The organism is Streptomyces sp. NPDC005070 (genome assembly GCF_053600395.1).
On record NZ_JBSFZS010000053.1, the window covers coordinates 1 to 56,938 of the forward strand.

Consider the following 56,938-nt stretch of genomic DNA (forward strand, 5'->3'; position numbering starts at 1 on the left):
GCCTCCGCCGACTTCCCCGCCCACGACAGAACAGCATCCTCACCCGCCATCCCCTTGATCAGACGCAACGCGTCCGACACGTCATCGGCGAAATCGTGCAGATCCTTGGCCAGCTTCTGCACCCGGTCCGGATCCCCGGGAGTGGGGTCCTTGTCCAGATCCAGCACATGCCAATCCGCCGGCCGATGCCCCGCCATACCGCAACCCCCGTCACGTCCGCCTCAACAACACCCGTACGCATGAACGAAGTTACTGGAGATGCCGCGGGGCGAGAAAGGGAAGCCGTCGCGGGAAGCCGCCCTGGCACAGCGCCCCGGCACCACGCCCTGACACCGCGCCCGGGAAGCCACCCTGGGACGCCGTCGTGAGGGGTGGCCGAGAAGTCGCCGTGTGCCTACCGGTCCGCGAAACGGAACGTGGAGGTGACGGCGTCGAAGACGTCGAAGAAGGAATCGGCCAGATCGAGGACCTGGCTGCTGCCGGCCACGAGGGCGACCTTGCCCTCCTGGCCGGGCACCGGGATGAACGTCTGCATGAGCACAGCCCGGATCGTGCGCTGGAGGCTGTCGTCCGGGACGACGATGTCCTCGATGCCGTACGTCCTCGCGGCGGGACCGACGCCGGGTATCTCGACGGTGGTCACCTTGCGCCAGGCGTCGCCCTCCTTCTTCGCCTCCCGCACGGCGAGTTGTCCCGCGATGGCCTGCGGGTCCGTGGGAAGGGGCTCACCGGTCCGCGCACGGCCGCCGACGATCGAGACGGTGACCGAGCCGGTGATCGGGGTGTCCCCGCCGAACGACTCCGCCATGCAGCCGCAGTACAGGGCACCGGACTTCCAGGCGTCGGCGGCGGCCTTCCGGAGGAAGCCGATGTAGGTGTCGCGATACCGCGCCAACTCCGGGTGCCCATCGATCCGTTCGCTCACCATCCGCCGGATCGAGTCGTCCCGCGACTCCGGCCGCACGTCGAACTCCCACCACGATTCCGGCACCTTGATCCGGAATCCGCCGCGTTCGACGGTGAGCGTCTCGATGTAGCGGTCCATGGCGCCCCCGGGTGCGTCATTCATCCTCTGCCTTGTGTGCGAACCGGCCGCGTGTGTTCGACCTGTTCGGTTCGGGCCAGCGTACGAGGTGCGGCGGACGCGGGGACAACACCCCGGACACGAAGGGCTCCACCCACGCGGCGCCTCATGTGAAGGTGTCGAACGCAAACCCTGGGCGAGATGTGGAAGCGGGCCCGTCTCCGCACGGGCCGATGTGTCCCGGAACACCATCAGGCCACCACGGAAAGCCACTTCACCCCGGAACACCCCCGTATGCCCACGTCCGGCGTGGGGTTTCCGCCTGGCGAAACCAAGAGCCCCATGGATACCGTCATTGCCCTTGACCGACTTCGCTCAACCGATGTCCCACGGGGAGTCCCTTGTGATGCGCCGCACTTTGCCCGTTGCTACCGCGTTCGCCGCGACAACAGCCTTGCTCCTGACGGCCTGCGGCGGCGGGGACGGCAACCCGAAGGCGAACGACAAGATCGCGGGCGCGGACCAGGGAAGCACACGTTCGGCTACCCCCAGCGCGAGCCCTTCGGACAACGCCGACCGGCCGGACATCACTCTTCCGAAGGATCTCAGCGACAAGTTCGAGAGCTGGACTACCGGCGTCGTCGGCAAGGACACCGTTCTCGCGGATGTCGAGCGGAGGGTCGACGCGACCAACTACGCGATCGCCGAGGGCGACGCCGAACTGCCCGCTCTCGGCTTCTACTACAGCGGCACCGCTCTGGCCGACGCCGGGGACTGGGTCACGTCCATCGTGAAGGGCGGCTACTCGATCACCGGCGTCAACCGCTACTACAACGCCAAGATCGACCTCTTCGACTCCTCCTCGGCAGGCGTCGTGTACTGCGAGGACCAGTCCAAGGCCTTCGCCAAGGACCGGAAGACGGGCAAGGTCATCAAGACGGCCGTCACCGCCAAGTCCTACGTCCTCTACACAACGCGCCTTGAGAAGAACGAGAAGGGCGTCTGGCAGACGACGAAGCTCACCTCGCAGAGGGGCCACAAGTCGTGCACTCCGTAGCCACCCCGGGCCGAATCCTTGTCACCGGAGCCGTGGCGGGCATGCTCGCGATAGTCCCCGGAACCGCCTTCGCCGACTGGCCCCCCAGTGCGGGCACCCAGGGCGACACCAGGCAGAGCGCGCACTCCGACGCCGGAACTCTCGTCTCGCAGGTGACGTACTCCGGCTCCGTCCGTCCTCGGGGAAGCAACAGCGGCGCCGTTCAGCCGGTGGGTGACTGGACCCCGCCCGCGTGCTGGTACGAGCCGCGCTCCGTCGCCGAGTTCAAGAAGTACGTGGAGACCATGTACGAGGAGACGATCAACACTCCCGGTCAGGCCAACTACGCGAAGTCCGCGGTCGGCCAGTTCCGGGACATCTACAAGGACGGCAAGTACAAGGACTACAACGGGGACAAGGCCGACGAGGGGAACTGGTGGGTCGCCGTCCAGAATCCCGACCGTCTCGACGACCCCGCGAGCATGGAATGCGGTGAACTGCCCTTCTGGGTGGCGAACAACGACGACCCCGGTGTCCCCCAGGCCGTCACGCCCAGAATTCTCGCCGAGGCCGCCTACAACGCCGTCCAACTCCCCGACACCAAGGTCACCCTCGCCCCCCGGGACATCACCAAGGTCAACCTGCCCACCTGGGCCTGGCTCGACAAGGCCACCTTCAAGGACGTGTCCGTCACCGCGTCCCTCGACGTCGCCGGCCTCAACATCTCCGCGACCACCACCGCGAAACCGGTTTCCCTCCACCTCGACCCCGGCACCGGCGACGCCGAGACCTACCCCGCCTCCGGCGAATGCCGCCTGAACGACGACGACTCGATCGGCGAGCCCTACGCCAAGGGCAAGGCCGGCGAGACACCGCCCTGCGGCATCAAGTACCTGCGATCCTCAGGCGACGGCAGCTACAAACTCCGGGCCACCATCACCTGGGCAGTCACCTGGACCGGCACAGGAGGAGCCGGCGGCGACCTCCCCGACGGCACCTTCGGCACCACCCAGGACATCACCGTGCAGGAGATCCAGTCCGTCAACCATTGACCGCCCCGAACCGCCCTTACGAGGTAACTCGCGGAGACGCACTGCGTCGGTCGAACGCCTCGTCGGCCGACCCGCCCCCCTCTCAACCATGCACCACACCGATACCGCCACGTCCTTGATCGAGTTCGCTCAACCGATGTCCCCCGGGAGTCCACTGTGAAGCGCCGCGCTTTGCCCGTTGCCACCGCTTTCGCCGCGACAACAGCCCTGCTGCTGACGGCCTGCGGCAGCGGGGACGACAACCCGAAGGCGAACGACAAGATCGCGGGCGCGGACCAGGGAAGCACACGTTCGGCTACCCCCAGCGCGAGCCCTTCGGACAACGCCGACCGGCCGGACATCACCCTTCCGGGCGACGTGAAGGACGAGTTCGAGGGATGGAAGACGGGGGACGCGACGAAGGACGCCGTCCTGGCGGACGCGGGGCGCGCACAGACGGCGATGAACGACGCCATCATCAAGGGCACCTCGGACACCCCTGGATTGGCCTTCTATTACAAGGGCAAAGCGTTGACGTCCTCCGCCAAGTGGGTCCAGAAGTGGCTGGACGCGGGAATCACGTACACCGGCACCACGCGCTACTACAGCCCCAAGGTCGAGATCTTCGACAGCAAGTCCGCCGGTGTCTCGTACTGTGCCGATGAGACCAAGGCGTACAACAAGGACCGGAAGACCAAGAAGGTCGACCGGACACCCGCTGAAAACGACGCCTACGTGCTGTACAACACGCGCCTGGAGAAGACCGCTCAAGGCGTGTGGCAGACCTCCGACGGCGCGTCCGTACGCGGGAGCAAGACGTGCGTACGGTGACCAGGCGCCGCACGGTCGTCACGGCCGGAGCGCTCGCGATCACCTGCGCGCTGTCCATGCCCACCACGGCCTTCACCAAGGGTCCCGGAGGATCCCGGTTCGACGTCGGTGACAGCGCTGCCAGACCTGAGGAACCCCGGCCAACGACCACTCAGAAAGTCAGTGACCCACATGAGTGACCTCCGCCTCGAAGACACCATTTTCGAGGACCTGAAAAGGACTTTCTCCACGATCAGCGATCGCATGGAGACGACACGCCGCACCCTCCAAGGGACTGACGCCTCGGCCGTCGGCGAAGGCAAGCTCATCGAGGACGTACAGGACTTCGCCGACGACTGGGGCTACGGAATCAAGCAGCTCGGCAAGCACACTCACGGCGCCGTCAAGATGATCAACAAAATCGGCGACTCCTTCGGCAAACTCGACCTGGATCTCGCCGAGTCACTCAGGGCCCCGAGCAAGAAGGGCAAATGAGGTGACAGGAAAGCGTCCGGCCTTTCCCCACATAGGCTGGGATCCCACGCCAGGAGACGTGGAGGACACCCGGGACCTGGCCAAGAAACTCGGGGGTCTGGCGACCGAACTGGGCACCGCGCTCCGTGAGCTGGAGCGGATTGAATGCGGTGCATGGAAGGGCAAGACCGCCCTGGCCTTCACCGAGTACATCGGAAACGACGTCACTCCCCTCATTCGCAAGAGTCACGACTCCTTCGACAAGGCCTCGCACGCTCTCCATCGGTGGGCCGGAGAACTCAAGGCGTTCCAGGAGGAGGCGGACCGGCTCGAGAAGTCCGCAGGCGAGGTCCTCGAAGCCAGGGAGAAGGCCGATCAGAAGGCCGACGGCAAAGGAAGCGAGGAACTCGGCAAAGCCTCCAGTGCCGTGAACGAGGTCACCAACAAGGTCCACGATCTCGAAGATCGCTACAGGAAAGCCGCCGGACTGATCGGGAAGGATCTCGACAAGGCGGCCGACATCGCACCGGATGAGCCCGGCTTCTGGGACAAGCTGGGGCACGGCATCGCGGACACTTGGGATGCCACCGGCCAGTGGATCAAGGACCACGCCGATCTGATCGCCTTCATCGGCGACCTGCTGAGCGATCTGACAGCGATTCTGGGACTGCTCGCGATCATCACCATCCCCTTCGAGCCTCTCGGCGCCATTTTCGGCGCCGCAGCCCTCCTCACCAGCGGACTCGCCCTGTTGACGCACTCCATAGCCAAGGCGGCCGGGGCGGACGTCAGCTGGATGGAGTTGGGTACGGATGCGCTCGGTCTCCTTCCCGGCATCGGCCTTTTCAGCAAGGGCGTCAAGGTGGCCACAAAGGCCACAGCCATCGAGCGGGCGGCGATGTTCGGCAAGGGAATGCAGGGCGCCGAACTCGCGGCAGGAGCGCGCAACCTCTTCGCGACCGGAGATCTCGCGACGAAGGTGGAGGGCGGACTCAGCCTGCTGGGCAAGCGAGTCGTGCTGGGCGGATCGTTCGAGAAGATCGGCTTCATCAGCTCCCAGTCCGGAACAATGAACCGTCTCGCGGGACTCGCCGAGGCGGGCTACCACCAGGGACAGTGGGTCGGGACCAAAGGGCTGAAGCTCATCAGTGGTGGCAAGCTCTCGTTGAACCCCGAGACGCCCCTGGGCATCGCGATCGACGCCGCCGGCAAGATCGGACCGAAGATCACCACCATCACGCAGCACATCGGAGAAGCAGTCAATCCCGGCGACCGCTTCCACGAAGCGGCAACCTCACACTGAAGGCATCATTCGGATGGCTACTTGGCAACCTCTTCCCGGCGAGATCGTCCTGGCCCGAAGTCCCGGAAGCTTCGCGACGGGAACTGCGGACGCGGTCGCAGGCATGCGCTGGTTCCGCGACACGGAACGCAACGACATCCAGGACGCCCTGGCCGGATGGCCCGAAGGCCCGGTCTGCACCATCCGTCCGAAGTCGGAAAGACGAGTCCGCGCTGCCGGAGCGTTCGGCGTTCGGGCCGCTGCCCTCGCGGTCCTGGGGGCGGTGGAGACCCTGGCAGCCGCCGGGAGCATCGGCAGCGGCCCCCGGGGTACCGGCCGTTCACACGACCACGAGAACGAGGTCGACGATTTCCCTGTCATGTGGGCAGCGCCCGGCACCGTCGCACGCACGCTCCCGTGGCAGCTCGATCCGGGCCGGTGCCCTGAGCACTACCGCACCCACATCGTCGTCACGGACCGGCGTGTGCTCGTGCTCGGATTCCCCGACGACGACACCACCCGGGATGAAGTGCTCTGGCAGACGGACCGGGACCGTATCGCGAAGGTCGAACGTCGAACGTTCACCAAGGTGGGTCTGGAGGCAGTGATCACCTTCACGGACCGTTCGTGGTGCAGACTCGCCCCACCGAGCCCCAGCGACCATTGGGAGGTCGTACGCCATCTCGCCTACGCCTCCGCGGTCGTCACCCCCGAAGAGCTGACTCCGGGCCAGAAGAAGACGGTGGCCGCTTTCACGGCGGAGCACCCGTCCTTCCGCACCGTGGTCACCCGAAGGCCCAGCGGAAACTTCACGATCGAAGTGACCTCCGAACCGGATCCCGACCCGCGAGAGGGCAGTGATCCGCAGCTCAGACTCATGGGGCCGGACGGCGAGCACGTGAACTTCGAACCCGGCGATCTCTGAGCGGAACGGCCACATGACCACGCCCACCAACACCGTCCCACCGGCCTCCACCGACGGCACGTCAAACATTCCGCCCATATGGTTCACCGTCCCCGACGGCTTCTTCGCCCTTCCAGTGGCCCCCACCCCGGAGGAACGCGGCGCCCTCGCCCACTCGTTTGTACGCGAGCTCTACTCACAGGGCGACGAGTCGTTGTGGACCCCGGCAGCTCCCTATTACGCCGCGATCGCCGAATACATGGCGGACGAAGGCGTCTCGTACGCCGCTACGGGGCTCTTCTCCACCGAGGAGAGCGGTGTCGCCCAGTGCGCCTTCACCGTGGCCGCCGTGGAGACCGACCAGACGGATCCGGACATCGCGGCTCACGGCACACTCGCCATTCTCGCCGCGGATCCACTGAACGACGCCCGATGGCTGGACCTCCCCTGTGGCCCCGCTGTCTCGTGTGTGACGCTGCGCGAGCTCACACTGCAGCCGGACGTCACAGCGACGGGAGAGGAGACCAAACTCCTCACCGGACAGATCCAGGTCCATGTTCCTTTCTCCTCAGGTCCGTACACGGCGATCTTCACGCTCTACACGGCTTCAACCGAGTACTGGGCCGAATTCTGTGACCTGCTGGTAGCCGTAATGCGCACCGTGTCCTTCGTCGACCCTGCGGAAGACACCGGCGCCGACGCCAGCTCGCTCTGAGAGATCAGCGAGCGGCAGTCACGGCGATCGTCGCCGTAGCCATCGGCGGGATTGCCATGCTTTTCGAACGCACGGTGAATCCGGACCGGGCCCCAGGACTGCCCGGTTGTACGGACCCGGGGGTGACGGGGCGCCCTGCACCCTGTCACCCCCGGTGCGGTCCGCGAGGTCCGGCTGTCAGCCCTTGACGCCCTTCGCGAGCTGATCATCCAGATCCTCATAGGCCTTCGCCGCGTCCTCAAGGAACTTGGCCATTCCCTTGAGGCCCTCAAGGGTGTCCTTCATGCCCTTGGTGAACTCCTTGAAGGAGTCGTCGAAGGCCTGGGAGCCCTTGGACGTCGTGTAGCCGTCGGCGACGAGGCCGTCGATGTAGCTGTCGAGGCCGTGGAGCTTGTCCTCCATCTTCTCCTTCTCGTGGCCGAGTCGCTTCGCAGCGTGCCGCATCTTCTCGTAAGTGATGTCTGCGTCTTTGCCGCCGGCCATGTGGCGTCCTCCATGCTTCAACTCGCCGCAGGGCCAACCCCCGTGGCTCCTGATACGGATGGTGCGATCGTCCGCATCGAGCAAGCAGCTTACTTACGGCGCTTGCAGGCGCACACCCCGGTTGTGTCACGAGCGCGCACCAAGGCCCGTTCCCGGCACGGGCCTTCGTTGTTCCCTCACATGGGCCGTTGCCTGCGGGAAGCGGTGAGCGGATATGGTCGGAAGCACTGTGGCCCGCGTTCCGGAAGCGGCCCTCGGTGTCTGGGGGAGGACGAGCGTGCGGCTGACTCTGACCGTCGTCGACCCGCTCGGCGGCGCCACCGCCGATGTGGTTCTCGACGCGGATCCCGAGTCCTCGGTGGGGGACATCGCCAAAGAGCTCGCGGAGCACGTCGGTTACGGCGGCGGCGCGCAGATCATCCCCATCGGACACCACCAGGGGGCCGCGGGCGGCGGTGCGCCGGTCGCGTACGTGGACGGCCATCCCGTCGATCCCGCCGCGACCATCGCCACCTCGCCGCTGCGCGAGGGCGCCGTCGTGAGTCTGCACGACCCGGCCGGCTGTCTGCCCGGCGAGCCGACCGGACTGGTCGAACTGCGGGTGGCGGGCGGCCCGTCGGCGGGTGCCGTGCACCGGCTCGGGATCGGCCGGTACGACATCGGCGCCGGGACGGCCTCGTACATCCGGATCGACGATCCCGAACTTCCGCAAAGGGCACTGACGTTGTCAGTTGCAACGGACGGAACGTGCGGCGTCACCGTGCACGGGGAGAGGAAGGGCGTCACCCTCGACGGCGAACCCTTCGAGGAGCGCGAGGACGACGGCTGGCCCCTCGGCGGCCAGGTCGCGATCGGCAACACCCTTCTCCAGCTCGACCGTTACACCCAGCCCGACGCCGCGCTGAAGTGGTCGGACGACGGCGCCGGACTCGACTACAACCGGCCCCCTCGGCTGCATCCGCCCGAGCGCGAGACGAAGTTCCGGCTGCCGAGCCCGGTACGGGACTACGAGGCCCGGCCGCTGCCCTGGCTGATGGCGCTGACACCGCTGGTCAGCGCCATCGTCATGGTGCTCGTCTTCGGCCGCTGGTACTACATGATCATGGCTCTGCTGAGCCCGCTCATCATGCTCGGCAACTACTTCATGGACAAGAAGCAGGGCCGCAAGTCCCACACCAAGCAGGTCAAGGAGTACAACGAGCACAAGGCGCGGATCGAGAAGGACGCCCAGGAGGCACTGCTCGCCGAACGCCTCGACCGGCGCCGGGCGATCCCCGATCCGGCGACCGTGCTGTCGCTGGGCACCGGGCCGCGCACCCGGCTGTGGGAGCGGCGCCGCACCGACGCCGACCATCTGCTGCTGCGCGTCGGCACCGGACAGCTGCCGTCCGAGGTCGTGCTCGACGATCCCGAGCAGGACGACCACAAGCGCCAGGTCACCTGGACCATCGAGGACGCGCCGGTCTCCCTCCCGCTCGCGGAGCGCGGTGTCGTCGGCATCGCCGGGCCCGGTGACTCGGCCCAGGCGCTGGGCCGTTGGGCCGTCGCGCAGACCGCGGTGCTGCACAGCCCGCTGGACGTCCAGTTCTACGTCCTGACCGAGAGCAGCGGCCAGGAGAGCTGGGACTGGGTGCGCTGGCTCCCGCACAGCAGGCCCGCCGGCGCCCAGGACGCCAACGTTCTCATCGGCACGGACGCCGAGACGGTCGGCGCCCGCATCGGCGAGCTGACCCAGCTCCTCGACGCCCGCCAGAAGGCCGCCAAACAGAACGGCAACAAGGCCTCGTTCAGCGATCCCGACATCGTCGTCGTCTGGGACGGCTCCCGGCGGCTTCGGTCCATGCCGGGTGTGGTGCGGCTGCTGCGCGAGGGCCCCGCCATGTCCATGTACGCGATCTGTCTGGACACCGAGGAGCGGTTCCTGCCCGGCGAGTGCCAGGCCATCGTCATCGCGGAGCCGAAGCCCGAGGAACACCCGGGCGCGCAGGCGCCCGCCAGGACCGCACCGTCCGCCCCCGGCGGCTTCCCCTCCTTCCACGCCTGGCACGCCACGGAGACCGACGACTCCGCCACCGGCACGTCCAAGGCCCTCGAACTGCGGCTGCGGGTGCAGCAGACGGGCGTCGCCCGCGTACGGGACGTACGGCCCGACTTCGTGTCGGCCGCGTGGAGTTCCCGGCTCGCGCGCTCCCTGTCCGCGCTGCGCGACATCAGCGGCGAGACCGAGGACTCCGCCCTGCCCGGCGCCAGCCGGCTGCTCGACGTACTGCAACTGGAACCGCCGACCGCGGACGCGATCAGCGCGCGCTGGCGGATGGGCGGGCAGTCGACGACGGCGGTCATCGGTGAGTCGTACGACGGCCCGTTCGGCATCGACATGCGGCGCGACGGCCCGCACGGCCTGATCGCCGGTACGACGGGCTCCGGAAAGTCGGAGCTGCTCCAGACGATCGTGGCATCGCTGGCCGTGGCCAACACCCCCGAGAACATGACGTTCGTCCTCGTCGACTACAAAGGCGGCTCGGCGTTCAAGGACTGCGTCCAACTCCCGCACACCGTCGGCATGGTGACCGACCTCGACGCCCATCTCGTCGAGCGCGCGCTGGAATCCCTCGGCGCGGAGCTCAAGCGACGCGAGCACATCCTGGCCGCCGCCGACGCCAAGGACATCGAGGACTATCAGGATCTCGTACGCCGTGATCCCTCGTACGCGCCCGTGCCCCGACTCCTCATCGTCATCGACGAGTTCGCCTCCATGGTGCGCGACCTGCCCGACTTCGTGACGGGTCTGGTCAACATCGCCCAGCGAGGCCGTTCGCTCGGCATCCACCTGCTGCTGGCCACCCAGCGGCCCAGCGGTGTCGTATCGCCCGAGATCCGCGCCAACACCAACCTCCGGATAGCGCTCCGCGTCACCGACGGCGGCGAGTCGAGCGACGTCATCGACTCCCCCGAGGCCGGGCACATCTCCAAGAACACACCGGGCCGCGCGTACGTCCGTCTCGGGCACGCCTCGCTCGTACCGTTCCAGTCGGGACGCGTCGGCGGCCGCCGGCCCGGTGCCGCCGATCCGGCGGCGCTCGCGCCCTGGGCGGGCTCCCTCGGCTGGTCGGACCTCGGGCGGGCCACACTGGTCAAGCCGAAGGCCGAGCAGCGCGAGGAGGAGGAGATCACCGACCTCAAGGTGCTGGTCGACGCCGTGCGCGAGGCCAACCGGGCCCTCGGCATCCCGTCCCAGCACAGCCCCTGGCTGCCCGCCCTCGCCGAGACGCTGCTGCTCGACGAGGTCCAGGTGCCCGCGTTCGCGGGCGGTCCCGGCAAGCTGCCGCCCGCCCCGTACGGCGTCGAGGACCTGCCCGCCGACCAGGCCCGCCGGCCCGTCGTGGTGGACTTCGCCTCCTTCGGGCATCTGCTCATCGGCGGCGCCCCCCGCAGCGGACGATCGCAGATCCTGCGGACGATCGCGGGTTCGCTGGCCCGCGCCCACTCGGCGGCCGACGTCCATCTGTACGGCATCGACTGCGGCAACGGCGCGCTCAACGCGCTGACCCGGCTGCCGCACTGCGGCGCCGTCGTCGGCCGCAACCAGACCGAGCGCGTGGTCCGCCTCATCGCCCGCCTCAAGGGTGAACTGACCCGCAGGCAGGACCTGTTGGCGGACAAGGGATTCGCGGACATCGGCGAGCAGCGGGCCGCGTCGGGAGCGGACGAACGGCTCCCGCACATCGTGGTGCTGCTGGACCGGTGGGAGGGCTGGCTGCCGACACTCGGCGAGTACGACCACGGCGATCTGACCGACCAGCTCACCGCGATGATGCGCGAGGGCGCGAGCGTCGGACTGCACCTGGTGATGACGGGCGACCGCCAGATCCTCTCCACCCGGATCGGCTCGCTCACCGAGGACAAGTACGCCCTGCGGCTGGCCGACCGCTCCGACTTCTCGCTGATCGGCGTCAACGCGCGCAAGATCCCCGAGGAGATCCCGCCCGGCCGCGGTTACCGCAACGAGCACGGCACCGAGACCCAGTTCGCCCTGCTCACGGAGGACTCCACCGGTCAGGGCCAGGCCGCGGCGCTCACCACGATCGGCGAGGCCGCCGCGCTACGGGACGCCGAACTGCCGCGCGCCCGGAGCCCGTTCCGGGTCGACGTACTGCCCACCCGGATCGGCTTCGCCGACGCCTGGGAGATGCGCGACCCGGAGGCCTCCCGCTCCCGGCTGTGGAGCCTGGTGGGCATCGGCGGCGACGACGTCCAGGGGTTCGGCCCGGACCTCTCCCAGGGCGTGCCGACGTTCGTCGTCGCGGGCCCCGCCAAGTCCGGCCGCAGTACGACGCTGATGAACATGGCCCGGTCGTACCTGGCCCAGGGCGTACGCCTGGTCGTCGCGGCACCGCGCCCATCACCGTTGCGCGAACTGGACGGCGAAGAGGGTGTGTTGAAGGTCTTCGACGAGGACGACATCGAGGGCGACGACCTGCGCGAGGCCATCGACTCGGCGACGCCCGAGGAGCCGATCGTGGTGCTGGTCGACGACGGCGAGGTCCTGGAGGACTGCGACGCCGAGACGGTCTTCAAGCGGATCGTGCAGCGCGGCGGCGAACGCGGCCTCGGCCTGGTCATCGCCGGCGACGAGGAGGACGTGTGCAGCGGGTTCTCCGGCTGGCAGGTCGAGATGAAGAAGGGCCGCCGCGGCATCCTGCTGTCCCCGCAGGACTCCTCCGCGGGTGAGCTGATCGGCATCCGTACGAACCGCAGCATGGTCGGCGGTCCCGTCGCCCCCGGCAAGGGCCTGCTGCACCTGGGCGACGGGGAGCCGCTGACGGTGACGACACCGATGTAGGCCGTCGGAACAGCCCACCGGAAAAAGTGCGCGAGAAAGAGAGAGCGGGCGGGTGAGCGGATCGGCGAAGCCCGGACGGCGGAAGGCCGCCGGGGCGGCCCTGCGCTACGAGCACGTGCGGCAGCGGCCGTCCGCGTGGGCGCAGGCGCGGGAGAAGGCGTCCCGAAGGGAGTCGTGGGGCGGCTGTCTGATCTTTCTGGCCGTGGCGGCCGCGATCATCGGGTTCGCGCTCACGGTCATGACCTTGGGGACCGGGCTCTGGGGCTCCGCGGCCCCCGCCTGGCCGGGCAGGGGCTACGGCTTCGCGGCCGTCGTCGGGGCCGCCGGGCCCCTCGGCCTGGCCGCCGTGATCGCGACCCTGGGCCGGACGCGGTGGAAGACCAACCCGCTGCGCTCGCTCGGCTGGGTGCTCGCCTCGCTGCCCGGGGTCGCCGCCGCTCTCGTGTGGGTGGTGGTCGTCTTCGCGGGCTTCCGCCCCAAGCACCGGCGCGACTGGAACTCCCGGTGCTACAGCCGGGGCAAGCCCTGCTGGGTGCACGTCGAGTATCCCTGGGTCTGGGCCGTCGGCCTGCTCTCGACGGTGCTCGTCGTCGCCGTGCTGATCACCGTGCTCTTCAGGATCGACAAGGCCCGCCGGAACGCGGCGGCCGGCTGAACCAGGGTCCGGCCGGGCGCCGTCCGCTCAGCCCACCTTGGTCATCCTGGCCACCGGGTCCCCCGCCTCGGGGTTGTCGGTCTCGTAGGTGAGGTCGCTGCCGACGGGAGTCAGCCGGACCTCGTGGCGGCCCTTCGTGCAGACGTCCCGGTTGGACTCCGAGGCCACGCTCGTGGCGACGAGCTGCTTCTTCGTGACCTTCTTGAGGACGAGGACGTCGTCGCAGATGCCGCCGATCTGGTCGGTCTGCCGGAACGTGCCCAACTCCTGTCCCACGGCCGCCTGGTGGACGGTGACACGGAAGGTCCCCATGGGGAGGGTGCCGCTGAGGCCGAGGCCCTCGCCCTCCCAGGTGCCGACGTAGGAGGCCGGGATCGTGGACTGCTCGCCGCCCGGATCGGACCCGCTCTTCGTCGGGGCCGGTTCCGGGGCACTCGCCGTGGAGCCCGGCCGCGTGGCGCTCGCCGACGGATCGGAGCCGGTGGCGCTCCGGCTCGCCGAGGGGCGCCCGCCCGCCACGCTCCCCTCGTCGTCGGCGCCGCCGCCCGGCAGCAGATCGAAGAGGAACGCGGACCCCACGGTCACCGCCGCCAGCGCGCCCGCGACGGCGAGTGCGACCGTGCAGCTCATCCTGCGGCCCTGTCCGCCGGCCCCCGGCGCGGAGGTCGCCGCCACGCTGACCGAGAGCTTGCCGGGCCGGTCGGCCGTGCGCGCATCCGACGTCCCTTCACGGTGTACGGCGTCCTGGGGCCCGGCGGTCCCGGCCTCGCCCTGTCGCGGTACGTAGGGAGGCATCGCGGGCGGCGGTCCGAAGCCCGGCGGCGGGGGACCGAAGCCACCGACCGAATCCGGCACCCCGGCACCCGTCACTGCCGCTCGGCCCGCCTCGACCGACGGACTGCTGAAGCCCAACGGCCCGGAGGGCGTGGCCTGCGCGGCCCCCGCCGCCTCGAGGTTCAGCAGTTGTACGGCACTTCGGCTCACCCGCTCGATCAGGGCGCCCGGCAGCCAGCCCGCCGACACCAGCCGGGCGGCGCCCTGCGGTGCGAGCCGGACGGCCACCTCGCCCGGAGTGGGCCGCGCCGCGGGCTCCTTGGCCAGGCAGGCCGCCACCAGCTCGCGCAACTCGCCTTCCAGGGATTCGAGTCGCGGCTCCTCGTGCACCACTTTGTAGAGGAGGGAGGCGGAGGAGTCACCGGGGAAGGGAGGCTCGCCGGTGGCGGCGTACGCGAGGACCGCGCCGAGCGAGAAGACGTCCGCGGCTCCCGTGACGCCCTTGCCGAGGATCTGCTCGGGGGACATGTAGCCGGGTGAGCCGACCGAGACCCCTGTCGAGGTCAGGGAGGCGGTGCCGTCCGTGGCCCGGGCGATGCCGAAGTCGATGAGGAGCGGACCGTCGAGGGTGAGCAGCACGTTGGAGGGTTTGACGTCACGGTGGACGAGGCCCAGCGCGTGGACAGCGGTGAGCGCCTCGGCCAGACCGGCGCCGAGCACGCGCGCGGAGTGGGCCGGGAGCGGCCCGCCGTCGGCGATCGCCGACGTCAGGGAGGGGCCGGCCGCGTAGCCGGTGGCGACCCAGGGAACCGGCGCCTCCGGGTCCGCGTCCAGCACAGGCGCCGTCCACGCCCCGCCCACCCGCCGCGCCGCCTCGACCTCGCGGCGGAAGCGAGCCCTGAATTCCTCGTCGAGCGCGAAGTGCGGATGCACGATCTTGACCGCGACCGTACGTCCGCCCGCGCTGCGTCCCAGATACACGCGCCCCATGCCGCCGGACCCCAGCCGGCCGAGCAGCCGGTAGGGCCCCACGACCGTGGGTTCGTCGGCTCCGAGCGGCTGCATGGCACTCACGGTTCCCCCTCCCCCGTACACACTGCCCAGCAGCGTAGTGCCGTGCGCGCCCCCTGCCCCGAAACTACGGGGACCGAGGCGGCCGGCGTCTCATGGCTGCAGGAGCCGTACGTTCACATCCGCCGGGAACCCGGTGGTCGAGCCGACCCTGCGCGCGAACTCCCGTACGGCCTCGAGCTGCGGGCCGCCGAAGCGGAAGTCGAGCGTCGTGAAGTACTGCTCCAGGACGGACTCGTCGAACTCCTCCCACCGGGCCGCCTGCTCGGCGACCTTGGAGACCTCGTCGAGGGAGAGGTCCCGGGAGGAGAGGAAGGCCTGGTGCACCTTGCGGGTGACGAGCGGCTCGCGCTCCAGGTAGTCGCGCCGGGCCGCCCACACGGCGAAGACGAACGGCAGGCCCGTCCATTCCTTCCACAGCGCGCCGAGGTCGTGCACCTGGAGCCCGTACTTCGGCCCGTCGAGCAGGTTGGCGCGCAGCGCCGCGTCGCCGATGAGGACGGCGGCGTCGGCCTCCTGCATCATCAGGCTCAGATCGGGCGGGCACGTGTAGTACGAGGGCGTCACCCCGACCTTTTCGGCCAGCAGGAGCTGGGCGAGCCGCACGGAGGTGCGCGAGGTCGAGCCGAGGGCGACGCGGGCGCCGTCCAGTTGGTCGAGGGGGACCTGCGAGACGATCACGCAGGACATCACGGGTCCGTCGCACCCGACGGCGATGTCCGGAAAGGCGACGAGGTCGTCGGCGTGCTTGAGGAACTCGACGAGCGTGATGGGCCCGATGTCGAGGTCCCCCCGCACCAGCTTCTCGCTGAGCTTCTCGGGGGTGTCCTTGGTGAGCTCGAAGTCGAGGAGCGTGCCCGTTCTCGCGAGCCCCCAGTACAGGGGCAGGCAGTTCAGGAACTGGATGTGGCCGACGCGCGGCCGGGTGCGAGAATTGTCCACATCGCGAGGCTAGACCCCATCCGGTAGCGGGCGGGCTCCAGGGTCGGCTGTGCGGGTGGAAACCCTCCCGATGCCTCGTGTCAACCGTCGTGACACCCCGGAGTCGACGCACGTCAGACCCCTGACACCCGTACGAAGCACCCGTCCGGATGACGTGATCTTTGCCTCTATTGCTTTCGGCTGCCTGCGTGCTAGGCTCGCCGCAAGTTGCAGTTTGGTTTCCCTTGCAGTACAGAGCCTGCGGAGCATGTGACCGCGGGCTCTCGTCGTTTTCAGACGTATGCAGTTGTTTACACAATCGCAGGTTCTGGAGCAGGGCAACCCTTTGGGCCCAAGGAGGGCTTATGGCTACCGGAACCGTGAAGTGGTTCAACGCCGAAAAGGGCTTTGGTTTCATTGCCCAGGAAGGCGGCGGCCCGGACGTCTTCGTCCACTACTCCGCGATCAACGCGAACGGTTTCCGTTCGCTCGAAGAGAACCAGTCGGTTTCCTTCGACGTCACGCAGGGTCCGAAGGGCCCGCAGGCGGAGAACGTCACTCCGCTCTAAGCCTGCGGCTCCATGAGCCCAAAGCTTTGATCCGGAACAGATAGCAGTACCCAAGGAGCCCCGCACCAGCCGGTAGCGGGGCTCCTGCCTTTCGCCGTCCCGTGGGGGCTATGTCGCGTACAGGGCCTCTATCTCTCTGCCGAAGTCCTTCTCGATCGCCGCGCGCCGCAGCTTCATGGACGGGGTGAGGTGGCCGGCCGCCTCGGTGAAGTCGACGGGCAGGACGGTGAAGCGGCGGATGGACTCGGGGCGCGAGACATGCCGGTTGGCCTCGTTCACGGCGCGCTGGAGGATGGCCAGCAACTCCGGGTCGTCCATGACGAGTTCCGGGGGAACAGGGTGCTTGCCGTTCATCCGGCGCCAGTGGGCGATGCCCTCGGGGTCGAGGGTGATGAGGGCGGAGACGAAGGGGCGGCGGTCCCCGAGGACCATGCACTGGGCGATCAGCGGATGGGAGCGGAGGAAGTCCTGGAGGGGCGCCGGGGCGACGTTCTTGCCGCCCGCGGTGATCAGGATCTCCTTCTTGCGGCCGGTGATGGCGAGATAGCCGCCATCGTCCAGTTCTCCGATGTCACCGGTGGCGAACCAGCCGTCCGGGGCGGCGTCGACGACACCGCCCGCGTGCGGATCCCAGTAGCCGCGGAAGACCTGTGCGCCGCACAGCAGCACCTCCCCGTCGGCGGCGATCCGCACCCGGGTGCCTGGCAGGGGCCGGCCCACCGTGCCGAGGCGCGGCTTCTGCGGGGGCGTGACCGTCGCGGCGGCCGTGGTCTCCGTGAGTCCGTACCCCTCGAAGATCTCGATGCCGGCTCCCGCGTAGAAGGCGGCGAGCCGGCGGCCGAGCGGGGACCCGCCGCAGATGGCGTGCCGGACCCGGCCGCCGAGGGCGTTGCGGATACGGCGGTAGACCAGGGGGTCGTAGAGGGCGCGGGCGGTGCGGAGGGACCGGCTCGGGCCGGGACCCGTGCCGTGCTGCCGGGCCTCGACGGCCTCGCCGTACTTCTGGGCGATCCGGGCCGCCCGGTCGAAGGACGAACCGCGGCCCATCCGTTCGGCGGTGGCGCGGCCGGTGTTGAAGACCTTCTCCAGGACGTACGGGATGGCGAGCAGGAAGGTCGGCTTGAACGAGGCCAGGTCCGCGAGGAGTTCCTCGGTCTGGAGGCTGGGCGCGTGACCGAGTTTCACCCGCGCGCGCAGACAGGCCACGGCCACCATGCGGCCGAAGACGTGTGAGAGGGGGAGGAAGAGGAGGGTGGAGGCGGGGTCCTGCGAGCGGGCCTTGAAGATCGGGTAGAGCAGCTCGACGGCGTTGTCGACCTCGGCGAAGAAGTTGCCGTGGGTGAGGGCGCAGCCTTTGGGGCGGCCGGTGGTGCCCGAGGTGTAGATCAGGGTGGCGAGGGTGTCCGGGCCCAGCACCCCACGCCGTACGGTCACTTCCTGGTCCGGGACGTCGCGGCCGAGCTCCGCGAGGCGTTCCACATGGCCCTTCTCGAAGACCCACATGTGCCGCAGATCGGGGATGTGCGGGCGCTCGGGGCCGAGCGCGGCGGCCTGCGCCACGGACTCCACGGCGAGCGCGACGGCCCCCGAGTCCTGGAGGATCCAGCGGGTCTGGAAGACCGAGGAGGTCGGGTAGACAGGCACGGTGACCAGGCCGGCGGCCCAGGCGGCGAAGTCGAGGAGCGTCCATTCGTACGTCGTCCGGGCCATGATCGCGATCCGGTCGCCCGGCACCAGCCCCTCCGCGATCAGCCCCTTGGCCACCGCGAGGACCTCGTCCGCGAACTCGGCGGCGCTCACGTCCCGCCAGCCTTCGCCGTCCGGAGTCTTCCGGCTGAGGACCGGTTCCCGCGGAGCCGCGGCCGCGTTGTCGAACGGGATGTCCGCGAGGGAGCCGTGCGTCACCTGGCCCGCGATCGGCGGCATCGCGACCTCGCGCACGACACCGTCCAGCCGCTTGATCTCGGGCTCCGGCAGGGGTGGGGCGGAGTCGGACGAGTAGGGGCTGGACACGGGGCGGCTCCTTGTCGGCCGGAGGGCCGGGGCGGGTGCAAGGCGTGTTCGGGCTCAGCGGAGCGCGGCGGCGCGCCATCTCATACGGCCCTGGGGAGTGGGGGGTTCAGGGGTCTCGGCAACCCGGTGAGACGGGGATCCTACGGCGCCGAAGTGTGGGGTTTGTGACGCATTGCCGCAGGTGAAGTGCGGGTTACCCGGGGTAGCTGTGCCCTTTGCCGGGCCATGACTCTCGGCGCCGGCAGCCCCGGTGACCCCGAAGCCGGGACACCCGACGCCGGCACTCCGAAGGCCCCGGACCTCACCCCCGGACGGGCCGTCCCCCGGGAGATCGCCCCACCCCATCTCGACCCCCGCCCTCCCCCTGACGTAGCCTTACCCCCGGTAACTTACTCCAGAGTCACCTCATGGTCGCCCCATGGGCCGGACAATTCCGCCGCGGCGCAGAACAGCACGGCCCGCTCGCGGAACCCCGCGCCGCACCGCCCGCTCACGGAACTCGCAGCACCCCACCGCTCGCCGAACCCCGCGCCGCCCCACTCGCCGAGAGCCGCACCTTCCCCGTCCGCCTGGAGACTCCGATGCGCACTCAGCCGCCCGTCCGCCCCGAGCCGCGGACGCACACCCTCGACGCCGCCCCCTCGCTCGTCCCGCTGCTGGCCCGCGGCGCCCTGCTCTCCCCCTTCAAACGGCCCCGCCCGGACGCCCCCGTCCCCGCCACCCGGCTCGTCCTCTCCGGTGTGCGGATCGACCTCGCCCATCTCGCCGCGTACGAGCGGGTGTGCGGGTTCCCGACCGGCGCGGACGCCCTGCCGGTCACGTATCCGCACGTGCTCGCCTTTCCGCTGGCGATGCGGATCCTGGCGGGGCGCGCGTTCCCGCTTCCGCTGCTCGGACTGGTGCACACCTCGATCGAGATCACCCGGCACCGGGAGTGCGCGGCGAACGCGGAGTACGAACTCGCGGTGCTGGTGGAGAGGCTGGCGCCGCACCGGCGGGGCACGGAGGCAACCGTGCTGACCGAGGCACGGGTCCACGACACGCTCGTATGGGAGTCGAGAAGCACCTACCTGGCCCGGCATCGCCCCCGGAACCCCGACAAGGACCCCGCCCAACCCCACGACCACCACCGCAATCCGAACCCGGACCACGGTCACGGTCACGGCCACGGCCGGGACCCTGACCCGGTGCACCGCCAGGCCCCCGCCCCCCGGCCGGACTCCGGGACGCTGCCCGCCCTCGCCGAGTGGCGGCTCGGTCCGGACGTCGGACGTCGCTACGGTGCCGTCTCCGGAGACCGCAACCCCATCCATCTGCACCCCCTCACCGCCCGCCTCTTCGGCTTCCCGCGCGCCATCGCGCACGGCATGTGGACGGTCGCCCGCTGCCTCGCCGAGTACGGACCGGGACAAGCGGTCGATGTGCGGGCCGAGTTCAGGGCGCCGGTGCCGCTGCCCGGAGCGGTGACGTACGCCGCACGGGGGCCGGAGTTCGAGCTCCGCTCGGGAGGACGGGTCCATCTGACCGGCGACGTACGCCCGACGCGGCCGCGAGACGCGTGAACTTCGGGCGAACAGTGCACGGCGAAAGCCCCCGTCACGCCTTCCCGTTTTCGCCAACCAGCAGATGAGAGAGCTGCGTTGAGAAAGCTCTCACAGTTCACACCCAGGGCACCAAGGTGGCTTCAAGCAGCCCCTCATCCCACCCTCAGACACCGTTCCTAGCCTCGGTCCACCCTCGGCCGCCGCCAGGAAAGGCACCCGAAGCATGACCCCCAGACGAATCGCCGTCATCGCCGACTCCGACACCCGTTGGAAGTGGGGAGCGTCCGTCGCCCGGCAGATTGCTCCCGAGTACACGCTCGACGCCCTCTTCCTGCTCACCCGGGCCACCCCGACGGAGCGCCAACTGGCGGAGATCGGCATCGTGCCGGACACCCGGCGCGACGTCACGGTGGCGGAGCTGGTCGACGACGAGGAACTCGCCGCCGCCGACGTGCTCGTGCTGGCCACCGCGGGAGGCACCACGCTCGCGCTCACCCACGGCCTGGGCATCGCGTGGGAAGGGAAGGCACGGCCGGTCACCGTCACGGGATACGTCGGGGTCGTGTACGAGAAGATGGTCGACGGGCTGATGACCCGGGCCGGCACCGACCTCGTCCTCGCCAACAGCGCCTACGACGCGGACCGTTTCCGCGAAGCGTTCGCGAGCGTCGGCGTCGACCCCGGCTCGGTGGTGGAGTGCGCCCTGCCCTTCCTCGGCGGGGAGCCGTACGCGCCGTCCGCGGAGCGGCCCTTCACGCTCACCTTCGCCGTCCAGCCGTCGGTGCCCAAGGGCCGGGTGTCCCGGCTCGAGCTCCTGGAGCGGGCAGCGGCCCACGCGCGACGGCACCCCGACCGGCTGGTGCTGATGAAACTGCGCAGCCTCCCCGGCGAGCACACCACGCACGTCGAGGCCGACCCGTACCAGCTCCTCATCGAGAGGATGACCGAGCCGGCCCCGGGCAACCTGCGTCTCGTCTACGGCAACATGGGCGAAGTCCTGGACCGCACCGACCTGTTGGTGACCGTCAGCTCGACGGCCGCCATGGAGTCGATGCACCGCGGCATCCCGACCGCGATCCTCACCGACTTCGGGGTCCGCGAGGCGCACGGCAACCACTACTTCGTGCACTCGGGCTGCCTCGCCTCCTGGGACGACCTGGACGCCGGCGCGACGCCCCGCGTCGACCCGGCCTGGGCGGCGCGGCAGGGCATCGGCAAGAGCGATCCGTATGCCCTCGCCCGCGCCCGGGTCACCGCGCTCGGGTCGGCGGGCCGGCTGCCGACCCTGCGGCCGTACTACTCGCCGCAGCGGGCGGGGGCCTATCTCGCCGGCATCCTGGAGCGCAACGGCCTCGACGAGAAGGGCAGGCCGCTGACGCTCACGGCGGACGCGGGCGGCGGAGGTCAGGTGCGCACGGTGATCCGCCGGGCCGCGCGCAGCGGCGCCAAGTCCCTCTACCGGGTGGGCCGCGAGCGGGTGGCCCCCGCGCTGCGCCGGTGGGGTCAGGCCTGACCCCGTCCGGCGCGAACGGGCCCCGCGGGCCGGAGGGGTCAGATCTCCGCGGTGGTCTGGGAGGGGATCGCCGGGGCCGGCGGGGACCAGGGGCGGCCCTGCATGAGCGTGCCGAGTCCCGCCCAGGCGAAGTTCATCAGGGTGGCGGCGGCCTGCCGGGCCGAGACGCCCGGGGTGGCGTTGGCCCACGCGGCCATCGACTCGGCGGCGCCGACGAGCGCCTCCGCGAGCCCGGCGACCTCCCGCGCGGGCAGCGACGGGTCGCGGTGTGCCTCGCGCGCGGCGACGACGATCAACTGCGTGACGAAGCGGACCAGTTCCTCGCGCATCGCGAACACCTCGGCGGCGAAGGGCTCGCCGTGCGTACGCGCCTGGAGGTGCAGGACCGCCCAGCCGTCCGGGTTCTCGGCGGTGTGGGTGAAGAACGCCCGCAGCCCTTCCCAGAGTCGGCGGTCGGCGGGCAGTTCGGGGCGGACGCCGGCGCGGACCGCGTCGGTGAGCGCCTTGGCCTCACGCCGGATGCACGCGGTGAACAGGTCTTCCTTCGAGTTCAGGTACAGGTACACCAACGGCTTGGACACGCCCGCCAGTTCGGCGATCTCGTCCATCGACGCGGCCCGGTACCCGCGCTGCCCGAAGGTCCGTACGGCCGCGTCCAGCATCTGCTGTTCGCGTACCGCGCGGGGCATCCGCTTGTTCTTCACAGCACCCATGCGCCCAGCCTACGAGGGCGCGCGGCGCGGCCGGACGCACGGCGGTGTCAGGAGGCCTGGTGCGGGGTGCCCTGGGCGGCGGTCTCGTCCAGGAGGGCGTCCTCCTGGTTGCGGTTGCGCTCCAGGTTGGCCTTGGCACGGTCGACACGGGCGACGACCTGTTCCGAGGCGCGGTCGCGGGCGCCGCGCAGGACGACGAAGCTGATCGGCGCGGAGATCACCAGGGCCAGCAGGACGACCCACATGTAGTTGGAGTCGCCGAGGCCGCGGGGGGCGACGCCCGAGTAGACGAGGCCCCAGACGACCACGAGGCAGCCCACGAAGATCCCAAGGCGCATCAGTGTGTAGCGGAGCATCTCAATCCACTCTTCCGTTCCGAACGGTCCCACAGAACTCCGTCCAGTGAAGCACGCCCGGACAGCGATCTTGCAGCGGGTCCTCAGCCGCGGACGGCGAGGGGCAGCAGCATCGTGATGTCGTCCCGGTCGTCGCCGGGCGCGACCCGGATCGCGCCGGGCACCCGCCCGACCTCCTTGTAGCCGCAGGAGGTGTAGAAGCGCTCGAGGCCCTGGCCGCCCCGGCAGGTCAGGCGTATCGCGTCGACGCCGTCGAGACGGCCCGCGGCCTCCTCGACGGCGGTGAGCAGGTCCCGGCCGTACCCCTTGCCCTGGTGCCGCGGGTGCACCATCACGGTGTACAGCCATACCCAGTGCCACATCAGCCGGTGGGTGTTGTGCGTGAGGAAGGCGGTCGCGGCGACGCCGCCCTCCTCGTCCCGGCCGACCAGCAGCCGGGTGCGGCCCTCCGCCATGGCGACGAAGTGCTTCACGAGTTCGGGGCGCACGTCGCCGGCGGCCACCGGCGGCACGAAGCCGACGGAGCCGCCCGCGTTCGAGACGTCCACCCAGAGGCCGACGACACCGTCCCTGAGCTCAGGGGTGACGGCCGGGTCGAGCTCGAAGAGCAGCGCCATACCGTCAGACCCGCATCGGCTGCGGCGCCTCGCGGCGTCCCGCGTCCGGTCCGTCGTACTCGCGGATGATCTCGTACCGCGTGTTGCGCTCCACCGGCCGGAAGCCGGCGTCCTTGATGAGGTCCAGCAGGTCCTCGCGGGTCAGCTTGTTCGGCGTGCCGTAGTTGTCCGCGTCGTGCGTGATCTTGTACTCGACGACCGAGCCGTCCATGTCGTCGGCGCCGTGCTGGAGCGCGAGCTGGGCGGTCTGGACGCCGTGCATGACCCAGAAGACCTTGACGTGCGGGACGTTGTCGAACAGCAGCCGGGAGACCGCGAAGGTCTTCAGCGCCTCGGCGCCGGTGGCCATCTGGGTGCGCGCCTGGAGGCGGTTCCTGACCTTGCCGTCCTTCATGTCCACGAAGTCGTGCTGGTAGCGCAGCGGGATGAAGACCTGGAAGCCGCCGGTCTCGTCCTGGAGCTCACGCAGCCGCAGCACGTGGTCGACCCGGTGCCGGGGCTCCTCGATGTGCCCGTACAGCATCGTGCACGGGGTCTTGAGACCCTTCTCGTGCGCGAGGCGGTGGATGCGCGACCAGTCCTCCCAGTGGGTGCGGTGGTCGACGATGTGCTGCCGGACCTCCCAGTCGAAGATCTCCGCGCCGCCGCCGGTCAGCGACTCCAGACCGGCCTCGATCAGCTCGTCGAGGATCTCCGAGGCCGACAGCCCGGAGATGGTCTCGAAGTGGTGGATCTCGGTCGCGGTGAACGCCTTCAGCGAGACGTCCGGCAGGGCCTTCTTCAGCTCGCTGAGCGAGCGCGGGTAGTAGCGCCAGGGCAGGCTGGGGTGCAGGCCGTTGACGATGTGCAGCTCGGTGAGGTTCTCGCCCTCCATCGCCTTGGCGAGGCGGACAGCCTCCTCGATGCGCATCGTGTACGCGTCCTTCTCGCCCGGCTTGCGCTGGAACGAGCAGTACGCGCAGGACGCCGTGCACACGTTCGTCATGTTGAGGTGACGGTTGACGTTGAAGTGGACGACGTCGCCGTTCTTGCGCGTGCGCACCTCGTGCGCGAGCCCGCCGAGCCAGGCCAGGTCGTCCGACTCGTAGAGCGCGATGCCGTCCTCGCGGGTCAGCCGCTCACCGGCCCGGACCTTGTCCTCCAGCTCGCGCTTGAGCCCGACATCCATGCGATTACCTCTCCCTGTGACGAACGCTGCCAACCGTACTCCCCCGCCCTTGGGGCGAACGGCCCCCCACCAGGGCCTTCGCGCCTCGGGGTGTGCCTAGTCCTCCTCGGGCAGCTCTCCGACCCGGTTCTCCCACTTCGTGGAGAGCACGATCGTCGTACGGGTCCGGGAGACGCCCTTGGTCCCGGACAGCCGCCGGATGGTCTTCTCCAGTCCGTCGACGTCGCTGGAGCGCACCTTGAGCATGAACGAGTCGTCGCCCGCGATGAACCAGCAGTCCTCGATCTCGCTGAGGTCGCGCAGCCGGTGGGCGACGTCCTCGTGGTCGGCCGCGTCGGACAGCGAGATGCCGATCAGGGCGGTGACGCCGAGACCGAGCGAGGCCGAGTCGACCGTCGCGCGGTACCCGGTGATGACGCCGGCCGTCTCCAGCCGGTTGATGCGGTCGGTGACACTGGGTCCCGACAGACCGACGAGGCGCCCCAGCTCCGCGTAGGAGGCCCGGCCGTTCTCTCTCAGGGCCTGGATGAGCTGCCTGTCCACCGCGTCCATGCGATCGAGCCTTCCGCTGAAAAGGTCTGAGAAGTCGTGAGAGTTCGAGAGGTCGTGAGAGGTCAGGTGGCGGCGTCCCGGGAGCCGCTCCCGAGTTCGCCCTTCCACCGGCGGTACAGGCCGTGTTCGACGCCCGCCGCGTCGAGGGCCCGTCCGGCGACGAAGTCCACCAGGTCCTGGATGTGCGTGGCCCCCGCGTAGAACGCCGGCGAGGCGGGCAGCACCACGGCTCCCGCGTCGTCCAGGGAGACCAGGTGACGCAGTGTCTGCCCGTTCAGCGGGGTCTCCCGTACGGCGACGACCAGCGTGCGCCCCTCCTTGAGGGTGACACTCGCGGCCCGCTGCAGCAGATCCTTGGAGAGACCGAGCGCGACTCCGGCCACACAGGCGGTGGACGCGGGCACGATCAGCATGCCCTTGGCCGGATACGAGCCCGACGAGGGGCCCGCCGCCAGGTCACCCGCGCTCCAGTGCCGTACGCCGTCGAGATGTTCCTCGGGGACGTCGAAGGTGCCGGGCTTGCCGTCGGCGCCCCGCTCCAGCCACGCGCGCAGATCGGCCCGCCAGTGGGCGTCGCGGAACGCGAGGCCGGTCTCGTCGAGCAGCGTGAGCCGTGAGGCCCTGCTGACGACCAGGTCGACGCTCTCCCCCGCATCCAGCAGCGAACGCAGCACCGCGGCCGCGTACGGCGTACCGGACGCGCCGGAGACCCCCACGATCCAAGGCCGGCGCTGCGTCTGTCCTGGCTTCATGATGTCGAGCCTATCCGGCCACCGGCCATGGTCAGACCGTCAGCCCGCGCACCAGCAGGTCGAGCAGGGCGCACACGAACAGGGCGATCCCGATGAAGCCGTTGACCTGGAAGAACGCCCGGTTCAGCCGGCTCAGGTCGTGCGGCTTCACGATGGAGTGCTCGTAGAGGAACGCGCCCGCGACGATCACGAGGCCCAGCCAGAAGAAGGCGCCGGCGCCGGTGGCCGCTCCGTACCAGACGAAGAGCGCCGTCGTGACGGCGTGACAGACCCGCGCGCCCCGGATCGCGGCCGGGATGCCGAACCGGGCCGGCACGGACATCACACCGATCTCGCGGTCGGTCTCGACGTCCTGGCAGGCGTAGATCAGGTCGAAGCCGCCGATCCAGACACCGACCGCAAGGCCGAGGACGACCGCATCCCAGGACCAGGTGCCGGTGACGGCGATCCAGGCGCCGATCGGGCCCATCGCCTGGGCGAGACCGAGGATGGCCTGCGGGAAGTTCGTGAACCGCTTGCCGTACGGGTAGACGACCATCGGGATGACCGCGATGGGCGCCAGCGCCAGGCAGAGCGGGTTGAGCAGGGCGGCGGCGGCGAGGAACACGACCAGGGCGACCAGGGCACCCGTCCAGGCGTGCCTCACGCTCATCGCGCCGGTGACAAGTTCACGCTGGGCCGTGCGGGGGTTGCGGGCGTCGATTTCGCGGTCGATGATCCGGTTCGCCGCCATGGCGAAGGTGCGCAGGCCCACCATCGCGACGGTGACCAGGAGCAGTTTGCCCCAGTGGATGTTCATGTCGACCTCGAACATCGCGGTGAGCGCCGCGATGTACGCGAACGGCAGCGCGAACACCGAGTGCTCGATCATGACGAGGCGCAGGAACGCCTTGGTGCGGCCCGGCTGCGGAAGCGCCGCGGAAGCTGAACTCACAGCCCGTACTCCTTCCAACGGCGGTCGACCTTCGCCGCCGTCTGCGGGTCGGACAGCACCATCTCGGGCCAGCCGCCGTCCCGGGTGTAGCCCTCCTCGGGCCACTTCTTCGTTGCGTCGATGCCTGCCTTGCCGCCCCAGAACTGCTGGTAGGAGGCGTGGTCGAGGTGGTCGACCGGGCCTTCGACGACGGTGAGGTCACGTCCGTAGTCCGTGTTGCCGAGCGCGCGCCAGGCCACCTCGTGCAGATCGTGGACGTCGCAGTCGGCGTCGACGACGATGATGAGCTTCGTCAGGGACATCATGTGTGCCCCCCAGACGGCGTGCATCACCTTCTGGGCGTGCTTCGGGTACTTCTTGTCGATCGCGACGATCGCGCAGTTGTGGAAACCGCCCGCCTCCGGCAGGTGGTAGTCCACGATGTCCGGCACGATGATCTTCAGCAGGGGCAGGAAGAACCGCTCCGTCGCCCGGCCCAGCGGTCCGTCCTCCGTCGGGGGCCGGCCCACCACGATGGACTGGAGCAGCGGCCGCTTCCGCATCGTCACGCAGTCGATGGTCAGCGCCGGGAACGGCTCCTGCGGGGTGTAGAACCCGGTGTGGTCGCCGAACGGCCCCTCGGGCAGCATCTCGCCCGGCTCCAGCCAGCCCTCGATGACGACCTCGGCGTTCGCGGGCACCTGGAGCGGCACGGTCTTGCAGTCCACCATCTCGATCCGCTTGCCCTGGAGGAACCCGGCGAAGAGGTACTCGTCGATGTCGCCGGGCAGCGGGGCGGTGGAGGCGTACGTCACGGCGGGCGGGCAGCCGAAGGCGATCGCCACGGGCAGCCGCTCGCCCCTGCGGGCCGCGACCTGGTAGTGGTTCCGGCTGTCCTTGTGGATCTGCCAGTGCATGCCGATGGTGCGCTTGTCGTGCCGCTGGAGCCGGTAGAGACCGAGGTTGCGGATGCCGGACTCGGGGTCCTTGGTGTGGGTGAGCCCGAGGTTGAAGAAGGAGCCGCCGTCGTCGGGCCAGGTGAACAGCGCGGGCAGCGCGTCGAGATCGACGTCGTCACCCCGCAGCACCACTTCCTGCACCGGCGCGTCCTTGACCTTCTTCGGCGGTACGTGCGTCATCGCGCCGAGCTTCCCGAAGGCCTCGCGCACGCCGACGAAGCCCTGCGGCAGCTCGGGCCTGAGCAGTCCGCCGATCTTGTCGGAGATCTCGGCGTACGACTTCAGGCCGAGGGCCTTCAGCAGGCGGCGGTCGGTGCCGAACACGTTCATCGCGAGCGGCATCGCCGACCCGCGCACGTTCTCGAAGAGCAGCGCGGGCCCGCCCGCCTTCTGCACCCGGTCGACGATCTCCCCGACCTCCAGGTACGGATCCACCTCGGCCTTGATGCGCTTGAGGTCTCCCTCGCGCTCCAGCGCCCTGAGCAGGGAGCGAAGATCGTCGTAAGCCATGTGTCCAAGTATCGGCCACCCGCTACCCTGTGCCCGTCACCGGGGGGCCTGTGCCGCCCCGCCGTCGCTCACTGGGGGATCGTTCGGCCATGCTCAGGTATCTGCCGTTCCTGCTGGTCCTGGCGCTGTGGATCTACGCCTTCATCGACTGCCTGAACACGCCGGAGGAGGAGGTCAGGGGCCTGCCCAAGGTGGTCTGGGTCATCATCATCCTGCTGTTCGGCGAGGTGCTGGTCGGTCCCATCGCCTGGCTGGTCGCGGGCCGCAACCGCCGTGGTCCGTCGGGCGGCTCCACGCCGTCCGAGTGGCACCGCAACCACCGCACGGCGTTCGTCGCTCCCGACGACAACCCCGAGTTCCTCCAGTCCCTCAAGGCCGAGAACCGCAAGGACGAGGCGCTTTTGAAGGACTGGGAGGCCGACCTGCGCCGCCGCGAGGAGGAACTGAAGCGACGCGAGGAGCAGAGCAGGTCCGACGAGGAGTCCTGACGTGGAGCTGCGCCTGCTGGTGACCTTCGAGAAGGTCGCGACCGTGCTGAGCTTCACCCGGGCCGCGGGCGAACTGACGTACGCGCAGTCCAGTGTGACCAGCCAGATCCGCGCCCTGGAGTCCTCGCTCGGCACGGAGCTCTTCGACCGGCTGGGCAGCAGGATCCGGCTGACCGAGGCGGGTGAGCGGCTGCTGCCCTACGCCCGGCAGATCATCGAGCTGACGGAGGAGGCGCGGGCCGCGGTCGTCGGCGCCGAGGAGCCCTCCGGAACGCTCACCGTCGGCACGATGGAGTCCCTCACCTCGTACCGGCTGCTGCCGCTCATGGAGTTCTTCCATCACCGCCACCCCCGGGTGCGGCTGTCGCTGCGCACGACCATCGGCGACGAGACCCGGCAGGCCCTGCGCCAGGGCACGTACGACGTCGGCTTCCTGATGGAGGAGGACACCGAGCACGCGGGTCTGGAGGTCGCGGTGCTCGCGGAGGAACCCCTCGCGCTGGTCGCCGCCCCCGGCGATCCGCTCGCCGGCACGGCACCGGACACGGCCGACCTCCCGAACCGTCCGCTGCTGGCCACGGAACCCGGCTGCGCCTACCGGGACCTGTTCGAGCGGGAGCTCAACTCCCGCCTCCCGGAGGGCTCCTCCGTCGACTTCACCGAGTTCGGCACGATCGAGGCGACCAAACGCGCCGCGGCGGCCGGCCTCGGGATCGCGCTGCTGCCCGAGGTGACGGTCGCCGCCGAACTGGAGCGGGGCACGCTCGTACGGTTGGACTGGGAGCCGCCGTTCACGCTTCGGACGCAACTGGCCTGGCGGGCCGGGAAGCGGCTCCCGTCCCACGCGCGGCTGTTCGTGGAGCGGGCGCGGCAACTGGTGTCCGAGGAGTCCGGCCCGCAGGCGTGAGCGAGGCGTTCTCGGCGATCCGGCGGGCCATGATGCTCCTGGCGCTCTCGGTCTTCCCGGGAAGCGTCACCTTCAGGCCGGCGGTGACGATCAGCGGGACGCCGAGGGCCTGGACGAAGCCGATGTGGTGGCCGTAGACCGCCCAGTCCATGACCATCGCGACGGCCGGGTAGGTGAAGGCGAGCACCGCGATCTTCGAGGTCGGGAGCTTGGCGTACGCGGCGTACATCAGGACGTACATCAGCCCCGTGTGGACGACTCCGAGCCCGATCAGCCAGCCCCAGTCCGCGCCGGTCCCCCGCATCGCGCCGAAGTCGGCGAAGGGGAGCAACAGCGGGATGCCGACGACGACCTGGACAAGCGCGATGAGGTGCGGGCGGACGCCGGTGATGCGCTTGGTGACCAAGGTGGAGAGGCCGTAGAGGAGCGCGGCGAGGAGCGCCTGCCCGATGCCCGTGAGATACGCGCCGCCGTGCGCGAAGTCGGCCGGGGAGACACCGGCGACGAGGACCAGGCCGGCGAAGGCCAGCGCGATCCAGCCGGCCTTGGCTGCGGTGAGCCGTTCCCGGAAGAGCAGGGCGCCCAGCAGCACCACGTAGAACGGCTGGGTGTGGTAGACGACGGTGGCGACGGAGATCGAGGTGTTCTCGTACGACTGGAAGAGCAGGACCCAGTTGAAGACGATGAACACCCCGCCGAGCGCGGCGAGTGCGAGCGTGCGCGGGGTGAAGCCGTGGCTCCGGAAGTAGCCCCGGGCCAGTGCGTAGCCGCCGAGGGCGAGCGCCCCGAACAGGACGCGGAAGAAGACGACGTTGAACGGCGAGCCCCCGGACTCGACGACGAAGACGCCGAGGGTCCCGGAGAGCATCATGGCGGCGGTGAGCTGGCCGGCGCCCTTGTTCTCGACTGCGGTGGTGGAGGTCATGCCCCGAAGGTAGGAGCGGCTCACCCTGCCGGGCCACGGCCCACCGGGGCGTCCCGCCGATACCCCCATCGGCACCGCCGATGCGCGCTGGTGGACGGCGTCAGGCTCCGGCCCGGAGGCGGAGGCCCGCCAGGGTCAGGTCCAGCGCGGCGAGGAACTGTTCCTTGTCGTCGTGCCCGTCGAACTCCTCGACGATGTCGTGCACGAACGGGAACTCCTCGGCGTCGAGGGCACGCCACGTCTCGGTGTAGCGGCCGAGGAACTCGTCGCGGTCGACGACGCCGTCGAGCACTTCCTGGGGCGGTTCCTGCCCCATGTCGGCGGCGTTGCCGACCACGACGCCCACGACCGCCGACACGGCGTGGAAGCGCTGCCGCGGCGTGAGGTCGAGTCGAAGAGTCTGCTGCCCCAGCTTCTCGAAAAGCCTCAACGAGTTGCCCTGGACGTCGGTGCGGCGCATGAAGTGCGCGCCCAGCCACGGCCGGTCCACGATCGCGTCGAACAGGGCGAGGGCCATCATGCGCAGGTCGCCGATCGGATCGTCGCTGTCGGCCTGCCCCTCGATCACGGTCAGCACTCCGCCGAGCACGTGGTCGATGGCGCGGTCGAGCAGGTCGTCCTTGCCCGAGACGTACCAGTAGATGCTGCCGACGCCGGTGCCGAGCCGGGTCGCGAGGGCACGGAGGGTCAGCGCCTGTTCGCCCGCCTCGTCGAGGAGGGCCACCGCCGCCCCGAGAACGGCCTCGATGGAGTGCGAGGCCCGCTGCCGCCCTCGGGAAGGGCGATCGGCGGGTCGTGTTCGCGGGCCTGTCATGACATCCATCCAATCACAGCTTGCGTATTTATCGAACTGCGTTCTATCGTAGAACACCGTTCCATAGTCGAACGCCGTTCCATAGTCGACGGCGTCCCGAGAGGAGGCCCGCCATGACCACGACCGCCCCAGCGCCCGCCGCATCGCGCACCTATCCGTCCCTGCGCGCGGCGTGGATACCCCTGGCCGCGCTCTGCCTGGCCTTCTTCGTCGAGATGGTCGACAACACACTGCTCTCGATCGCGCTGCCCACGATCGGCCGGGACCTCGGCAGCAGCACGACCGCGCTGCAGTGGGTCACCGGCGGCTACTCGCTGACGTTCGGCGGCCTGCTCCTGACGGCGGGATCGATGGCCGACCGGCTCGGGCGCCGGCGTGTGCTGCTGGCCGGCCTGGCGGTGTTCGGCCTGCTGAGCCTGGCCGTCGTCGCGGTTACCACCGCGGGGCAGCTCATCACCCTGCGGGCCGGCCTCGGCATCGCCGCGGCGGCGATGGCCCCCATCACCAACTCGCTGGTCTTCCGGCTGTTCGACGACAAAGCGCTGCGCATGCGCGCGATGACTTTGATGATCGTCGTCGGCATGTCCGGCTTCGTCCTCGGCCCGCTGCTGGGCGGCACCGCCCTGGCCCACTTCCAGTGGCAATGGCTCCTGGTCGTCAACGCCCCGATCGCGTTGATCGCGGCCATCGGCGTCCGCTTCGGCGTCCCGGCCGACCGGCCGCAGGACCTGACCCACGACAAGCTCGATCTTCCCGGCGCCGGCTTGAGCGTCACCACGATCGGCCTCGCCTGCTACTCGCTGACCAGCGGCGTCGAGCACGGATGGCTCTCCACGAGCACACTCGCATCGGTCCTCGGTGCCGTCATCGCGGGGATCGCGTTCGTGTGGCACGAGCGCCGCAGCGCGTCGCCGATGCTGGACCTCCGCCTCTTCTCCGACGGCACCGTCCGCGGCGCAGCCATCGCCCAGATCGGCACGGCCATCGCGATGGCCGCCGTGATGTTCGGGCTGATCCTCCACTTCCAGTACGCCTACGGGTGGAGCCCCGTACGGGCCGGGCTGGCGAACCTGCCGATCATCGTGACCATGATCGTCGCGACTCCCCTGTCCGAGTGGCTCGCGGGAAGGTTCGGCCACCGCATCGCCTGCCTGGTCGGCGCGGCCTGCCTGGCCGCCTCACTGGCCGGCCTGTCCTGGGGCGTCGACCACGGCTACGGCGCGATCGCGGTCTGCATGGTCGTGATGACCGTCGGACTGCGCACCGTCATGACGATCTGCGCCATCGCGCTCGTCGACGCGATGCCGGGCAACCGCACGTCGATCGGCACGGCGCTCAACGACACCGCCCAGGAGGTCGGCACCAGCATCGGCACCGCCGTGGTCGGCACCCTCATCGCCGCGCTGGTCGCCACCCGGCTGCCCGCGGGCACCTGGAGCGACGCCCTGGTGGCGTCGTTCTTCCACGCCGAGCGGATCACCTACGCCGTGCTGGCGGTCGTCGTCGGCCTGATCGCGGCCAGCGGAGCACTCACACTCACCGACTCCCACGTCACCGAAGAGCCCGCCTGAGACGTCCGAGCCCCTGAGCCGTCCGAGCCGGGGTCGCCACGGCACGGCCGGGCCCCGGCGAGACCGCTCAGCGGTCCGGCTCCTCGCGCAGGACGAGGGCGAGGAGGCCCGGGAAGCGGGCGTCGAACTCGGCCCGGCGCAGCCGGTTGACCCGCCTGGGGCCCTCGTCGCGCTGCTCGACGAGACCGGCACCGCGCAGCACGGCGAAGTGATGACTGAGGGCCGCCTTGCCGACGGGCACGTCGAAACTGCCGCAGCTGCGGCTCCACTCCGCGGACCCGGCCAGCTCTCTGACGAGCTGGATGCGTACGGGGTCGGCGAGGGCCGCGAGGGCGGCCGGCACGGGGACCTCGCCGGGGTGGGTGTGCTCGGGCGCCGACCGGTGACTGGTCCGCTCCGCCACGCCGGCCTCCCCGCTCGTTCCCTGGTCCGCTTGCCGAGTGTTCGATGAAAACCATACACTCCCGAGTGTTCGCTTTTCATTGAACAGTCGAGCGTCCACCAGGGGTGTGCCATGCGTGCGGTCGAATTCCAGGAGTACGGCGGTCCCGAGGTCCTGCGGGTCACCGAGGCGAAGGTCCCCGATCCGGGTCCGGGGCAGGTGAGCATCGACGTGGTCTACGCGGGCGTGAACTTCGCGGACCTCAAGGCGAGGTCGGAGGGCTACCGCGTCCCCGACCTCCCCTTCGTGCCCGGGCTCGAGGTCTCGGGCCGCGTCCGGGCGGTCGGCCCGGACGTCACAGGACTGCGGGCCGGCCAGGAGGTCGCGGCGCTGACGGAGGGCGGGGCGTACGCGGAGGTGACGGTGGCCGACGCCGTGACGGTCTTCCCGCTGCCGGACGGCATCGGCCTGCGCACCGGCGCCACACTCCCCACCGTCCTGCCCACGGCGTACGCGCTGCTGCACACGGTGGGCCGGCTCCAGCCCGGCGAGACCGTGCTCGTGCAGGGCGCGGCGGGCGGGGTGGGCACGGTGCTCGGCCAGCTCGCGAAGGCGGCCGGGGCCGGCGCGGTGTACGGCGTGGTGTCCAGCGCGCCGAAGGCCGAGTACGCCCTCGGCAACGGCTACGACGAGGCGTTCGTGGGGTCCTTCCGGAATGAGGTGCGCGCGGCGACCGCCGGCCGCGGGGTGGACCTGGCCCTCGACCCGGTGGGCGGCGAGACCCTCCGCGGCGGCCTCGCCTCCCTCGCCCCCTTCGGCCGGCTGGTCTCCTTCGGCAACGCGAGCTCGGCGGAGCCCTGGACGGTGGGCCAGCCCGAGCTCTACCCGACCGGCCTGTCGGTCTCCGGGTTCTCGATCCTCGGCCTGGCCGGAACGGCCCCGGCCGCCCTCCGCGCCATCGCCTCACGCGCGTTCGAGACGGTGGCCGACGGCACGGTGACCCTGCCGGTGACGGCGGAGTTCACCCTGGAGTCGGCCGCGGAGGCACACACACTGATGGGTTCACGGACGAGCACGGGCAAACTCCTCCTGCGTGTGGCCGCTTCCGGGCTGTAGATCGGCACGTCCCCGCATCGCCCTCGTGTTCCGGCGACGGGAGAGGGGGAGCCGGGGGACAGTGGGGTCATGGAGCGCATCGATCAGGCACAGGCCCGCGTGTGGCTCGCGACGGCTCTGGAGGAGGCACGCGCCGGGCTCGCCGAGGGCGGTATCCCCATCGGGGCCGCGCTGTACGGCGCGGACGGCACCCTGCTCGGCCGCGGCCACAACCGCCGCGTCCAGGACGGCGACCCCTCGGCGCACGGCGAGACGGCCGCCTTCCGCGACGCGGGACGGCAGCGGACGTATCGCGGTACGACCATGGTGACCACGCTGTCCCCGTGCTGGTACTGCAGCGGGCTCGTCCGGCAGTTCGGGATCTCCCGGGTGGTCGTCGGCGAGGCGGCCACCTTCCACGGCGGCCACGACTGGCTCGCCGGGCACGGCGTGCAGATCGTGCTGCTCGACGATCCCGAGTGCACCGCGCTGATGCGCGACTTCATCAAGAAGAACCCGGCCCTGTGGAACGAGGACATCGGTGAATGACCCGACGACAGCGCCCGGCCCCGAGGGCCCCGCACACCCGGCGCCCTCCGGCTCCCCCGACGCCACCGGCTCCGCACATCCGGCTGCTTCCGGCCCGCCCGACACCACCGCCGACGCCGCGCGCCCCGCGCCTTCCAGCGTCACCGGCCTGCCCGATGCCGACGCCGCGCGCCCCGCGGCCTCCGGCGTCCCCGACGCCACCGCGCGTCCGGCGATCTCCGGCGTCCCCACCGTCGACCTGGGGCCCTGGCTCTCCGGGGACCGTGACGCCCGTGCCGCGCTCGCCCGCACCGTCGACGACGCCCTGCGCACGGCCGGCTTCCTGCTGGTGACCGGGCACGAGGTGGACCCGGAGCTGCGCCGCCGTGTGCGGGAAGCGGCCCGCGCCTTCTTCCTGCTGCCCACCGCGGCCAAGCAGCCGTACGCGGCCCGGGTCGGCGGGCGCGGCTGGCTCGGGCCCGGCGCCGAGGCCAACGGCTACGCGGAGGGCACCGAGACCCCGCCGGACCTCAAGGAGTCGCTGACGTTCGCGACGCACGAGCCGTTCGAGGACCCCGAGACCAACGCACAGTGGTACGCGCCGAACGTCTGGCCCGCCGAGGCCCCGGAGCTGCGGGCGCTCTGCGAGGAGTACCTGGCGGAGATGGCACGGCTGGAGAACCTGCTCCTCGAACTGCTCGGCCGGGCGCTCGGCCTCGAACCGGACTTCTTCTCCCGCCACATGGACCATCCGACGTACGGCTTCAACATCAACTGGTATCCGGGCACGGAGGTCGTCGGCGAGGCGCGGCCCGGCCAGTTCCGCATCGGGCCGCACACCGACTTCGGCACCGTCACCATCCTCGACCGGCAGGCGGGCAAGGGCGGGCTCCAGGTGTTCACGGACACGGACGGCTGGCGGGACGCGCCGTTCGACCCGGCGGCGCTGACGATCAACATCGGTGATCTCATGGCCCGTTGGACCGGCGACCGGTGGCGTTCGGGACGGCACCGGGTGCTGCCGCCGCCGGCCGACGCACCCGCCGAGGAGCTGATCTCGCTCGTGTACTTCGGCGAGTGCACACCGGGAACACGGGTCGAGTCGGTGCCCGCCCCCGTCGGCCGCGTCGTGTACGAACCGGTGGATTCCCACATCTACCTGCGCCGGAAGCTCGATTCGATCACTGTCGGTTGAACGGTTGAACGTTTTCGTAACTGAACGGACACCGGACGCCCTATCCCGAACCAACCCCCCCTTCTTAAACTGTTGTTGATACACCTCACAGCAGTACATAGGGAATGGACCGGACCGCGGACCAGGGGGAGATGCGGTGCACACAGAGCTGCACGGCCGGGGGGCGCTCTTCGACACCGATCCGCCCGGACTCGCGTCACGACTGGTCGGCCTGCGTCCGTACCAGCTCCGCGCCACACCGTACGAACACCCCGAGGAGCCGCCCTTCGTGGTCTTCGCGGGCGGCCGGGGACTGGGCAAGACCGCGGTACTCCTCGCCCTGCGCGAGGCCTACCGCGGACACACGCCCATCGCCCTGATCGACGGCGAGGAACGGCAGTTCGGCGCGCCGCCTCCGGACCGCCCGGCCGAGTCCTGGTCCCCGGTGGGGCAGGCGCTCACCACGGCCGCCGAACAGCTCGCCGAACCGGTCAAGGGTGCCGGACGGATCGGCTTCCCGCGGCTGTCGTCCGGGCTGCTGGCCGTGGCGGCGGGCGGCTGGAGCGACCGCGACGTGCCGCGCATCCGGCAGGAGGCGGAGCGCATCCTGCTGCTGAGCGAGACCGAGTCCTGGCTGTCGGGATTCGCCGGGCGCTGGGTGAGCAAGGTGATCTCCAAGCTCGTCGCCTCGACCAGCGGCACCGGTCCGGTGGTGGAACCCATCATCGAGGCCACCCTGGAGGCCTTCGCGGAAGGCGTCTCCCCGGCCCACCGCCGGCTGCGCAGAGCCGCCGGCTGGTACCGCGACTACCCGAACGCGGGCGGCAGCCCCAAGCTCGCGCTGATCCTGCTCTCCCGCCACTTCCGGGCGGGCGGCGACTCCCGCAGACACGCCGAACGCCATCTCGTACGGGCCCTGCTGGCCGACCTGGACGACGCCTACTCGGGCGTCGTCCAGCGCTCCCACCGGCGGGGACGCCCGGTCCTGCTGATCGACAACGTCCAGGAGCCCGCGGGCCTCGGACTCCTGGAGCCGGTCCTGCGCGACCGCGCCGACGGCATCAAGGACCAGGCCGTGTTCTTCGCCGCGCTACGGGGCTACGCGCATCCGGCGCTGCGCAACGCGGGCCGCCTCGCGCTGCCCGAGACGGCCCGCGGCACCGACTGGCGGCCCGGCGCCTCCCCGTCCTCGCGGGCCCTGCTCGTCCCGCTGCCGCCGCTGACCCCCGACGACACCCTGCACATCATGGACACCGCCTCGGGCGGCCTCGGCGCCGGACCCACCGCCCCGGCCGTCGTGCCGCCCCAACTCCCGCACGCCACGCACAGGCTGACCGGCGGCAGCCCGCTCGGCATCACCCTGCTGGCCGCCTCGGTCCGGCAGAACCTGCCCGAAGGGGCCGACTCGCTCGGCACGTTGCTCACCGCCGACATCACCCCGCACGAGGACCAGGCGGGCCGCCCCGCCTATCAGGAACTCCTCGGCCGGCTCGTCCCCGGCGGCCGCCTCGACGAGCTGACCGTGCTGGCCGCGGCCCACGACCGCGACTCGGCGTGCTCGCTCGCCCAGTCGCGGCTGCCGGAGGACTTCGGCGCGTCCGGCGTCCTGGACCTGGAGGAACGGCTCGCGTCGGAGGGCTGGGCGACGGCGGCCGGACAGTTCGTCGGCGATCCCTTCCTGCGCGCGCTCCTCCTGCTCAGGCTGCACCACGACGACACCGGCCACGAACGGTGGCGGGCGGTGCACCGCGCCCTCGTCGACCACTACCAGGACCTGGCCGACACCTCCCCGGCCGACAGTGACCGCTACCGACTGCACCACGAACTCGCCCTCGGTAAAGCCGACTTCGCGGTCGCGCAACTGCGCGACACCTTCCGCGGCGCCGACACCCGCGACTGGCTGACCTCGCTGCTGTTCATCGCCTCCGCGCCCTATTACCACGCCCACGATCCGGACGGCCGCGACTTCGAGGGCCCCGACCACCGCGCCTCCGTCGCCCTCGGCCGCACGGACGCCACGCACCGGCCACCGGACGGCGTGGACGCCGTACTGCACCTGCGCGTACGGCGGTTGCTGCACGCGGTGTGGCAGCTCACCGACCCCCTGGTGCTGCCGGACCCGAGGGTGGCCGAGCGGCTGCGCTTCGAACTGGAACAGCTCTCGAACCTGCGGCCCGCGGGCAACGCCCTGCTGTGGCGGGCCTCCCGGGACTGGCCCTCGGACGCCCTGGCCGGCCGGCCGCTGCGCGTCCCGGACGACGAGGACGGAGGACGGTGATGGCGCGCTTATGGGTCTGGCTGCGCGAGGACATCTGGGAGATTCGTTTCCGCAGGTATGTCGCGCTGACGCTCGCCGCCGCCCTCGTGGGCCTCGGCGTGTGGGGTGGCATGACGGCGGCGAAGGTGGACCGCTCGTGCGCGCCGGGAGTCGTCCAGCCGAAGGACGGCGACGAGTGCGTGGGCGTCTCCTCGACCGCGTACGCCTTCGGGCGGGCACGTTTCGCCGAGACCGTACGGGCCATCAACCGCGAGAACCACCGCCTGAAGCCCGGCAGTTACGTCACCGTCGCCCTGCTCGAACCCTTCACCGCGACCGACGCCGACAACCTCGCCGACACCCTCCACGAACTCCAGGGCGCCTATCTCGCGCAGTACCAGGCCAACCACGACACGACCGGGCTGAAGCCGAAGATCCGGCTCGTGCTCGCCAACCCCGGTGCCACCGGAGCCTCCTGGCGTCACACCGTCGACCAGCTCGACCGGATGACCGAGGCCCCGGACCGGCTGCGCGCGGTGACCGGAGTCGGAGTGAGCACCGACAACAACAAGAAGGCGGTCGCGGAGCTCACCGGGCGGGGCATCCCGGTGATAGGGAGTTCGATCACCGCCGACAGCCTCGCCAACGGACAGGCCGGCAAGGACCCCTTCCCGGGGCTCGCCCGCGTCTCCCCCACCAACACCGACGAGGCTCGCGCCCTCGCCTCCTTCGCCAAGGTGTCGGCGGCCAACGCCTTCCTGGTCTACGACCGGACCGGCGACCCGTACACACGCACGCTCCAGACGTCGTTCGAGAAGATGCTCAAGGGCGGGCGCTACGAGGCCCAGCCCTTCACCCCGCCCGCCGACCGCAGCAAGGAGGGCAGCACCGCCAACGTCTTCGCGCAGATCGCCAACATCCTGTGCAACACGCCGAAGACCACGAACACCGTCCTGTTCGCCGGCCGGCACACCCAGTTGCGGCAGTTCATCAACGCGCTGGGCGCCCGGGGCTGCTCCGACCGCCGCTTCACCGTGCTCACCGGCGACGAGGGCTCGTACCTCGCGGGCGACAAGGACCTCGACCCGGCCGCGCTGAAGGACCCGCTGCTGACCGTGCGCTACACGGCCCTCGCCCATCCCGACGCCTGGGTGAAGGACGGCGCGCGGACCGGCGGCAGCGCGGCCGACGCGAAGGTGCTCCGGCGGCTGCTGGCCGACGCCGCGCGCGAGCCGGTCGGGCCCATCGGCCCGGTGTCCCTCGACGACGGGCAGTTGATCATCGCGTACGACGCCATGCGGCTCGCCGTGCGCGGTATCCGCGGGGCCTCGCCGACCGGGCGGATCCCCGCGCTCGCCGACGTCGGCCTCCAGTGGCCCCAGGTGAAGGGCGCGCAGCTCCGGGTGAACGGGGCGAGCGGGTGGATCTGTCTGGACGCCCACGGGAACCCGTACGACAAGGCCGTGCCGATCGTGGAACTGACCCACGACAGCCGCGCCCGTTTCGTGAGGATCGCCTGGCCGGACGGGAAGCCGCCGGCGGCGCAGTGCCTGCCGCCGTCCTAGGCTCCGGCCGCGCGCCCAGGGAAAAGGCCGGCCTCCGTGACAGGGTCACGGAGGCCGGCCTTCGCGTGCGGGGCGGGTCAGACGCCCGCGTAGGAGTGCTTGCCGCCGACGAAGATGTTGACGCCGTAGTAGTTGAACAGCCAGCAGCCGAAGGCGATCAGGGCGATGTAGGCGGCCTTGCGGCCCTTCCAGCCCGCCGTGGCGCGCGCGTGCAGGTGACAGGCGTAGGCGACCCAGGTGATGAACGCCCAGGTCTCCTTCGGGTCCCAGCCCCAGTAGCGGCCCCAGGCGTCGCCCGCCCAGATCGCGCCCGCGATGATCGTGAAGGTCCACAGCGGGAAGACGGCCGCGTTCACGCGGTAGGAGAACTTGTCGAGCGAGGCCGAGGCGGGCAGCCGCTCCATGACGGAGGTGGCGAACCGGCCGGGCGTTCCGCCGTTCACGAGCTTGTTCTCGTACGAGTCCTTGAAGAGGTACAGCACCGTGCCGACGGCGCCCACGTAGAAGACGGCGCCGCACAGGATCGCGGTCGAGACGTGGATGTACAGCCAGTACGAGTGCAGCGCGGGGACGAGCTGGTCGCTCGCGGTGTACAGGACGGTGACCGCGAGACCGAGGTCGAGCAGGACCGTGGTGATCAGCGGGAGGCCGAGCCAGCGGACGTTCTTCTTCAGCGCGAGCAGGACGAGGAAGACCCCGACGGCGACGGTGGAGAAGGTGATGTTGAACTCGTACATGTTGCCCCAGGGGGCCCGCCGCACCGACAGGGCGCGGGCGAGCACACCGGCCGCCTCGACGCCCCACGCGAGCACGCTGAGGGACACGGCGATCCGGCCGTAGAGGTCGCCCTGTTCGTCCCCGCCGTGGGCGCCGGGCCCGTCGGGCACGTCCCGCGCGCCGGCGGCGGACCGGGTGACGACCTTCGGCCGCTCCAGCACCGCGGTGGTACCGGCCTTCCGCACGGTGACCTCGGGGGCCGACGCGGCCGCCTCCGCGCCGTTCGCGGTGAGCGCGCTGGCGGTGCGGGCGACCTTGCTGCGGCTGCCGAAGAGCCATTCGGCGATGAAGGCGAAGAAGGCCAGGGTGTAGACGGCCATCGCGGAGTAGATCAGCGTGTTGCTGATGTTGGCGAGGTGTTCGTTGGTCGCGGTGGCCAGTTCGGTCACGGCGCCCAGGTCGTGTGCGGTGGCGAGCGTCACTGCTTCTCGGCCCCTTCAGCGGCGGGTACGGGGGGTTCGGCGTCGGCGTCGGTGGGTGCCGCGTCTTCGTCGGGCTTGGTGGGTGCCTGTTCGTGCACGAGCGCGGCCAGGTCGCCGAGCTCCTCGGGCAGTTTCGCGGACTCGCTGCGGCCGAGCCCGGCCATCTCGACGACGGTGACACCGTCGTCGCCGGTGGTCGCCCGCACCCAGACCCGGCGGCGCTGGATGAACAGCGACCCGGCGAGTCCGAAGATCGCGGTGAACGCTCCGGCCAGCGCCCAGTCACTGCCGGGCTGCTGGGTGACCTGGAAGTTCGCCCACTCCTTGATGTCCTTGTCGAAGGTGATCGAACCGGCGCCGTCCGGCAGCGCCATCGTCTCGCCGGGCCGCAGCCGCGCCTTGAGGATCGCGCCCTTGGCGTCCTTGAACTGCTTCATGTGGTCGGTGTCGAGCTGGTACACGTTCTGTGGGAGACCCGCGTCGACCCCGAGGCTGCCGTGGAAGCCGCTCAGCGCGAGGACGGGGTAGTCGAGCGCGGGGAACTGGGAGAACATGTCGCCCTTGCCGGCCCCGGCGAAGGTCGGCACGAAGAACGCGGAGAAGCCGAGCTGTTCGGTCTTGCCCTGCGCGTTCTTGTAGCCGTCCATGACCTTGACGGCGCCCTGCGAGGTGACGTTGGAGTCCAGCGGCAGCAGCGGCACGGCGTCGTGGAAGACGACGTTGCCCTTGCCGTCGCGGACGGTCACGGTGGGCGCGTAGCCGTGGGCGGTCAGATAGACCTTCGTGTCGCCGATCACGAGCGGTTCGTTGACCTTGACGAGCGTCTTGCGCTCCTTGCCGTAGGCACCCTCGCTGTAGGTGAGGGCCGCCTGGTACGTGCGGGGCGTGCCCTTGTTGGGGCCGGTCCGCTCGTAGGTGCCGGTGAAGTTCTTCAGGTCGAAGCTGAACGGTGTCAGGTCGTCGGTGCTGAAGAGGTTGCCGGACTTGAAGTCGTCGTAGGACAGCAGCGTGTTGGAGAAGCCGTCGCCCTCGACGATCAGCTTGTCGCCCTCGGACTTGAAGAGCTGGCCCCAGGCGAAGGCGACGAGCATCACGATGAGCGCGATGTGGAAGAGCAGGTTGCCGGTCTCGCGGAGGTAGCCCTTCTCCGCGGCGACGGCGTCCTTGTCGACGTGCGCCCGGAACCGCTTCTGCTTGAGCACCTTGAGCGCGATCTCGCGGACCTGCTCGGGCTCCGCCGCGGTGCGCCAGGTCGTGTACGCGGGCAGCCGGGTCAGCCGCTTGGGGGCGCCCGGCGGACGGCCGCGGAGCTGACCGACGAACTGCCAGGTGCGGGGCACGATGCAGCCGATGAGCGAGACGAACAGCAGGATGTAGATCGAGGAGAACCACACCGAGCTGTACACGTGGAACAAGCCGAGCCGGTCGTAGAGCGGACCGAGCACACTGTGCGCGTCCTTGAACGCCTGCACCTTCGCGGCATCGGTGCCGGACTGCGGGATCAGCGATCCGGGGATGGCGCCCAGCGACAGCAGGAAGAGCAGGATCAGCGCGACCCGCATCGACGTGAGCTGGCGCCAGATCCAGCGGACCCAGCCGGTGACCTCACGGCCGGTCCAGGCGATCCATCCCAGCGCGCCGGGGGTGCGCGCGCCGCCGAAGGAGCCGGGCATCGCCGTCTCCACGGGCGCGGTGGAGAGCTGCGCCCCGGCCTCGCCGATCTCGCGGGCGTCCAGCGTCTCCCGGGAGGCCGGCGTATCCTCGCCGGCCGGTTCCCCGGCGCCGGCCGGGCCGGTCGTCTTGCCGGTGTCAGTGCTGCTCATGCGTCAGATCCCTACCGTGAAGCCGTCGGACCAGGTCTGCATCTGCTGCACGATGCCGTCCCAGGCACCGGTCAGCAGGAGAAGGCCGGTCACGATCATCATTCCGCCGCCGATCCGCATCACCCAGGTGTAGTGACGCTTCACCCAGCCGAACGCGCCGAGCGCCTTGCGGAAGGCGACCGCGGCGAGCACGAAGGGCACCCCCAGACCGAGGCAGTAGGCGACCGTCAGTATGGCCCCCCGCCCGGCGCTCGCCTGGTCCATGGAGAGCACGGTGACGGAGGTGAGTGTCGGGCCCAGGCACGGCGTCCAGCCGATGCCGAAGAGCGCGCCCAGGATCGGGGCGCCCGCGAGCCCGGTCACCGGCCGCCGGTGGAAGCGGAACTCGCGCTGGGTGAGCCAGGGCATCAGCCCCATGAAGAACACACCCATCAGGATCATCAGCGCGCCGAGGACCTTGCTGAGCGTGCCGTTGTACTCGTGCAGCGTCGAGCCGAAGTAGCCGAACAGCGCGCCGCCGGAGACGAACACGGCGGTGAAGCCGAGCACGAACAGACTGGCGCCCGCGACCATCCGTCCCCGTCTGGCCTCCGCCAGATCCGTGCCGCTGACTCCGGTGACGTACGACAGATAGCCGGGGACGAGCGGCAGGACGCACGGCGAGAAGAAGGAGACGAGGCCGCCGAGCACGGCGATGGGCAGCGCGAGCAGCAGGGCGCCGCTGTAGACCGTGGTGTTCATGTCGGTCGAGGCGGCGAGGTCCGTGGACGTCTGGAGAAGGGACACGTCGGTCACTTCTCCGCGAGGACGGGGTCGAGCATCTCGTGCAGTTTGACCTCGCTGAGCGCCTGCAGCGTGCGGGCCGCGATCTTCCCGTCCCGGTCGATGATGATCGTGGAGGGAATCGTCTGCGGGTTGAGCGTGCCCCTCTTGAAGCGGAGCATCAGCTTGCCCTTCGGGTCGTACAGGCTGGGGTACGGGACGCCCTGCGCCTTTTCGAAGGCCTTGGCCGGGGAGGTACTGGGGTCACGGGTGTTGATGCCGACGAACTGCACGCCCTGCGCGGCGGTCTCCTTGGCGACCTTGACCAGGTTCGGTGTCTCGGCGCGGCACGGAGGACACCAGGAGCCCCACACGTTGAGGACGACGATCTTGCCCTTGTAGTCCGCGACGTCGAGCTGCTCGCCGTCTATGGTCTTGCCCGAGAGGTCGGGGGCGGCGTCCCTCGACCCCTTGGCGACGGTGGAGATGCCGTCCTTGCCGCGGACGAAGTTGCTGTTGTCCGAGCCGCCGGAGGTGCCGCCGGAGCCGCACGCGGACAGCACGAGCGCGGCGACGGCGGCCCCCGCGGCGTAAAGGGCGGCGCGGGGGCGGTTCGGGCGCTGGTCTGCGCGGCAGGCGGCACTCATGTGAAAAGTTTCGCATGCCCGTTTCGGGGATCTTCCGCACCCCCCTTGCGGGCGGATACCCGCATTTCAGGCGGCATGCCCCCGAAGGTAGCGGTGCCAGCCGCCGGAGGGCTCCTCGGCCACGTCCATCGCCTGGAGTTTCGCCAGCACCTCGGGCCGCTGGACGTCGAGCCAGTCCACGAACTGCCGGAAGGAGACCAAGCGCACGTCGCCGCCCTTCTGCTTCTGCTGGGCGATGTGCGTGAAGACGTGCTCGACGGCGTCCATGTAGATGCCGCCGTTCCACTCCTCGAAGTGGTTGCCGATGAAGAAGGGCGCGCGGTTCGTCTCGTACGCCCGCTTGAATCCCGCCACGTACGACGCGGACGCCTGGGTGCGCCAGCCCGGGTAGTTGTACGAGGGCGCCCGGGTGGTGGCGACCGACTGGTTGGCGAGGATGTTGTAGTCCATCGAGAGGACCTCGAAGCGGTGCCCGGGGAAGGGCATCGCCTGCAGGGGCAGGTCCCACAGCCCTTCCTTCTTCTGCGGCCAGCGCTGGACGCCGCCGGGCGAGGAGGCGTCGTAGCGCCAGCCGAGCTCCTTGACGGCGGGCAGCAGGCTGTTCTGGCCGAGCAGGCACGGGGTGCGGGCGCCGATGAGCTCCTTCTCGTAGTCGAAGGGCAGCGGGGGCAGGTCGGTCCAGCCCGTGTTGGTGCGCCACTCGGTGACGAAGGACTTGGCCTGCTCGATCTCGCTGGTCCACTGGCGGGCCGTCCAGTTGCCGACCGAGCCGGAGCCGCCGCAGAAGTGGCCGTTGAAGTGGGTGCCGATCTCGTGGCCGTCGAGCCAGGCCTGACGGACCAGCTTCAGGGTGGAGCGGACGTGTTCGTCGCTCAGGTAGCCGATGTCCGAGGCGCCGCGGGGGTTGTTGGGCGGGTCGTACAGGCGCTTCTTCGACTCGGGCAGCAGATACAGCCCGGAGAGGAAGAACGTCATGTGCGCCTCGTTCTCACGGGCGAGCTGGAGGAAGCGGTCGAAGAGGCCGGTGCCGACCTCTCCGGCCCCGTCCCAGGAGAAGACCACGAACTGCGGCGGGGTCTCACCGGGCTCCAGCGGCACAGGGGCCTGCGGCTGGCGCGGCTGCTTGCCGGTGTAGGCGGTGGAGCCGTCACCGATGAGACGCGCGGCCGGCTTCTTCGGGGCACCGGGCCGGCCGGTGCCCGCCGTGGCGGAGGTGTCGGGATGCCTCGTCGCGTCCTTGCCCGAGGTGGTGCCGCACGCGGCGAGTCCGAGCGCGGTCGCCGCACCCGCACCGAGGCCGATCATTCCCCTTCGGCTGACGTCCCGCATACGGACCTCTTTTCATCGCACCCTCTCAGCTGGCTCTCAGCTGGCATCCCATGAGAGGGCACGATGAAGTCCGAGGTTCCGATAAACGCGCGGTGATTTATATGATTTTACGAAGATGCGCCCATTCGGCCCGGGTTTCGGAGGGGCCCGTCAGGCCCGAACGCCGGCCCCGGGCATCTGGCATCAGGCCCCGAACGCCTTGCTCTTGCCCGGCACCGGCTTGGCGCCCGCCAGGAGATGAGCCGGAACCAGATCGCGCGCGGGCTCGGTGTAGCCCACGGAAACGATCTTGTCGCCGCGGTAGGTGAACGTCGTCAGCGAAGCCAGGGTGCACTGCCGCTTGCGCGGGTCGTGCCACAGCCGCCGCTTCTCCGCGTAGCTGCGGACGATCCAGATCGGAAGCTGATGGCTCACCAGCACCGCCTCGTGGCCGCGCGCGGCGTCCTTGGCGGCGTCCAGCGCGCCCATCATGCGGACGACCTGGTCCACGTACGGCTCGCCCCAGGACGGCTTGAAGGGGTTGACGAGGTGCTTCCAGTTCTCCGGCCGCCGCAGCGCGCCGTCCCCGACACCGAAGGTCTTGCCCTGGAAGACGTTGTCGGCCTCGATGAGCCGCCCGTCGGTCGCCAGGTCGAGCCCGTGGGCCTTCGCGATCGGCGTCGCCGTCTCCTGCGCCCGCTCCAGCGGCGAGGCCACGACATGCGTGACATCGCGCGCGCTGAGGTGCTCGGCCACCCGGTCGGCCATCTGCCGGCCCAGCTCGGACAGGTGGTACCCGGGCAGCCGCCCGTAGAGCACCCCTTCCGGGTTGGCGACCTCGCCGTGCCGCATCAGATGGACGACGGTGATGTCGCCGGCGCCGTTCTTGCCGGTGGTCTCGCTCATGCCGTGGCCTCCGCCGCTGCCCGTGCCGCCGCCGGAAGGGCGTCGGCGATCCTCTGAACCGCCTGGTCGTCATGGGCCGTCGACACGAACCACGACTCGAAGGAGGACGGCGGCAGGTAGACGCCCTGCGCCAGCATCGAGTGGAAGAACGCGGTGTAGCGGAAGGACTCCTGCGCCTTCGCGTCCTCGTAGTCGCGCACCTGGCGTCCCGTGAAGAAGACGGAGAACATGTTGGAGGCGCTCTGCAGACGGTGGGTCACACCCTCCTTGGTGAGCGCCTCGGTCACCAGCGTCCTGATCCGCTCCGACACCGCGTCGATCGTGTCGTACGCGGCCTCGTCGAGCAGCCGGAGCTGCGCGAGCCCGGCGGCGGTGGCGACGGGATTGCCCGAGAGCGTGCCCGCCTGGTACACCGGCCCGGCCGGCGCGAGGTGCGCCATCACGTCCGCGCGGCCACCGAACGCGGCGGCCGGGAAGCCACCGCCCATCACCTTGCCGAAGGTCATCAGGTCGGGACGCACGCCGTCGATCCCGAACCAGCCGGCCCGGCTCGTGCGGAAGCCGGTCATGACCTCGTCGGAGACGAACAGGGCGCCGTTCTTCGCGCAGGCGTCCCTGAGGCCCTGGTTGAAGCCGGGCGCGGGCGGCACCACACCCATGTTGCCGGGCGAGGCCTCGGTGATCACACAGGCGATCTCGCCGGGGTGCGCGTGGAACGCGGCCTGCACGGCTTCGAGATCGTTGTACGGCAGGACGATGGTGTCGGCGGCCTGGGCGCCGGTGACGCCGGGCGTGTCGGGCAGCGCGAAGGTCGCGACCCCGCTGCCCGCCGCGGCCAGCAGCGAGTCGACATGGCCGTGGTAGCAGCCGGCGAACTTGATCACCTTCGTGCGCCGGGTGAACCCGCGGGCGAGCCGGATGGCCGACATGGTCGCCTCGGTGCCGCTGGAGACGAGCCGGACCTGCTCGACGGGCTCGACGCGGGAGACGATCTCCTCGGCGAGGGCCACCTCTCCCTCACCGGGCGTACCGAAGGACGTACCGCGCGCGACGGCCTCCTGAGCGGCGGCGACGACCTCGGGGCGGGAGTGCCCGAGGATCATCGGACCCCAGGAACAGACGAGGTCGACGTACTCACGGCCGTCGGCGTCGGTCAGATACGGACCGGTACCGGACACCATGAACCGGGGCGTACCGCCCACGGCGCGGAAGGCGCGCACCGGAGAATTCACGCCACCTGGTGTGACGGCCGCCGCGCGGTCGAACAGCGACTGCGAGGCTGGGGCTTCGTAGGGATAAGGCAGTTCGGTCATGACCTGCGACGTCTCCGACTCCGGGGGGCTAGTGACCTCCTCAGGGTAGGCCAGGGGGCCCGGTGGACCGTGAGGGGAAGAGCGGGGCGCCGTGAACGGACGGCCCCGGCCCGACGTACGGCTCCACAGAGGAAAGATCCCGGCCATCGCCGGGCCGGTGTGACGGAGCCCTGGACGACAACCGGGTCCCTTCCCCCGGCCATCTGCGAAACTGGGACCACGAACGGACAGCTCACATGAACGACGGTGTTCAGGGGCCGCGAAGATCCCGCGGACAGGTATTTCGGCGTACGTTTCGGCGTGCGACCGTGGGGGAGGTCACTGTCACGATGATCGGGTTGCGTGGCGGGGGTCGCGCGACTTAGAAAAGCAGTCGGGTGGAGATATGCATCGCGGTGGCGGACTGGGCGAGGGGACCGATGACCTCAACCCTCGGCGTGCCCGGCGGGGGAAACACCGACGTGAGGCGGAGGAAGCGGCGGCCGGCAGAGCCGGCCAGATACAGGGCTCGCAGGGTGACCCCGACGAGCGGATCGATCGCGCGGTCGAGCGACTGCGGGCGGAGAGCGGGAATGGTGGCCGAGTGGGGGTGACGTACAAATATTTCGGCGCGCCGGACGGCGCGACGGCCGCCAGGGTCCCGATCTCGATGCGTCCCGAGGAACTCGGCGGCGACGAACTCGGCATGAACGGCATGTTCACCAAGATCAAGCCGGAGACGATGGCCGCGATGGTCCTCACCGGCATAGAAGGCGTCCCCCTGAACAAGGTGCCGCCGCTGGAGCTCGTCGTCCTGCACCCCGACTACGCCGTGGTCAAACTCCCCATGACCGTCGTCGACCCGCTGCGCGGCATAGGCGAGGAGGCCGTGGGCGCGGCCGCCTTCATCTGGTCCACCGTCCCGGACCGCGGCGGCCCGCGCGACGCGTTCAACGTCTACCAGCTCCTGCACGAGTGGCAGGACTTCTCCCACCGCCTGCACGAGGCGGGGCATCAGCCGTACTGCCTGGTGTGGCCCTGATCCCGGGGTCCTGAGGCAGCGGGCGGGGTTTCCGGACCCCGCCTTTCTCATGCCCGGGGACGATCGCCTCTCCCGCCGGGGACAGTCGCCTCTCCTCCCCGGGGACGATCGCCTCTCCCGCCGGGGACGGTCGCCTCTCCTGACCGGGACGGCCGCCGCTCCTGGACGACCGCCGACGATCACCGGCCCGAGGCGCGGACCACCGGAGAACGCCGGCTACAGGCCTCCCGCAACCCGCAGGACCGCCCCCGTCGTGTACGAGGCGTCGTCCGACAGGAGCCAGGCCACCGCGCCGGAGATCTCCTCCGGCCGGCCGGCCCGGCCCATGGGGATGACGGCGGCCACCCGGGCCGGACGCTGCGGGTCCTCGTGGAAGTCGGTCCAGACCGTCCCCGGGGCGACACCGTTCACTCGGATGCCGTCGGCCGCCACCTCCTTGGACAGGCCCAGGGTCAGGGCGTCGACGGCCGCCTTCGCCGCCGCGTAGTGGACGTACTGCCCCGGACTTCCAAGGGTCGCCGCGGCCGACGAGATGTTGACGATCGCACCCCCGCCGGACGCGGTCATCTCCCGTACGGCACGGCGCGCGCAGAGCAGATAGCCGAGGACGTTGACCGCGAGGGCGTCCCGCATCCCGTCGGGGTCGGCGCCGGACAGCGGTCCGTTGGGCCCGCTGACGCCCGCGTTGTTCACCAGCCCGGTGACCGGACCGAGTTCGGCGGTCGCCGCGTCGAAGAGCCCGTCGACCGCCGCGGGGTCGGAGGTGTCGACGGCCACGGCGAGACAGCGCCGGCCCGCGTCCGTGACGGCCTCCGCCACCTTCCGCGCGGCCGCACGGTCGGACCGGTAGCCGATGACGACGTCATGGCCCTCCAGGGCCAGCCGCCGGCAGACCGCGGCGCCGATCCCGCGGCTGCCGCCGGTCACCACCGTGATCCTCCGCCCGTTGCTCATGATCATCTCTCCTCACGACATGGACCCTCAGTGTGACGGCGGAGGGTGCCGCTCCCGCTTCTCCCGCGCCCTCCCCGGAGCGGCGCCAGGACATGACTCGCCCATGGGTCTCCCACGGCCGCGTCAAGACAAGAGCCGTCAGGACAAAGGGATCTGACGGTGAGGGCCTCGCACGGCCCATCCGGGCGCAGCAGACGTGTCGCCGCCGATCGGGTCATATGAGAAGTGCCGCTCGGGGCGCCGCCACCCCGGGAGGGCGGGATGAATCGGCAGGTCAGACGGGGTGGGCCGCCGTCGGGCACGCATCGGGGTGACCGCCGGACGGGGGTCTCCGCCATGGGCCGGGCGAGCTCCCCGGGTGGTGCGCCGCGCGCTTCGGATTGACGGTGGATCACGTCGCACCGGGTTTTCGCCTGCTGACAAGAGGTCAGCTACCTGGTTCTGACGGAAGGACTCCGACAAATGCGATCTGCCCGCATGCTCCTGGCCGCCGCGACGGCCACCGCCGCCCTCGCGATCGGCGCCCCCGGCGCGTACGCCGCCGCGACCGGCGACTGGGACCACAGCGACTCCTCTTCCTCCTCCTCTTCCTCTTCCTCCTCTTCTTCCGGCAAGGAGCACGAAGACTCCGGTTCTTCCAGCAAGGAGCACGAAGACTCCGGTTCTTCCAGCAAGGAGCACGAGGACTCCGGCTACGGCAAGGAGCACGAGGACTCCGGCTACGGCGCCGAGCACGGCAAGGACAGCGAAAGCGACCACAGCAAGCCCACCTGGCACCACGAGAAGCCGGAAGGCGGCGTGCACACCGGCGGCGGTGCGCTGACGTCCCTCAAGGCGGACGACTCCTGGAAGGGTGACAAGAAGTACGACCCGGAGACCTACAAGGACAAGGACAAGGACTCCTCGAGCTCCGACAGCAGCGGTTCCTGGGACTCCGGGAGCAGCAAGGGCTCGTGGGACTCGAGCAGCAAGGGCTCGTGGGACTCGAGCAGCAAGGAGTCCGAGGAGAAGCCGCACGGCGGCGTCCACACCGGTGGTGGCGGTCTCGCCACGACGTCCGGCGTCACGGCCGGCGGACTGGGCGTCCTGGGCCTCGCGGCCGCGGGCGTGTACATGCTGCGCCGTAAGAACGCCCAGGGTGGTGTGGCCTGACCATGCCTGACGACATAGCGGTCCGGGCCGCCACCCCCTCACCCGTGGTGGCCCGGCCGGTCCCTCCGCCGGCTTGCGCGGCGCCTTCCGCTCCTGCCGCTCCTTCCGCTCCTTCCGCTCCAGCCGCGCTTCCCGCCTCTGCCTTTGCCTCTGTTGCCGGCCAGGCCGGTCCAGCCGGTCTTGATTCCGTTGCCGGTCCGACCAGTCAGGCCGGTCTTGATTCCGTTACCGGTCTCGCCGGTCTTGCTTCCGGTGACTGCCTGAACGGTCTTGCTGATCTTGCTTCCGTTGCCCGTCCCGCTGTTCCCGACACTTCCGCCCAGTCCGCTTCGCTGCCCCGACCCGATGAGGTGGTACCCGATGGCAGCCCGGTTGTCCTCTCCCGCCGAGACCCCGCACATGTCACCCCGACGCACCTTCCGGCGTCGTGCGACGTGGGTCGTGTGGTGCGCCGGCGTCGCGGTCCTGCTGACCACGAACGTGCTCCACCGCCAGGACGAATCGTCCGGCCCCTCCCCCGCCACCCCCGCCGCGGCGGCCCCCGCGCACTCGCACGCGCCCGTGTCCTCGGCCTCCCCCTCGAACGACCGCCCGGCCGCGAAGCATCTCCCGCGGGCCGAGCCGATCCGGCTGCACATCCCGAAGATCTCGGTGGACGCGCCCTTCACCGAACTCGCCCTCGACGACTCGGGCAAGCTCCAGCCTCCGCCCCCGAACGACACCAACATGGTGGGCTGGTACGCCAAGGGCGTCTCCCCCGGTGAGACGGGGACGGCGATCATCGCCGGGCACGTCGACACGAAGACCTCCGCCGCCGTGTTCGCCGGTCTCGGAGACCTGGAGAAGGGCGACAGGTTCAGCGTCGAGCGCTCCGACGGACGGACGGCGTCCTTCGTGGTCGACAGCGCGGAGACCTACGCGAAGGACGCCTTCCCCGACGACAAGGTGTACGCCGACACCCCCGACGCCGAGGTCCGCCTCATCACCTGCGCCGGCACCTACGACCGCACCGTCAAGGACTACACCGACAACCTGGTGGTCTTCGCCCATCTCGTCTGACCCGGCGGGCGGTGCGGCCGGCGCGTCACGGTTCCTGGATGCGCTCGACACCGTCGGTGACCCGCACGAGGCTGTGCGCCTTGCCGTAGTCGGGCAGCGCTTTCCCGTTGGACTTCACGTCCGCGCTGTCGCCGGTCCCGGGCGACTTCTCGGGGATCGCCGACTCCTCGGGGGCCTCCTGACCGGGCGACGAACACCGTCCCCTTGGCGCTCCCGTGATGCACGACCGGCCCGTCTTAACGCAAGCTTGACGCCTGAGGCCCCTGGACGCTCGGGCCCAGGGATCACTCTCTGCATACGCTGATGGGCGCCGTCTCCTCGATGGCCGGAACCGTTCGACGAGACGTACGTACAGGAGAGTCATCGATGGCCAGCACCGAGCCCGCCCCGCCGAGCCGCTTGCGGGCGTGGATGCTGGAAGGCCTGTCCGACATGGGCAAGGGCAAGGGCCGCCAACTCCCGACTCAGGCCGCCGAGCCGGCGCCCGTGCACAAGGGGCAGCGCTGGTGGCGCGTCATGTGCCTGACCGGCGTCGACTACTTCTCCACCCTCGGCTACCAGCCCGGCATCGCCGCCCTCGCGGCCGGACTGCTGTCCCCCGTGGCGACCATCGTGCTCGTCATCGTCACCCTGGCGGGCGCCCTGCCCGTCTACCGCCGGGTCGCGGAGGAGAGCCCGCACGGCGAAGGCTCCATCGCGATGCTGGAACGCCTGCTCTCCTTCTGGAAGGGCAAGCTGTTCGTCCTCACCCTGCTCGGCTTCGCCGCCACCGACTTCCTCATCACCATCACGCTCTCGGCGGCCGACGCCTCCACCCACCTGGTGGAAAACCCCCACCTGAACAGCGCCCTGCACGACAAGCAGCTGGTGATCACCCTGTTCCTGGTGGCCCTGCTGGGCGCGGTCTTCCTCAAGGGCTTCCTGGAGGCGATCGGCGTCGCCGTCGTCCTGGTGGGCATCTACCTCGCGCTCAACGTCGTGGTCGCCGTGGCCGGTGTCTGGGAGGTCATCACCCACGAGCACCTCGTCACCGACTGGACCACCGCGCTGACCGCCGAGCACGGCAACGTCTTCGCCATGATCGGCGTGTCCCTGCTGGTCTTCCCGAAACTCGCGCTCGGCTTGTCCGGCTTCGAGACCGGAGTCGCGGTCATGCCGCACGTCGAGGGCGACCCGGCCGACACCGAGGAGAAGCCCACCGGACGGATCCGCGGCGCCAAGAAGCTCCTGACCACCGCCGCCGTGATCATGAGCGTCTTCCTGATCGTCACCAGCTTCATCACCACCGTGCTGATCCCGGAGAAGGAGTTCGAGCCGGGCGGCCAGGCCAACGGCCGTGCCCTCGCCTACCTGGCCCACGAGTACCTCGGCAACGCCTTCGGCACGGTCTACGACGTCTCCACGATCTGCATCCTGTGGTTCGCCGGCGCCTCCGCCATGGCCGGGCTGCTCAACCTCATGCCGCGCTATCTCCCGCGCTACGGCATGGCCCCGCACTGGGCCCGCGCCGTCCGCCCCATGGTGATCGTCTTCACCCTGGTCGCGTTCCTGGTCACGTGGATCTTCGACGCCGACGTCGACGCCCAGGGCGGCGCGTACGCGACCGGTGTCCTCGTCCTGATCAGCTCCGCCGCCATCGCCGTCACCATCGCCGCCCGCAAGGCCCGCCAGAAGCACTGGACCATCGCGTTCGCGGTCATCTCGGTCGTCTTCCTCTACACGACCGTCGTCAACATCATCGAGCGCCCCGACGGTGTGAAGATCGGTGCCTGCTTCATCGCCGGCATCATGCTCGTCTCCTTCCTCTCCCGGCTCGCCCGCGCCTTCGAGCTGCGGGTGACCAGCATGACCCTGGACGACATGGCCGAACGGTTCGTACGGGACATCGCGAGCCGGCGCATCCGGTTCATCGCCAACGAGCCCGACAACCGCGACATGACCGAGTACCGCGAGAAGATCGAACAGATGCGCGCCGACCACGATCTCCCGCTCCAGGAGGACTTCGTCTTCCTGGAGGTCACCGTGGGCGACCCCTCGGAGTTCGAGTCCGTCATGAACGTACGCGGCGAGGTCCTGCACGGCCGCTACCGCGTCCTCACCCTGGAATCCGCCTCGATCCCCAACGCCCTCGCCGCCCTGCTCCTCTACGTGCGCGACTCCACCGGCGGCATCCCGCACATCTACTTCGAGTGGACCGAGGGCAGCCCCTTCGCCAACTTCCTGCGCTTCTTCCTCTTCGGCCAGGGCGAGGTCGCCCCCGTCACCCGGGAAGTCCTGCGCGAGGCCGAACCCGACCGCGCACGCCGGCCACGGGTGCACGTCGGCTGACACCTCCGGTGTGGCCGGTGAGATCCGGTGGTGCCCGGTGGGCCCCGTGAGACCGGGCGGTGCCCGGCCGGATCCGGACGTGCCCCGGACCTTTCCGGGCACGTCCGACACACCGGAAAGGAGTGAGAGGCCGGTAAGAAGGTCCGTCGCGGAGCCGCTCACCAGGTCGCACGCGGCCGGCGGCTTGGCAGACTGGTCGAGTGCCCCAGAACGTACTGCTCGCCGAGGACGACCGCGCCATCCGCCATGCCCTGGAAAGGGCACTGACACTGGAGGGCTACACGGTGACAGCCGTGGCCGACGGCGTGGAAGCGCTGGCCCAGGCCCACCGCACCCCGCCGGACGTCCTCGTCCTCGACGTCATGATGCCCGGCATCGACGGCCTCCAGGTGTGCCGCGTGCTGCGCGCCGAGGGCGACCGCACCCCGATCCTGATGCTCACCGCGCTCGTCGAGACCGCCGACCGCATCGCCGGCCTCGACGCCGGCGCCGACGACTACGTCGTCAAGCCGTTCGACGTCGAGGAGGTCTTCGCCCGGCTCCGCGCGCTCCTGCGCCGCACCGGGAACGCCGCCTTCGACGAGGACACGCCGGCGCCCCCGCCCCGGGAACCCCGGACGGCCGGAGCGCAGATCTCCGCGGCCGGGCTGCGCATGGACATCCAGGCCCGCCGGGCCTGGCGCGGCCGGCGCGAGCTGGAACTGACCCGCACCGAGTTCGAGCTCCTCGAACTGCTCGTCCGCAACGCGGGCATCGTCCTCGACCACTCCACCATCTACGACCGGATCTGGGGCTACGACTTCGGCCCCGGATCCAAGAACCTCGCCGTGTACGTGGGCTACCTGCGGCGCAAGCTCGACGAGCCGGGCGGTCCGGCGCTGATCCACACCGTGCGGGGCGTGGGGTACGTCCTGAGGGAGGACTGAGTGCGACGACGGCTGCGGCAGGTGTCCTCACTGCGGGCCACCTTCACCGTGTCCTTCGCGGCCGTCGCCGCCGCCGTCACGGTCCTCGTCGGGTTCCTGAGCTACGACGCCGCCGCGCGGCTCGTGCGGGTCGACCAGCAGACCGTCTTCGCCGAGGTCGTGCAGGACCTGCGCGACCAGGTCCGCGAACACCCCCTGCACACCGGCGACTTCGCCTCCTCGGACCCGGACCACGACGGGCCCCTCGACGACATCATCCGGCCCAGCCGCACCGACGTTCAGGTGCTCGGGCCGGACGGCGTGATCGCCGACCACGGTGTCCCTCCGCTGCCCGTGGACGGCCGCGACCGGGCCGTCGCCGACGACGCCACGGCGGGCGGGCTCGTGGAGCACAAGGACGTCTACGTCGCCGGTGACCGCTATCGCATCGCGACCGTCTCGCTCGGCGGCGGACGCGGTGCCGTGCAGGTCGCCCAGCAGTTCAGCGACACCGAGGATCTGCTCCGGGAACTCCAGCAGCGGACCGTCCTGCTCGTCGGGGCCGTCGTGATCGCCGCGGGACTGTTCGGCTGGTGGCTGGCCCGGCGCATCACCCGGCGTCTCGTGCGGCTGGCGGGGGCCGCCGAGGACGTGGCGCGCACCGGTCGTCTCGGCATCCAGGTGCCGATCACCGGATACGACGAAGTCGCCCGGCTCGGGCGGTCCTTCGACCGGATGCTCGGCCGCCTTGCCCAGTCCGAGGAGGACCAGCGGCGCTTGGTGCAGGACGCGGGGCACGAACTCCGTACGCCGCTGACCTCCCTGCGTACGAACATCTCGATGCTCCGCCGGATCGACGAACTGCCGCCCGACGCCCGTGAGGAACTCGTCGCCGATCTGGCGCTGGAGTCCCGGGAGCTGACCGACCTGGTCAACGAACTGGTCGCCCTCGCGGCGGGCCAGTCGGACACCGAGCCGGTGCGGCGGCTCGACCTAGCCGAACTCGCCGAGGACGTCGCGGTCGTCGCGCGCCGCCGCACCGGGCGGGACATCAGCGTCCGGGCCACCGGCGACACGACGGTCGACGGCCGCCCGAGCGCCCTGCAGCGCGCCATCTCCAACCTGGTCGAGAACGCGACCAAGTTCGACCGGGCCGGAACGGCACCGATCGAGGTCGAGGTGACGGGCCCGTCCCCCGCAGGCCCCCCGAGCCCGGCCGGCTCCACGGGCCCCGCAGCCTCGGCAGGCTTCGGCAGCCGTCACCGACCGGTGCGCGTCGAGGTGCTCGACCGGGGTCCCGGCATCGGTGACGACGACCTCGTGCGTGTCTTCGACCGCTTCTACCGAACCGCCGACGCCCGCAGCCTGCCCGGCTCGGGCCTCGGCCTGTCGATCGTCCGCGAGGTCTCCACAGCCCACGGAGGCATCCCGTTCGCCCACCCCCGAAAGGGCGGCGGCACGGTGATCGGCTTCACGGTGGAAGGTGCACCGGCACTCGACTGACACGCACGGTTCGGTCCGGTGGGTGGGTCGGGGCCGTGCCGGTGCATCAGCCCGTCGCCGTCCGCACGTTCCTCTTCCAGCAGATGGGCACCTTCAACGTCGCCAGGATGGCCGACCTGCGCAATCTCGACACCGACGGCCCCTCGCTGC

50 protein-coding genes and 1 pseudogene are annotated in these 56,938 nt (G+C 70.3%); 26 read left to right on the forward strand and 25 right to left on the reverse strand.

Annotated elements, in window-relative coordinates; translation table 11 throughout:
* Positions 1-197, reverse strand: a pseudogene (locus ACWEBX_RS19505) (putative T7SS-secreted protein); the annotation flags it as partial.
* A gap of 197 nt (positions 198-394) precedes the next feature.
* Complete coding sequence (locus ACWEBX_RS19510; RefSeq protein ID WP_451886118.1) at positions 395-1,045, reverse strand: hypothetical protein; 651 nt, start codon at positions 1,043-1,045, stop codon at positions 395-397.
* A gap of 385 nt (positions 1,046-1,430) precedes the next feature.
* Here ACWEBX_RS19510 and ACWEBX_RS19515 point away from each other — a divergent pair, with 385 nt between their 5' ends.
* The 7 genes from ACWEBX_RS19515 to ACWEBX_RS19545 all read left to right on the forward strand — a co-directional run bounded on the left by ACWEBX_RS19515 (position 1,431) and on the right by ACWEBX_RS19545 (position 7,276).
* Positions 1,431-2,081: a hypothetical protein gene (locus tag ACWEBX_RS19515; RefSeq protein WP_451886076.1), complete on the forward strand. Its 651-nt coding sequence runs from the start codon at positions 1,431-1,433 to the stop codon at positions 2,079-2,081.
* Between the two features lie 41 nt (positions 2,082-2,122).
* Positions 2,123-3,112 carry a hypothetical protein gene (locus ACWEBX_RS19520; protein ID WP_451886077.1) on the forward strand — a complete coding sequence of 330 codons (990 nt, stop codon included), beginning with the start codon at positions 2,123-2,125 and terminating at the stop codon, positions 3,110-3,112.
* A gap of 156 nt (positions 3,113-3,268) precedes the next feature.
* Entirely contained in the window at positions 3,269-3,922 is a 654-nt protein-coding gene (locus ACWEBX_RS19525; RefSeq protein ID WP_451886078.1) for a hypothetical protein, read from the forward strand.
* A 243-nt stretch (positions 3,923-4,165) separates the two neighbouring features.
* The gene (locus ACWEBX_RS19530; RefSeq protein WP_451886079.1) at positions 4,166-4,396 is read left to right on the forward strand and encodes a hypothetical protein; all 231 of its coding nucleotides are present in this window, start codon (positions 4,166-4,168) and stop codon (positions 4,394-4,396) included.
* Between the two features lie 58 nt (positions 4,397-4,454).
* Positions 4,455-5,678: an enoyl-CoA hydratase/isomerase family protein gene (locus ACWEBX_RS19535; protein WP_451886080.1), complete on the forward strand. Its 1,224-nt coding sequence runs from the start codon at positions 4,455-4,457 to the stop codon at positions 5,676-5,678.
* Positions 5,679-5,691: 13 nt separating this feature from the next.
* Entirely contained in the window at positions 5,692-6,582 is an 891-nt protein-coding gene (locus tag ACWEBX_RS19540; RefSeq protein WP_451886081.1) for a hypothetical protein, read from the forward strand.
* Positions 6,583-6,595: 13 nt separating this feature from the next.
* Entirely contained in the window at positions 6,596-7,276 is a 681-nt protein-coding gene (locus ACWEBX_RS19545) for a hypothetical protein (protein ID WP_451886082.1), read from the forward strand.
* Between the two features lie 177 nt (positions 7,277-7,453).
* On the opposite strand, the gene ACWEBX_RS19550 is transcribed toward ACWEBX_RS19545, so the two are convergent.
* Positions 7,454-7,759 carry a WXG100 family type VII secretion target gene (locus ACWEBX_RS19550; RefSeq protein WP_078943692.1) on the reverse strand — a complete coding sequence of 102 codons (306 nt, stop codon included), beginning with the start codon at positions 7,757-7,759 and terminating at the stop codon, positions 7,454-7,456.
* 277 nt (positions 7,760-8,036) lie between these two features.
* Here ACWEBX_RS19550 and ACWEBX_RS19555 point away from each other — a divergent pair, with 277 nt between their 5' ends.
* Together ACWEBX_RS19555 and ACWEBX_RS19560 are read left to right on the forward strand one after the other, a co-directional pair.
* A complete protein-coding gene (locus ACWEBX_RS19555; RefSeq protein WP_451886083.1) occupies positions 8,037-12,602 on the forward strand; it encodes an FtsK/SpoIIIE domain-containing protein in 4,566 nt (1,521 codons plus the stop codon).
* A 52-nt stretch (positions 12,603-12,654) separates the two neighbouring features.
* Entirely contained in the window at positions 12,655-13,257 is a 603-nt protein-coding gene (locus ACWEBX_RS19560; protein WP_451886084.1) for a hypothetical protein, read from the forward strand.
* Positions 13,258-13,284: 27 nt separating this feature from the next.
* On the opposite strand, the gene ACWEBX_RS19565 is transcribed toward ACWEBX_RS19560, so the two are convergent.
* Both ACWEBX_RS19565 and ACWEBX_RS19570 read right to left on the reverse strand, forming a co-directional pair.
* The gene (locus tag ACWEBX_RS19565) at positions 13,285-15,096 is read right to left on the reverse strand and encodes a protein kinase domain-containing protein (RefSeq protein ID WP_451886119.1); all 1,812 of its coding nucleotides are present in this window, start codon (positions 15,094-15,096) and stop codon (positions 13,285-13,287) included.
* Between the two features lie 99 nt (positions 15,097-15,195).
* Positions 15,196-16,044 (reverse strand): menaquinone biosynthetic enzyme MqnA/MqnD family protein, encoded by an 849-nt coding sequence (locus ACWEBX_RS19570; protein WP_451886085.1) that lies wholly within the window; start codon positions 16,042-16,044, stop codon positions 15,196-15,198.
* A 344-nt stretch (positions 16,045-16,388) separates the two neighbouring features.
* Here ACWEBX_RS19570 and ACWEBX_RS19575 point away from each other — a divergent pair, with 344 nt between their 5' ends.
* Entirely contained in the window at positions 16,389-16,592 is a 204-nt protein-coding gene (locus ACWEBX_RS19575) for a cold-shock protein (RefSeq protein ID WP_037627265.1), read from the forward strand.
* A gap of 108 nt (positions 16,593-16,700) precedes the next feature.
* Here ACWEBX_RS19575 and ACWEBX_RS19580 read toward each other — a convergent pair whose 3' ends face one another.
* Positions 16,701-18,605, reverse strand: a complete 1,905-nt coding sequence (locus ACWEBX_RS19580; protein ID WP_451886086.1) for an AMP-dependent synthetase/ligase — start codon at positions 18,603-18,605, stop codon at positions 16,701-16,703.
* Between the two features lie 581 nt (positions 18,606-19,186).
* Between ACWEBX_RS19580 and ACWEBX_RS19585 the strand changes: the two genes are divergently transcribed.
* Both ACWEBX_RS19585 and ACWEBX_RS19590 read left to right on the forward strand, forming a co-directional pair.
* Positions 19,187-20,167, forward strand: coding sequence for a MaoC/PaaZ C-terminal domain-containing protein (locus ACWEBX_RS19585; protein ID WP_451886087.1), 981 nt, complete (start codon positions 19,187-19,189; stop codon positions 20,165-20,167).
* Between the two features lie 205 nt (positions 20,168-20,372).
* A complete protein-coding gene (locus tag ACWEBX_RS19590; protein WP_451886088.1) occupies positions 20,373-21,662 on the forward strand; it encodes a DUF6716 putative glycosyltransferase in 1,290 nt (429 codons plus the stop codon).
* A 38-nt stretch (positions 21,663-21,700) separates the two neighbouring features.
* Here the strand turns inward: ACWEBX_RS19590 and ACWEBX_RS19595 are convergent, their stop codons facing one another.
* The 8 genes from ACWEBX_RS19595 to ACWEBX_RS19630 form a co-directional block, all read right to left on the reverse strand.
* Positions 21,701-22,375 carry a TetR/AcrR family transcriptional regulator gene (locus tag ACWEBX_RS19595; RefSeq protein WP_451886089.1) on the reverse strand — a complete coding sequence of 225 codons (675 nt, stop codon included), beginning with the start codon at positions 22,373-22,375 and terminating at the stop codon, positions 21,701-21,703.
* Between the two features lie 47 nt (positions 22,376-22,422).
* The gene (locus ACWEBX_RS19600; RefSeq protein WP_451886090.1) at positions 22,423-22,731 is read right to left on the reverse strand and encodes a DUF4229 domain-containing protein; all 309 of its coding nucleotides are present in this window, start codon (positions 22,729-22,731) and stop codon (positions 22,423-22,425) included.
* A gap of 83 nt (positions 22,732-22,814) precedes the next feature.
* Positions 22,815-23,348, reverse strand: coding sequence for an N-acetyltransferase family protein (locus ACWEBX_RS19605; RefSeq protein ID WP_451886091.1), 534 nt, complete (start codon positions 23,346-23,348; stop codon positions 22,815-22,817).
* 4 nt (positions 23,349-23,352) lie between these two features.
* Complete coding sequence (mqnE, locus tag ACWEBX_RS19610) at positions 23,353-24,516, reverse strand: aminofutalosine synthase MqnE (protein WP_451886092.1); 1,164 nt, start codon at positions 24,514-24,516, stop codon at positions 23,353-23,355.
* Between the two features lie 96 nt (positions 24,517-24,612).
* Positions 24,613-25,068, reverse strand: coding sequence for an Lrp/AsnC family transcriptional regulator (locus ACWEBX_RS19615; RefSeq protein WP_451886093.1), 456 nt, complete (start codon positions 25,066-25,068; stop codon positions 24,613-24,615).
* A gap of 62 nt (positions 25,069-25,130) precedes the next feature.
* Entirely contained in the window at positions 25,131-25,820 is a 690-nt protein-coding gene (locus ACWEBX_RS19620; protein ID WP_451886094.1) for a UbiX family flavin prenyltransferase, read from the reverse strand.
* Positions 25,821-25,851: 31 nt separating this feature from the next.
* Positions 25,852-26,754 carry a menaquinone biosynthesis prenyltransferase MqnP gene (mqnP, locus tag ACWEBX_RS19625; protein WP_451886095.1) on the reverse strand — a complete coding sequence of 301 codons (903 nt, stop codon included), beginning with the start codon at positions 26,752-26,754 and terminating at the stop codon, positions 25,852-25,854.
* On the reverse strand, positions 26,751-28,202 hold the full coding sequence (locus ACWEBX_RS19630) for a menaquinone biosynthesis decarboxylase (RefSeq protein ID WP_451886096.1): 1,452 nt from the start codon (positions 28,200-28,202) through the stop codon (positions 26,751-26,753). The genes mqnP and ACWEBX_RS19630 overlap by 4 nt, the downstream gene beginning before the upstream one ends.
* Positions 28,203-28,291: 89 nt before the next feature.
* Here ACWEBX_RS19630 and ACWEBX_RS19635 point away from each other — a divergent pair, with 89 nt between their 5' ends.
* On the forward strand, positions 28,292-28,690 hold the full coding sequence (locus ACWEBX_RS19635) for a PLD nuclease N-terminal domain-containing protein (protein ID WP_451886097.1): 399 nt from the start codon (positions 28,292-28,294) through the stop codon (positions 28,688-28,690).
* A gap of 1 nt (position 28,691) precedes the next feature.
* Positions 28,692-29,597, forward strand: a complete 906-nt coding sequence (locus tag ACWEBX_RS19640; protein WP_451886098.1) for a LysR family transcriptional regulator — start codon at positions 28,692-28,694, stop codon at positions 29,595-29,597.
* Here the strand turns inward: ACWEBX_RS19640 and ACWEBX_RS19645 are convergent.
* Together ACWEBX_RS19645 and ACWEBX_RS19650 are read right to left on the reverse strand one after the other, a co-directional pair.
* Entirely contained in the window at positions 29,482-30,522 is a 1,041-nt protein-coding gene (locus tag ACWEBX_RS19645) for a DMT family transporter (RefSeq protein WP_451886099.1), read from the reverse strand. The genes ACWEBX_RS19640 and ACWEBX_RS19645 overlap by 116 nt on opposite strands.
* 100 nt (positions 30,523-30,622) lie before the next feature.
* A complete protein-coding gene (locus ACWEBX_RS19650) occupies positions 30,623-31,270 on the reverse strand; it encodes a TetR/AcrR family transcriptional regulator (RefSeq protein WP_451886120.1) in 648 nt (215 codons plus the stop codon).
* Positions 31,271-31,449: 179 nt separating this feature from the next.
* Between ACWEBX_RS19650 and ACWEBX_RS19655 the strand changes: the two genes are divergently transcribed.
* Positions 31,450-32,907, forward strand: a complete 1,458-nt coding sequence (locus tag ACWEBX_RS19655) for an MFS transporter (protein WP_451886100.1) — start codon at positions 31,450-31,452, stop codon at positions 32,905-32,907.
* A gap of 67 nt (positions 32,908-32,974) precedes the next feature.
* Here the strand turns inward: ACWEBX_RS19655 and ACWEBX_RS19660 are convergent, their stop codons facing one another.
* A complete protein-coding gene (locus tag ACWEBX_RS19660; RefSeq protein WP_451886101.1) occupies positions 32,975-33,310 on the reverse strand; it encodes an ArsR/SmtB family transcription factor in 336 nt (111 codons plus the stop codon).
* A gap of 111 nt (positions 33,311-33,421) precedes the next feature.
* Between ACWEBX_RS19660 and ACWEBX_RS19665 the strand changes: the two genes are divergently transcribed.
* The 5 genes from ACWEBX_RS19665 to ACWEBX_RS19685 all read left to right on the forward strand — a co-directional run bounded on the left by ACWEBX_RS19665 (position 33,422) and on the right by ACWEBX_RS19685 (position 39,908).
* Complete coding sequence (locus ACWEBX_RS19665) at positions 33,422-34,405, forward strand: quinone oxidoreductase family protein (RefSeq protein WP_451886102.1); 984 nt, start codon at positions 33,422-33,424, stop codon at positions 34,403-34,405.
* 69 nt (positions 34,406-34,474) lie between these two features.
* The gene (locus tag ACWEBX_RS19670) at positions 34,475-34,933 is read left to right on the forward strand and encodes a nucleoside deaminase (RefSeq protein WP_451886103.1); all 459 of its coding nucleotides are present in this window, start codon (positions 34,475-34,477) and stop codon (positions 34,931-34,933) included.
* Between the two features lie 214 nt (positions 34,934-35,147).
* Positions 35,148-36,107 (forward strand): isopenicillin N synthase family dioxygenase, encoded by a 960-nt coding sequence (locus ACWEBX_RS19675; RefSeq protein WP_451886121.1) that lies wholly within the window; start codon positions 35,148-35,150, stop codon positions 36,105-36,107.
* A gap of 136 nt (positions 36,108-36,243) precedes the next feature.
* Positions 36,244-38,364: a hypothetical protein gene (locus tag ACWEBX_RS19680; protein WP_451886104.1), complete on the forward strand. Its 2,121-nt coding sequence runs from the start codon at positions 36,244-36,246 to the stop codon at positions 38,362-38,364.
* Positions 38,364-39,908 (forward strand): ABC transporter substrate-binding protein, encoded by a 1,545-nt coding sequence (locus ACWEBX_RS19685; protein ID WP_451886105.1) that lies wholly within the window; start codon positions 38,364-38,366, stop codon positions 39,906-39,908. Before ACWEBX_RS19680 ends, ACWEBX_RS19685 begins: the two co-directional genes overlap by 1 nt.
* 77 nt (positions 39,909-39,985) lie before the next feature.
* On the opposite strand, the gene ccsB is transcribed toward ACWEBX_RS19685, so the two are convergent.
* From ccsB to hemL, 7 genes are all read right to left on the reverse strand, one after another.
* Positions 39,986-41,107 (reverse strand): c-type cytochrome biogenesis protein CcsB, encoded by a 1,122-nt coding sequence (ccsB, locus tag ACWEBX_RS19690; RefSeq protein WP_451886106.1) that lies wholly within the window; start codon positions 41,105-41,107, stop codon positions 39,986-39,988.
* Positions 41,104-42,930 carry a cytochrome c biogenesis protein ResB gene (gene resB, locus ACWEBX_RS19695; protein WP_451886107.1) on the reverse strand — a complete coding sequence of 609 codons (1,827 nt, stop codon included), beginning with the start codon at positions 42,928-42,930 and terminating at the stop codon, positions 41,104-41,106. The genes ccsB and resB overlap by 4 nt, the downstream gene beginning before the upstream one ends.
* A 3-nt stretch (positions 42,931-42,933) precedes the next feature.
* Positions 42,934-43,671 (reverse strand): cytochrome c biogenesis CcdA family protein, encoded by a 738-nt coding sequence (locus tag ACWEBX_RS19700; protein ID WP_451886122.1) that lies wholly within the window; start codon positions 43,669-43,671, stop codon positions 42,934-42,936.
* A gap of 50 nt (positions 43,672-43,721) precedes the next feature.
* Positions 43,722-44,339, reverse strand: coding sequence for a TlpA family protein disulfide reductase (locus ACWEBX_RS19705; protein WP_451886108.1), 618 nt, complete (start codon positions 44,337-44,339; stop codon positions 43,722-43,724).
* Positions 44,340-44,405: 66 nt separating this feature from the next.
* Positions 44,406-45,668 (reverse strand): hypothetical protein, encoded by a 1,263-nt coding sequence (locus ACWEBX_RS19710; RefSeq protein ID WP_451886109.1) that lies wholly within the window; start codon positions 45,666-45,668, stop codon positions 44,406-44,408.
* A 183-nt stretch (positions 45,669-45,851) separates the two neighbouring features.
* The gene (locus ACWEBX_RS19715) at positions 45,852-46,553 is read right to left on the reverse strand and encodes a histidine phosphatase family protein (protein ID WP_451886110.1); all 702 of its coding nucleotides are present in this window, start codon (positions 46,551-46,553) and stop codon (positions 45,852-45,854) included.
* Entirely contained in the window at positions 46,550-47,866 is a 1,317-nt protein-coding gene (gene hemL / locus ACWEBX_RS19720) for a glutamate-1-semialdehyde 2,1-aminomutase (protein WP_451886111.1), read from the reverse strand. Before hemL ends, ACWEBX_RS19715 begins: the two co-directional genes overlap by 4 nt.
* 583 nt (positions 47,867-48,449) lie before the next feature.
* Here hemL and ACWEBX_RS19725 point away from each other — a divergent pair.
* Positions 48,450-48,887, forward strand: coding sequence for a hypothetical protein (locus ACWEBX_RS19725; RefSeq protein WP_019061278.1), 438 nt, complete (start codon positions 48,450-48,452; stop codon positions 48,885-48,887).
* Positions 48,888-49,103: 216 nt separating this feature from the next.
* Here ACWEBX_RS19725 and ACWEBX_RS19730 read toward each other — a convergent pair whose 3' ends face one another.
* A complete protein-coding gene (locus ACWEBX_RS19730) occupies positions 49,104-49,841 on the reverse strand; it encodes an SDR family NAD(P)-dependent oxidoreductase (protein WP_451886112.1) in 738 nt (245 codons plus the stop codon).
* A gap of 462 nt (positions 49,842-50,303) precedes the next feature.
* Here ACWEBX_RS19730 and ACWEBX_RS19735 point away from each other — a divergent pair, with 462 nt between their 5' ends.
* From ACWEBX_RS19735 to ACWEBX_RS19755, 5 genes are all read left to right on the forward strand, one after another.
* A complete protein-coding gene (locus ACWEBX_RS19735; protein WP_451886113.1) occupies positions 50,304-50,993 on the forward strand; it encodes a hypothetical protein in 690 nt (229 codons plus the stop codon).
* Between the two features lie 360 nt (positions 50,994-51,353).
* Positions 51,354-52,052, forward strand: coding sequence for a class F sortase (locus ACWEBX_RS19740; protein WP_451886114.1), 699 nt, complete (start codon positions 51,354-51,356; stop codon positions 52,050-52,052).
* A gap of 366 nt (positions 52,053-52,418) precedes the next feature.
* Positions 52,419-54,380: an amino acid transporter gene (locus ACWEBX_RS19745; RefSeq protein WP_451886115.1), complete on the forward strand. Its 1,962-nt coding sequence runs from the start codon at positions 52,419-52,421 to the stop codon at positions 54,378-54,380.
* Between the two features lie 200 nt (positions 54,381-54,580).
* On the forward strand, positions 54,581-55,306 hold the full coding sequence (locus tag ACWEBX_RS19750; RefSeq protein WP_451886116.1) for a response regulator transcription factor: 726 nt from the start codon (positions 54,581-54,583) through the stop codon (positions 55,304-55,306).
* The gene (locus ACWEBX_RS19755; RefSeq protein ID WP_451886117.1) at positions 55,307-56,788 is read left to right on the forward strand and encodes a HAMP domain-containing sensor histidine kinase; all 1,482 of its coding nucleotides are present in this window, start codon (positions 55,307-55,309) and stop codon (positions 56,786-56,788) included.
* The last annotated feature ends 150 nt before the right edge of the window (positions 56,789-56,938 follow it).

What these genes read in the sequence shown, in the direction of transcription:
- mqnE (WP_451886092.1), bottom strand. Translation starts at nt 24,516, where the DNA reads ATGGATGTCGGGCTCAAGCGCGAGCTGGAGGACAAGGTCCGGGCCGGT.
- ACWEBX_RS19545 (WP_451886082.1), top strand. Translation starts at nt 6,596, where the DNA reads ATGACCACGCCCACCAACACCGTCCCACCGGCCTCCACCGACGGCACG.
- ACWEBX_RS19615 (WP_451886093.1), bottom strand. Translation starts at nt 25,068, where the DNA reads ATGGACGCGGTGGACAGGCAGCTCATCCAGGCCCTGAGAGAGAACGGC.
- ACWEBX_RS19635 (WP_451886097.1), top strand. Translation starts at nt 28,292, where the DNA reads ATGCTCAGGTATCTGCCGTTCCTGCTGGTCCTGGCGCTGTGGATCTAC.
- ACWEBX_RS19520 (WP_451886077.1), top strand. Translation starts at nt 2,123, where the DNA reads ATGCTCGCGATAGTCCCCGGAACCGCCTTCGCCGACTGGCCCCCCAGT.
- ACWEBX_RS19745 (WP_451886115.1), top strand. Translation starts at nt 52,419, where the DNA reads ATGGCCAGCACCGAGCCCGCCCCGCCGAGCCGCTTGCGGGCGTGGATG.
- ACWEBX_RS19630 (WP_451886096.1), bottom strand. Translation starts at nt 28,202, where the DNA reads ATGGCTTACGACGATCTTCGCTCCCTGCTCAGGGCGCTGGAGCGCGAG.
- ACWEBX_RS19515 (WP_451886076.1), top strand. Translation starts at nt 1,431, where the DNA reads ATGCGCCGCACTTTGCCCGTTGCTACCGCGTTCGCCGCGACAACAGCC.
- ACWEBX_RS19575 (WP_037627265.1), top strand. Translation starts at nt 16,389, where the DNA reads ATGGCTACCGGAACCGTGAAGTGGTTCAACGCCGAAAAGGGCTTTGGT.
- ACWEBX_RS19705 (WP_451886108.1), bottom strand. Translation starts at nt 44,339, where the DNA reads ATGAGTGCCGCCTGCCGCGCAGACCAGCGCCCGAACCGCCCCCGCGCC.
- ACWEBX_RS19715 (WP_451886110.1), bottom strand. Translation starts at nt 46,553, where the DNA reads ATGAGCGAGACCACCGGCAAGAACGGCGCCGGCGACATCACCGTCGTC.
- ACWEBX_RS19600 (WP_451886090.1), bottom strand. Translation starts at nt 22,731, where the DNA reads ATGCTCCGCTACACACTGATGCGCCTTGGGATCTTCGTGGGCTGCCTC.
- ACWEBX_RS19585 (WP_451886087.1), top strand. Translation starts at nt 19,187, where the DNA reads ATGCGCACTCAGCCGCCCGTCCGCCCCGAGCCGCGGACGCACACCCTC.
- ACWEBX_RS19565 (WP_451886119.1), bottom strand. Translation starts at nt 15,096, where the DNA reads ATGCAGCCGCTCGGAGCCGACGAACCCACGGTCGTGGGGCCCTACCGG.
- ACWEBX_RS19655 (WP_451886100.1), top strand. Translation starts at nt 31,450, where the DNA reads ATGACCACGACCGCCCCAGCGCCCGCCGCATCGCGCACCTATCCGTCC.
- ACWEBX_RS19550 (WP_078943692.1), bottom strand. Translation starts at nt 7,759, where the DNA reads ATGGCCGGCGGCAAAGACGCAGACATCACTTACGAGAAGATGCGGCAC.
- ACWEBX_RS19620 (WP_451886094.1), bottom strand. Translation starts at nt 25,820, where the DNA reads ATGAAGCCAGGACAGACGCAGCGCCGGCCTTGGATCGTGGGGGTCTCC.
- ACWEBX_RS19700 (WP_451886122.1), bottom strand. Translation starts at nt 43,671, where the DNA reads ATGAACACCACGGTCTACAGCGGCGCCCTGCTGCTCGCGCTGCCCATC.
- ACWEBX_RS19605 (WP_451886091.1), bottom strand. Translation starts at nt 23,348, where the DNA reads ATGGCGCTGCTCTTCGAGCTCGACCCGGCCGTCACCCCTGAGCTCAGG.
- ACWEBX_RS19510 (WP_451886118.1), bottom strand. Translation starts at nt 1,045, where the DNA reads ATGGACCGCTACATCGAGACGCTCACCGTCGAACGCGGCGGATTCCGG.
- ACWEBX_RS19735 (WP_451886113.1), top strand. Translation starts at nt 50,304, where the DNA reads ATGCGATCTGCCCGCATGCTCCTGGCCGCCGCGACGGCCACCGCCGCC.
- ACWEBX_RS19540 (WP_451886081.1), top strand. Translation starts at nt 5,692, where the DNA reads ATGGCTACTTGGCAACCTCTTCCCGGCGAGATCGTCCTGGCCCGAAGT.
- ACWEBX_RS19595 (WP_451886089.1), bottom strand. Translation starts at nt 22,375, where the DNA reads ATGGGTGCTGTGAAGAACAAGCGGATGCCCCGCGCGGTACGCGAACAG.
- ACWEBX_RS19645 (WP_451886099.1), bottom strand. Translation starts at nt 30,522, where the DNA reads ATGACCTCCACCACCGCAGTCGAGAACAAGGGCGCCGGCCAGCTCACC.
- ACWEBX_RS19530 (WP_451886079.1), top strand. Translation starts at nt 4,166, where the DNA reads ATGGAGACGACACGCCGCACCCTCCAAGGGACTGACGCCTCGGCCGTC.
- ACWEBX_RS19665 (WP_451886102.1), top strand. Translation starts at nt 33,422, where the DNA reads ATGCGTGCGGTCGAATTCCAGGAGTACGGCGGTCCCGAGGTCCTGCGG.
- ACWEBX_RS19685 (WP_451886105.1), top strand. Translation starts at nt 38,364, where the DNA reads ATGGCGCGCTTATGGGTCTGGCTGCGCGAGGACATCTGGGAGATTCGT.
- ACWEBX_RS19740 (WP_451886114.1), top strand. Translation starts at nt 51,354, where the DNA reads ATGGCAGCCCGGTTGTCCTCTCCCGCCGAGACCCCGCACATGTCACCC.
- ACWEBX_RS19670 (WP_451886103.1), top strand. Translation starts at nt 34,475, where the DNA reads ATGGAGCGCATCGATCAGGCACAGGCCCGCGTGTGGCTCGCGACGGCT.
- ACWEBX_RS19730 (WP_451886112.1), bottom strand. Translation starts at nt 49,841, where the DNA reads ATGAGCAACGGGCGGAGGATCACGGTGGTGACCGGCGGCAGCCGCGGG.
- hemL (WP_451886111.1), bottom strand. Translation starts at nt 47,866, where the DNA reads ATGACCGAACTGCCTTATCCCTACGAAGCCCCAGCCTCGCAGTCGCTG.
- ACWEBX_RS19590 (WP_451886088.1), top strand. Translation starts at nt 20,373, where the DNA reads ATGACCCCCAGACGAATCGCCGTCATCGCCGACTCCGACACCCGTTGG.
- ACWEBX_RS19710 (WP_451886109.1), bottom strand. Translation starts at nt 45,668, where the DNA reads ATGCGGGACGTCAGCCGAAGGGGAATGATCGGCCTCGGTGCGGGTGCG.
- resB (WP_451886107.1), bottom strand. Translation starts at nt 42,930, where the DNA reads ATGAGCAGCACTGACACCGGCAAGACGACCGGCCCGGCCGGCGCCGGG.